General features: G+C 70.7%; 57 protein-coding genes (2 of these 57 running past the window's edge). 32 read left to right on the top strand and 25 right to left on the bottom strand.

Features of this window, described 5'->3' with window-relative positions; translation table 11 throughout:
• The 3 genes from ACFYUV_RS23365 to ACFYUV_RS23355 form a co-directional block, all read right to left on the bottom strand.
• On the bottom strand, positions 1-142 hold the 5' end (the start) of the coding sequence (locus ACFYUV_RS23365; RefSeq protein WP_387671245.1) for a trypsin-like serine peptidase. It extends 1,442 nt beyond the left edge of the window; 142 of the gene's 1,584 nt are visible here — the first part of the coding sequence; the start codon lies at positions 140-142; the stop codon falls past the left edge of the window.
• Positions 143-638: 496 nt separating this feature from the next.
• Positions 639-1,433, bottom strand: coding sequence for an inositol monophosphatase family protein (locus ACFYUV_RS23360; protein WP_387671243.1), 795 nt, complete (start codon positions 1,431-1,433; stop codon positions 639-641).
• Between the two features lie 420 nt (positions 1,434-1,853).
• Positions 1,854-2,069 (bottom strand): DUF397 domain-containing protein, encoded by a 216-nt coding sequence (locus ACFYUV_RS23355; protein ID WP_358288950.1) that lies wholly within the window; start codon positions 2,067-2,069, stop codon positions 1,854-1,856.
• 140 nt (positions 2,070-2,209) lie between these two features.
• Here ACFYUV_RS23355 and ACFYUV_RS23350 point away from each other — a divergent pair, with 140 nt between their 5' ends.
• A complete protein-coding gene (locus ACFYUV_RS23350; protein WP_387671242.1) occupies positions 2,210-2,470 on the top strand; it encodes a GntR family transcriptional regulator in 261 nt (86 codons plus the stop codon).
• A gap of 333 nt (positions 2,471-2,803) precedes the next feature.
• On the opposite strand, the gene ACFYUV_RS23345 is transcribed toward ACFYUV_RS23350, so the two are convergent.
• The 3 genes from ACFYUV_RS23345 to ACFYUV_RS23335 form a co-directional block, all read right to left on the bottom strand.
• Entirely contained in the window at positions 2,804-2,998 is a 195-nt protein-coding gene (locus tag ACFYUV_RS23345; RefSeq protein WP_387671240.1) for a hypothetical protein, read from the bottom strand.
• Between the two features lie 387 nt (positions 2,999-3,385).
• Positions 3,386-4,546 (bottom strand): hypothetical protein, encoded by a 1,161-nt coding sequence (locus ACFYUV_RS23340; protein WP_358288941.1) that lies wholly within the window; start codon positions 4,544-4,546, stop codon positions 3,386-3,388.
• A 198-nt stretch (positions 4,547-4,744) separates the two neighbouring features.
• Positions 4,745-5,842 (bottom strand): trypsin-like serine peptidase, encoded by a 1,098-nt coding sequence (locus tag ACFYUV_RS23335; protein ID WP_387671238.1) that lies wholly within the window; start codon positions 5,840-5,842, stop codon positions 4,745-4,747.
• A gap of 346 nt (positions 5,843-6,188) precedes the next feature.
• On the opposite strand from ACFYUV_RS23335, the gene ACFYUV_RS23330 reads away from it, so the two are divergent.
• Positions 6,189-6,431, top strand: a complete 243-nt coding sequence (locus ACFYUV_RS23330; RefSeq protein WP_387671236.1) for an SSI family serine proteinase inhibitor — start codon at positions 6,189-6,191, stop codon at positions 6,429-6,431.
• 95 nt (positions 6,432-6,526) lie between these two features.
• Here ACFYUV_RS23330 and ACFYUV_RS23325 read toward each other — a convergent pair whose 3' ends face one another.
• Positions 6,527-7,657, bottom strand: coding sequence for a trypsin-like serine peptidase (locus tag ACFYUV_RS23325; protein WP_387671234.1), 1,131 nt, complete (start codon positions 7,655-7,657; stop codon positions 6,527-6,529).
• Positions 7,658-7,940: 283 nt separating this feature from the next.
• Between ACFYUV_RS23325 and ACFYUV_RS23320 the strand changes: the two genes are divergently transcribed.
• The 4 genes from ACFYUV_RS23320 to ACFYUV_RS23305 all read left to right on the top strand — a co-directional run bounded on the left by ACFYUV_RS23320 (position 7,941) and on the right by ACFYUV_RS23305 (position 12,331).
• The gene (locus tag ACFYUV_RS23320) at positions 7,941-9,380 is read left to right on the top strand and encodes an acetyl-CoA synthetase (protein ID WP_387671232.1); all 1,440 of its coding nucleotides are present in this window, start codon (positions 7,941-7,943) and stop codon (positions 9,378-9,380) included.
• Between the two features lie 130 nt (positions 9,381-9,510).
• Positions 9,511-10,389 (top strand): hypothetical protein, encoded by an 879-nt coding sequence (locus tag ACFYUV_RS23315; protein ID WP_387671230.1) that lies wholly within the window; start codon positions 9,511-9,513, stop codon positions 10,387-10,389.
• Between the two features lie 51 nt (positions 10,390-10,440).
• On the top strand, positions 10,441-11,397 hold the full coding sequence (locus tag ACFYUV_RS23310; protein WP_387671228.1) for a zinc-binding dehydrogenase: 957 nt from the start codon (positions 10,441-10,443) through the stop codon (positions 11,395-11,397).
• A 76-nt stretch (positions 11,398-11,473) separates the two neighbouring features.
• Positions 11,474-12,331, top strand: coding sequence for an oxygenase MpaB family protein (locus ACFYUV_RS23305; RefSeq protein ID WP_387671227.1), 858 nt, complete (start codon positions 11,474-11,476; stop codon positions 12,329-12,331).
• A gap of 62 nt (positions 12,332-12,393) precedes the next feature.
• Here the strand turns inward: ACFYUV_RS23305 and ACFYUV_RS23300 are convergent, their stop codons facing one another.
• From ACFYUV_RS23300 to ACFYUV_RS23280, 5 genes are all read right to left on the bottom strand, one after another.
• Complete coding sequence (locus ACFYUV_RS23300; protein ID WP_358288920.1) at positions 12,394-13,122, bottom strand: helix-turn-helix transcriptional regulator; 729 nt, start codon at positions 13,120-13,122, stop codon at positions 12,394-12,396.
• A complete protein-coding gene (locus ACFYUV_RS23295) occupies positions 13,119-13,922 on the bottom strand; it encodes a DUF4097 family beta strand repeat-containing protein (RefSeq protein WP_364330797.1) in 804 nt (267 codons plus the stop codon). Before ACFYUV_RS23295 ends, ACFYUV_RS23300 begins: the two co-directional genes overlap by 4 nt.
• A 99-nt stretch (positions 13,923-14,021) precedes the next feature.
• Complete coding sequence (locus ACFYUV_RS23290) at positions 14,022-14,201, bottom strand: DUF6104 family protein (RefSeq protein WP_352323532.1); 180 nt, start codon at positions 14,199-14,201, stop codon at positions 14,022-14,024.
• Between the two features lie 91 nt (positions 14,202-14,292).
• Complete coding sequence (locus tag ACFYUV_RS23285; protein ID WP_387671225.1) at positions 14,293-17,931, bottom strand: multifunctional oxoglutarate decarboxylase/oxoglutarate dehydrogenase thiamine pyrophosphate-binding subunit/dihydrolipoyllysine-residue succinyltransferase subunit; 3,639 nt, start codon at positions 17,929-17,931, stop codon at positions 14,293-14,295.
• 204 nt (positions 17,932-18,135) lie between these two features.
• Positions 18,136-18,780, bottom strand: a complete 645-nt coding sequence (locus ACFYUV_RS23280; protein ID WP_387671223.1) for a B3/4 domain-containing protein — start codon at positions 18,778-18,780, stop codon at positions 18,136-18,138.
• A gap of 75 nt (positions 18,781-18,855) precedes the next feature.
• On the opposite strand from ACFYUV_RS23280, the gene ACFYUV_RS23275 reads away from it, so the two are divergent.
• Positions 18,856-19,452, top strand: coding sequence for a winged helix-turn-helix domain-containing protein (locus tag ACFYUV_RS23275; RefSeq protein ID WP_387671221.1), 597 nt, complete (start codon positions 18,856-18,858; stop codon positions 19,450-19,452).
• On the top strand, positions 19,449-20,738 hold the full coding sequence (locus ACFYUV_RS23270) for an MFS transporter (RefSeq protein ID WP_387671219.1): 1,290 nt from the start codon (positions 19,449-19,451) through the stop codon (positions 20,736-20,738). The genes ACFYUV_RS23275 and ACFYUV_RS23270 overlap by 4 nt, the downstream gene beginning before the upstream one ends.
• On the opposite strand, the gene ACFYUV_RS23265 is transcribed toward ACFYUV_RS23270, so the two are convergent.
• Positions 20,686-21,531, bottom strand: coding sequence for a glutathione S-transferase family protein (locus tag ACFYUV_RS23265; protein WP_387671217.1), 846 nt, complete (start codon positions 21,529-21,531; stop codon positions 20,686-20,688). The genes ACFYUV_RS23270 and ACFYUV_RS23265 overlap by 53 nt on opposite strands.
• A 46-nt stretch (positions 21,532-21,577) precedes the next feature.
• Here ACFYUV_RS23265 and ACFYUV_RS23260 point away from each other — a divergent pair, with 46 nt between their 5' ends.
• From ACFYUV_RS23260 to ACFYUV_RS23225, 8 genes are all read left to right on the top strand, one after another.
• Complete coding sequence (locus ACFYUV_RS23260) at positions 21,578-22,636, top strand: MBL fold metallo-hydrolase (protein WP_387671215.1); 1,059 nt, start codon at positions 21,578-21,580, stop codon at positions 22,634-22,636.
• Positions 22,637-22,691: 55 nt separating this feature from the next.
• Positions 22,692-23,564 (top strand): SDR family oxidoreductase, encoded by an 873-nt coding sequence (locus ACFYUV_RS23255; protein WP_352352311.1) that lies wholly within the window; start codon positions 22,692-22,694, stop codon positions 23,562-23,564.
• 178 nt (positions 23,565-23,742) lie between these two features.
• On the top strand, positions 23,743-24,900 hold the full coding sequence (locus ACFYUV_RS23250; RefSeq protein ID WP_387671213.1) for an ROK family transcriptional regulator: 1,158 nt from the start codon (positions 23,743-23,745) through the stop codon (positions 24,898-24,900).
• Between the two features lie 12 nt (positions 24,901-24,912).
• On the top strand, positions 24,913-26,397 hold the full coding sequence (locus tag ACFYUV_RS23245; protein WP_387671211.1) for a sugar ABC transporter ATP-binding protein: 1,485 nt from the start codon (positions 24,913-24,915) through the stop codon (positions 26,395-26,397).
• Positions 26,397-27,404 (top strand): ABC transporter permease, encoded by a 1,008-nt coding sequence (locus ACFYUV_RS23240; RefSeq protein ID WP_387671209.1) that lies wholly within the window; start codon positions 26,397-26,399, stop codon positions 27,402-27,404. Before ACFYUV_RS23245 ends, ACFYUV_RS23240 begins: the two co-directional genes overlap by 1 nt.
• Entirely contained in the window at positions 27,401-28,447 is a 1,047-nt protein-coding gene (locus ACFYUV_RS23235) for an ABC transporter substrate-binding protein (protein WP_387671207.1), read from the top strand. The genes ACFYUV_RS23240 and ACFYUV_RS23235 overlap by 4 nt, the downstream gene beginning before the upstream one ends.
• A gap of 11 nt (positions 28,448-28,458) precedes the next feature.
• Positions 28,459-29,610 carry a Gfo/Idh/MocA family protein gene (locus tag ACFYUV_RS23230; RefSeq protein WP_387671206.1) on the top strand — a complete coding sequence of 384 codons (1,152 nt, stop codon included), beginning with the start codon at positions 28,459-28,461 and terminating at the stop codon, positions 29,608-29,610.
• Positions 29,607-30,614: a sugar phosphate isomerase/epimerase family protein gene (locus tag ACFYUV_RS23225; RefSeq protein WP_352323548.1), complete on the top strand. Its 1,008-nt coding sequence runs from the start codon at positions 29,607-29,609 to the stop codon at positions 30,612-30,614. Before ACFYUV_RS23230 ends, ACFYUV_RS23225 begins: the two co-directional genes overlap by 4 nt.
• 30 nt (positions 30,615-30,644) lie before the next feature.
• On the opposite strand, the gene ACFYUV_RS23220 is transcribed toward ACFYUV_RS23225, so the two are convergent.
• Together ACFYUV_RS23220 and ACFYUV_RS23215 are read right to left on the bottom strand one after the other, a co-directional pair.
• Entirely contained in the window at positions 30,645-31,133 is a 489-nt protein-coding gene (locus tag ACFYUV_RS23220; RefSeq protein WP_387671204.1) for a hypothetical protein, read from the bottom strand.
• 98 nt (positions 31,134-31,231) lie between these two features.
• Positions 31,232-32,005 (bottom strand): helix-turn-helix transcriptional regulator, encoded by a 774-nt coding sequence (locus ACFYUV_RS23215; protein WP_387671202.1) that lies wholly within the window; start codon positions 32,003-32,005, stop codon positions 31,232-31,234.
• A gap of 118 nt (positions 32,006-32,123) precedes the next feature.
• On the opposite strand from ACFYUV_RS23215, the gene ACFYUV_RS23210 reads away from it, so the two are divergent.
• The 3 genes from ACFYUV_RS23210 (at position 32,124) to ACFYUV_RS23200 (ending at position 34,224) form a co-directional block, all read left to right on the top strand.
• Complete coding sequence (locus tag ACFYUV_RS23210; RefSeq protein WP_387671200.1) at positions 32,124-32,642, top strand: DUF2231 domain-containing protein; 519 nt, start codon at positions 32,124-32,126, stop codon at positions 32,640-32,642.
• Positions 32,643-32,706: 64 nt separating this feature from the next.
• Positions 32,707-32,940, top strand: a complete 234-nt coding sequence (locus ACFYUV_RS23205) for a hypothetical protein (RefSeq protein ID WP_387671198.1) — start codon at positions 32,707-32,709, stop codon at positions 32,938-32,940.
• A 60-nt stretch (positions 32,941-33,000) separates the two neighbouring features.
• A complete protein-coding gene (locus ACFYUV_RS23200; RefSeq protein ID WP_358288870.1) occupies positions 33,001-34,224 on the top strand; it encodes an FAD-dependent oxidoreductase in 1,224 nt (407 codons plus the stop codon).
• A 49-nt stretch (positions 34,225-34,273) separates the two neighbouring features.
• On the opposite strand, the gene ACFYUV_RS23195 is transcribed toward ACFYUV_RS23200, so the two are convergent.
• The 4 genes from ACFYUV_RS23195 to ACFYUV_RS23180 all read right to left on the bottom strand — a co-directional run bounded on the left by ACFYUV_RS23195 (position 34,274) and on the right by ACFYUV_RS23180 (position 36,507).
• Positions 34,274-34,594 (bottom strand): hypothetical protein, encoded by a 321-nt coding sequence (locus tag ACFYUV_RS23195; RefSeq protein WP_387671196.1) that lies wholly within the window; start codon positions 34,592-34,594, stop codon positions 34,274-34,276.
• 161 nt (positions 34,595-34,755) lie between these two features.
• Positions 34,756-35,844 (bottom strand): Zn-dependent alcohol dehydrogenase, encoded by a 1,089-nt coding sequence (locus tag ACFYUV_RS23190; protein WP_358288864.1) that lies wholly within the window; start codon positions 35,842-35,844, stop codon positions 34,756-34,758.
• A 22-nt stretch (positions 35,845-35,866) separates the two neighbouring features.
• Positions 35,867-36,058, bottom strand: coding sequence for a ferredoxin (locus tag ACFYUV_RS23185; RefSeq protein WP_352324009.1), 192 nt, complete (start codon positions 36,056-36,058; stop codon positions 35,867-35,869).
• On the bottom strand, positions 36,055-36,507 hold the full coding sequence (locus ACFYUV_RS23180) for a pyridoxamine 5'-phosphate oxidase family protein (RefSeq protein ID WP_352324010.1): 453 nt from the start codon (positions 36,505-36,507) through the stop codon (positions 36,055-36,057). The genes ACFYUV_RS23185 and ACFYUV_RS23180 overlap by 4 nt, the downstream gene beginning before the upstream one ends.
• A gap of 85 nt (positions 36,508-36,592) precedes the next feature.
• Between ACFYUV_RS23180 and ACFYUV_RS23175 the strand changes: the two genes are divergently transcribed.
• Positions 36,593-37,222 carry a class I SAM-dependent methyltransferase gene (locus ACFYUV_RS23175; protein ID WP_387671307.1) on the top strand — a complete coding sequence of 210 codons (630 nt, stop codon included), beginning with the start codon at positions 36,593-36,595 and terminating at the stop codon, positions 37,220-37,222.
• Here ACFYUV_RS23175 and ACFYUV_RS23170 read toward each other — a convergent pair.
• From ACFYUV_RS23170 to ACFYUV_RS23155, 4 genes are all read right to left on the bottom strand, one after another.
• Positions 37,219-38,187 carry a DUF1702 family protein gene (locus ACFYUV_RS23170; RefSeq protein WP_387671195.1) on the bottom strand — a complete coding sequence of 323 codons (969 nt, stop codon included), beginning with the start codon at positions 38,185-38,187 and terminating at the stop codon, positions 37,219-37,221. The two genes, ACFYUV_RS23175 and ACFYUV_RS23170, sit on opposite strands and share 4 nt — an antisense overlap.
• A gap of 155 nt (positions 38,188-38,342) precedes the next feature.
• Entirely contained in the window at positions 38,343-39,398 is a 1,056-nt protein-coding gene (locus ACFYUV_RS23165; protein ID WP_387671193.1) for a prenyltransferase, read from the bottom strand.
• Positions 39,395-40,105: a methyltransferase domain-containing protein gene (locus ACFYUV_RS23160; RefSeq protein ID WP_364330739.1), complete on the bottom strand. Its 711-nt coding sequence runs from the start codon at positions 40,103-40,105 to the stop codon at positions 39,395-39,397. The genes ACFYUV_RS23165 and ACFYUV_RS23160 overlap by 4 nt, the downstream gene beginning before the upstream one ends.
• 47 nt (positions 40,106-40,152) lie before the next feature.
• Positions 40,153-41,424, bottom strand: a complete 1,272-nt coding sequence (locus ACFYUV_RS23155) for a glycosyltransferase family 4 protein (protein ID WP_387671191.1) — start codon at positions 41,422-41,424, stop codon at positions 40,153-40,155.
• Positions 41,425-41,690: 266 nt separating this feature from the next.
• On the opposite strand from ACFYUV_RS23155, the gene ACFYUV_RS23150 reads away from it, so the two are divergent.
• The 3 genes from ACFYUV_RS23150 (at position 41,691) to ACFYUV_RS23140 (ending at position 44,224) form a co-directional block, all read left to right on the top strand.
• Complete coding sequence (locus tag ACFYUV_RS23150) at positions 41,691-42,719, top strand: GDP-mannose 4,6-dehydratase (protein ID WP_358288852.1); 1,029 nt, start codon at positions 41,691-41,693, stop codon at positions 42,717-42,719.
• 118 nt (positions 42,720-42,837) lie between these two features.
• Positions 42,838-43,395: a helix-turn-helix domain-containing protein gene (locus ACFYUV_RS23145; protein WP_352324016.1), complete on the top strand. Its 558-nt coding sequence runs from the start codon at positions 42,838-42,840 to the stop codon at positions 43,393-43,395.
• Positions 43,388-44,224, top strand: coding sequence for an SRPBCC family protein (locus tag ACFYUV_RS23140; RefSeq protein WP_387671189.1), 837 nt, complete (start codon positions 43,388-43,390; stop codon positions 44,222-44,224). Before ACFYUV_RS23145 ends, ACFYUV_RS23140 begins: the two co-directional genes overlap by 8 nt.
• A 49-nt stretch (positions 44,225-44,273) precedes the next feature.
• On the opposite strand, the gene ACFYUV_RS23135 is transcribed toward ACFYUV_RS23140, so the two are convergent.
• Entirely contained in the window at positions 44,274-44,747 is a 474-nt protein-coding gene (locus ACFYUV_RS23135) for a MarR family winged helix-turn-helix transcriptional regulator (RefSeq protein WP_387671187.1), read from the bottom strand.
• Between the two features lie 76 nt (positions 44,748-44,823).
• Here ACFYUV_RS23135 and ACFYUV_RS23130 point away from each other — a divergent pair, with 76 nt between their 5' ends.
• The 4 genes from ACFYUV_RS23130 to ACFYUV_RS23115 all read left to right on the top strand — a co-directional run bounded on the left by ACFYUV_RS23130 (position 44,824) and on the right by ACFYUV_RS23115 (position 48,075).
• Positions 44,824-45,663, top strand: a complete 840-nt coding sequence (locus tag ACFYUV_RS23130; protein ID WP_387671185.1) for an LLM class flavin-dependent oxidoreductase — start codon at positions 44,824-44,826, stop codon at positions 45,661-45,663.
• A 98-nt stretch (positions 45,664-45,761) separates the two neighbouring features.
• Complete coding sequence (locus tag ACFYUV_RS23125; protein ID WP_387671183.1) at positions 45,762-46,334, top strand: RNA polymerase sigma factor; 573 nt, start codon at positions 45,762-45,764, stop codon at positions 46,332-46,334.
• Positions 46,327-47,175 (top strand): CU044_5270 family protein, encoded by an 849-nt coding sequence (locus tag ACFYUV_RS23120; RefSeq protein ID WP_387671181.1) that lies wholly within the window; start codon positions 46,327-46,329, stop codon positions 47,173-47,175. Before ACFYUV_RS23125 ends, ACFYUV_RS23120 begins: the two co-directional genes overlap by 8 nt.
• A 78-nt stretch (positions 47,176-47,253) precedes the next feature.
• Complete coding sequence (locus ACFYUV_RS23115) at positions 47,254-48,075, top strand: DUF559 domain-containing protein (protein ID WP_387671179.1); 822 nt, start codon at positions 47,254-47,256, stop codon at positions 48,073-48,075.
• A 35-nt stretch (positions 48,076-48,110) separates the two neighbouring features.
• On the opposite strand, the gene ACFYUV_RS23110 is transcribed toward ACFYUV_RS23115, so the two are convergent.
• A complete protein-coding gene (locus ACFYUV_RS23110) occupies positions 48,111-49,295 on the bottom strand; it encodes a cytochrome P450 (RefSeq protein ID WP_358288833.1) in 1,185 nt (394 codons plus the stop codon).
• A gap of 651 nt (positions 49,296-49,946) precedes the next feature.
• Here ACFYUV_RS23110 and ACFYUV_RS23105 point away from each other — a divergent pair.
• The 5 genes in view from ACFYUV_RS23105 to ACFYUV_RS23085 are tightly spaced (at most 6 nt apart) and all read left to right on the top strand, a layout consistent with a single transcriptional unit that may run on beyond the window.
• Positions 49,947-50,792 (top strand): fumarylacetoacetate hydrolase family protein, encoded by an 846-nt coding sequence (locus tag ACFYUV_RS23105; RefSeq protein WP_352324024.1) that lies wholly within the window; start codon positions 49,947-49,949, stop codon positions 50,790-50,792.
• The gene (locus ACFYUV_RS23100; RefSeq protein WP_364330707.1) at positions 50,792-52,081 is read left to right on the top strand and encodes an L-fuconate dehydratase; all 1,290 of its coding nucleotides are present in this window, start codon (positions 50,792-50,794) and stop codon (positions 52,079-52,081) included. The genes ACFYUV_RS23105 and ACFYUV_RS23100 overlap by 1 nt, the downstream gene beginning before the upstream one ends.
• A complete protein-coding gene (locus ACFYUV_RS23095; RefSeq protein ID WP_387671176.1) occupies positions 52,078-52,821 on the top strand; it encodes an SDR family NAD(P)-dependent oxidoreductase in 744 nt (247 codons plus the stop codon). The genes ACFYUV_RS23100 and ACFYUV_RS23095 overlap by 4 nt, the downstream gene beginning before the upstream one ends.
• A gap of 6 nt (positions 52,822-52,827) precedes the next feature.
• A complete protein-coding gene (locus ACFYUV_RS23090) occupies positions 52,828-53,877 on the top strand; it encodes a sugar ABC transporter substrate-binding protein (protein ID WP_387671174.1) in 1,050 nt (349 codons plus the stop codon).
• On the top strand, positions 53,877-54,722 hold the 5' portion of the coding sequence (locus ACFYUV_RS23085) for a sugar ABC transporter ATP-binding protein (protein WP_387671172.1). The gene runs 636 nt beyond the window's last position; only the first 846 of its 1,482 coding nucleotides appear in the window; it begins with the start codon at positions 53,877-53,879; the stop codon falls past the right edge of the window. The genes ACFYUV_RS23090 and ACFYUV_RS23085 overlap by 1 nt, the downstream gene beginning before the upstream one ends.

Below are 54,722 nucleotides of genomic sequence, written 5' to 3'. Positions count from 1 at the left end.
CGATCGCCTTCGCGTTGGCCGCGCTCGCCGCCATCGCGTCGGTGGAGATGTCGCTGTCGGCCGAGGCCGTACCGGCGAGGCCGGCGGCCAGGAGGCCGGTAGCCAGGATGGCGCCACCGGCGGGGATGAGGATGCGCTTCAAGGGAACTGCTCCTTGGTCTGTCGTGGGTCGCAACATGCGTCCCATGCGTCAGTAAAGGGATAGCAAGGAACATAGCCAGTGATCTCCGCAGGTGAAAGCCGTTCTGGAGGGATCGGTAAGGGGCGTTTCCGCCGTTATCGTGCTGTTATCTGTCAGAGGCTTTGGCGTGACGTTACCGGAAGGTGATGTTTTCGCTGGACCTGTAGGGGATTTGACGGTCGGGACGAAAGTTCCGTTAGCCGGTCGTTGCGCTGTGTAATCGCATGAATGTGATCCAGATCACAGGAACCAGATTGGGGCCCCATTCGTCTAAATCGGCCTGTCACTCACAGGTGATCTTCAGGTTCGGCTCAGGATCCCTCAGGTTTCGACAATCTGTCCGATTTCGTAGGGGGCTCGGGTCCAACACGCCCTGCGTGCTATGCGACTGTTTGGGGTGTTTGTCGTTTTCGGGCACGGCGAAGCGAGGGGCGGCGGCAGCCGCGACCCCCAGGTGTCAGGGGAGAAGGATGGTGCGGACCGTTCGCCAGGAGGCTGCGTCGGCTGCGTTGAGCAGGCCCGGTCTGGGGACGGACGGGCTGTACGGGGTGGCGTCGAGGTGGCGGGCGGCGCCGCCGGCCTCCGTCAGCAGCAGGACGCCCGGCGCGTGGTCCCAGGGGAGCGTCCGGTGGAACAGCAGGAAGTCCTGGTCGCCGTTCAGGAGGCGGGGGTAGTCCACGCCGGCGCACTTCGTCCCCGGGGTGAGGGCGGCGAAGCGGGGTTCGGCCGCCGCCACGTGGGCCTTGGCGTCGTCGTCCAGGAAGCGGGTGAGGACGGCGCCGCGCAGCCGGGCGGGGTCGGCGGGAGGCGCGGCGCGGTGGACGGGGATGCCGTTCCGCCAGGCTCCGGAGCCGAGCTCGGCGACGTAGACGTCGTCCTCGGCCGGCCGCACGATCCAGGACGCGACCGTCTGGCCCGACCGGACCAGGGCTGCCATCACCGCGTACTCGGGGCGGCCCGCGACGAAGTTGGCCGTGCCGTCCAGGGGGTCGACCAGCCAGGCGGTGGGGGCGTCGTGCAGGGCGGACAGGAGCGCGGGGTCGGCCGAGGCCGCCTCCTCGCCGACCACGGGGGCGTCCAGGAGGTCGCGGAGGCGGCGGCTGATCAGCTCCTCGGCCTCGCGGTCGGCCACGGTGACCACTTCGCCCGGTGTCTTCTCCGAGACGTCACCGGCGGCGAGGGAGCGGAACCGGGGGAGGATCGCGATCTCGGCGGTCTCGCGAAGGATCTCGGTCACCGCGTCGATCAGCATGGGGCCCATGCTAGACATCGGGTGCTATGGGGCTGAAGGGGGCCTTCGTCCGTGGGGGCGGTTGATCGGGCATGAATGGGAGACGTGCCGGTTCGGGCAGCAGATCACGCCGATCGTGAGGAACCGGGCGCTCTTGCGCCATTCCCCCCACTGCACGTCGACGCCTCGGGGGAGCAGGTCGAGGGCCGTCGCCAGCCGTTCCCGGAGGGGATCCCCTCAGGCGGTTGGAGCTGGTCGCGCGTCTTCCCGTACTCGGCCGCCAGCCACCTGGTCGCCGGTTCGGGGACCTCGAACGTGGCCGTTGCCGGTCTACAGGAGGCGTGCCAGTGCATGGTGCTCCCCTGTGGTCGGCGGGGCCGCCCCTGCTCGTTTCGGTCCTTGGGCCTTGATTTCGGGCAGGGGCGGCTGTCTCGGTCTCTGCTAGATGGTGGCGATTCCCGCGGCGCGCAGCTCGGTGCCGGTGAAGCGGAGCGTTCCGGCGTCGGGGTTCTTGGAGTCGCGGAGTGCGTAGGCGTCGTCGATGCCGGGGATCTGCGCGATCAGGACGCAGGTCTCCACGTGGTCGCCCGGTGGGCCGCCGCCGCGAAGTTGGGTGAAGGGCACGTCATCGAGGTTGCCGCGGTACAGGTCTGTCATGAGTGCTTCCTTTCGTCTCGTCAGCGGCCCGCGGGGGGATCGGCTGGAAGATACAAGCACTAGACATGATAGGACCTCTCCATACCTTGGATGAGGTAGTCATTTGTCCTCGTAGGTTCTGCGTCCCTTAGCGTTTTTCTATGGCCTTGGTGGACAAAAGCGACCGCATCGACCATGTCGGGCCGAACCTGGTGTGGCGGCAACTGGCCGAGGACGTCCAGGCCGACATCGCCTCCGGCCTGCTGGCCCCCGGCGCCAAGCTGCCCGCCGAGCTGGAGCTGGCGAGCCAGTACGGCGTCTCCCGGGTGACGGTCCGGCGCGCGGTCAAGGATCTGGCGGAGCGTGGCCTGCTGGTCGTCGTCCATGGGCGGGGGACGTTCGTGTCGCGCGGTTCCGCGTGAGTGGGCGTGGCACTGGATGCTCGCTCTGGGGCGCGGGCAGCCGCCTCGTCGGTGCCGGGAGGTCGTGCCCGTCAAGCGTCTGATCGTCCACCGGGCGTTGCCGCGGGCGACGCCCAGCTGGAGTCGATACGGGTGCGCAGGTCGCGCTCGTCAACCGGTACGACGTCAAGGCGGAGGGGGCGCCCACGTACACCAGCGGGCCGGACGACACCGGGGCGCTGGCGGGTATCTGGCCGCTCATTCGCCGGTGACGGCGCCGGCGGGCGATCGCGTCGCCGTTCGGTAGTCAGCGGGCCGATCGTGCGTCCCGCCCGCTTGTTCTGCCTTTCGCGGTCACCAGCTGCGGACGCGGGGGCGGCGGCGCATGCGTTCCAGCATCGCCTCGTTGAAGGCCGCGGACACGGATGCGAACTCACCGTCCTCGATCGCTCGGTCGACGTACGCCTTGACGTGGGGGTCGAGGGTGATCGTGACCTCCGGTGCCGTCGTGGCGGGAGCGGTCGCGGGCTCGTCCTGATCCTCGGTCATACCGACATCTTGCGCCACAAGGGCTGGCGAATCACGCCCCGAAACGCTGCGGATTCGACAGGCAGCACAAGAACGGTTGTGGCCGGGGCGGGTTCATCGGACATGGGCTCCCAAGAAGCCCTGCCGGCGACGGATGCCCAGCGAGCTTCCAGCGGGAGTGTCAGGAACGCGGGTGGGGCATTCCGTCCGCGGTGGGGTGGGCGGTGACGGCGGGAGTTCCATGGCGCCGAAGGCGCGTGGGGTGCGCCGGTAGGCGCCTGATCGGGAAGGGACTGAGCCCTTGTGGGCGCGGAGCGCCTTCCCTGGGGGAGTCGATTCGGAGGGGGGACAGGTGAGGGCCCCGGCGGCAAGGAGCAACGCCGGGGCCCTCTCTCCCCTGGTGAGGGCTTACTTGTAGAGCTCTCCGTTAGGCCCCACGATCTTCCCCGACGGGAAGTTGGTGGCCGCCTTGTACACGGCCGCCGTCTCGCCGTCGAAGTAGGGCGAGGTGATGTAGTCGATGCGGTCGTTGCCGTCCTGGTCGGCGAAGGTGCTGGTGACACCGTTCACGTAGCCGAGGCGCTTGGCGTTGCTGTAGTTCAGCAGCCACGGCCCGCCGTCGTAGCCGGGGGTGACGGCGCACTTCAGGCCGACGTGCTCCTCGATCTTGAGCCAGGACGCGCCCACGGTCTTGGCCGTCGTCTTGCCGTAGCAGTGCTTCGGCGTGACACCGCTGTACGGCTTGTTGCCGTCGGGGTGCGGGGCCGCCGGGTAACCGAAGGTGCGGACGAACTTGCCCGTCGGCTGGTTCCAGGCGAAGCCCTGGCCGCCCACGGCGTCGCCGAGCCGGCCGGCGTCCTTGGACAGCAGGATGTAGTAGTGGCCGCCCCAGGCGCGCTTCGGGCCGCTGAAGCGCTCGAAGTCCTTGCGGTCCACCTGCTTCACGCCGTCGAACTGGATGCCGTTGTAGACGGTGACGAACGCGTAGTCGCGGTCGTAGTCCTCGTAGTTGTCGAAGTCGTAGTGGGTGAAGGCCTGCTTGCCCACGTAGATGCCCCAGGGGGCCTTGCCCTGGTAGTAGCCCGGGACGAAGACCCAGTTGGACAGCGTGTCGCTGTTGCTGTCCGTGTCGTACACGCAGTGGCCGGCGGTGGCGACCAGGTTGCGGTTGCCCGACTGGATGGAGGTGGCCGAGCACCAGCGGAACTTGCCGGAGCCGTCGACGAAGAAGACCTTGCCGATGCTCTTGGGCAGGTTCACGTTCTGGGACGCGCCGCCCTTCTGAGCGCCGGTCGGCGCGGTCATGCCGGGACGGCCGTCGGGGTCGTAGCCGCCCTTGGAGACGACCTTCCGCACTTCCTTGGAGTCCCAGGTGTACTGCGTGGCCTGGCGGAGGGCGGCGCCGTTGGAGGCGATCCAGAAGGAGGCGATCGAGGCGGCCTGGGAGTTGCTGCCGGCCATCGGGTCGTTGGAGACGCCGCCGTCGGCCTGGGCGGTGGCGGAGAGCCCGGCGGCCAGAAGGCCGGTCGCCACGACCGCGCCGCCGACGGGGAGGAGGATTCGCTTCAAGGTAACTCCAGGTTGCGCTGACAGGAGGCGCCTCTTGCACCCCGAAATTCAGCAAACGGACGACCCGGAACCTATAACGCTGACAGGGCGAATGGAAATTTTCGGTAGATCAAGTCAGCGCTCCCACCCAGTGCCGTTACCGTACCGAGATCAATGGATCGGCTGATCACGTCTTGTGATCACCTGGTTGCATGTGACTTACGTCACATTTCCCGGCGTGGTGAGTGCGGCGGCGCGTCGGTAGACCTCCGCGGTGGTCGTGTCGAAGTACGGCGACGACACCGCGTCGTAGGCGCCCTTGGCGTCCCTGTTCCAGGTCAGGCTGTTGACGCCGTTCAGGTTGCCGAGTCCGCGGGCCGCGTCGTACTCGACCAGCCAGGGACCGCCGCTGGCGCCGGGGCTGAAGGCGCACGGCTGGAGCCGGACGCCCTTCTGCAGGTCGAGCGCGGGAGCCACGGTCCAGTACGTGACGCTGCCCTGGCACGTCCGCAGCGTCTTGCCGTCGAACGGACGGCTGCCGTCGGGCTGGACGCCGGCCGGGAAGCCGAACGCCGTCATGGTGGCGGCCGCCGGCTTCCGGTTGATCTCCAGCCCCTGGCCGCCCACGTTGTCCTGGAGCCGGCCGACGTCCTTCATCGTGTACGTGCCGTCCTTGGCCTGCTCCCAGACGAACCCGCGGTGCACGGTCACGAACGCGTAGTCGAAGTCGTAGTCGCCCTTGCCGGACCAGTCCTCGTGCATGCTGAGCGCGGCGCCCACGTAGATCCCGTCGGGCGTCTCGCCGTTGGGCCCGGGGTTGGGGACGAAGATCCAGTATTCGGCGGCCTTGGCCTGGCGGGAGTCGTACGCGCAGTGGCCGGCCGTGGCCACGACGCTGCGGTTGCGGGCGGCGACCGCGCTGGCCGAGCACCAGTACTGCTTGGCGCCGAACTTGAAGAAGACTTTGCCCATGGTCTTGCCGGCGCCCCCCTGCTTGGGCGGCACGGGCGCGATGCCCTGCGTCGCGGACGTCCGGCGCACCGCCGTCACGGGCGAGGCGGGCCCGGAGGCGGCGCCGGCCGAGGACGTCGGGGCGGCCTGCGCGCCCGGCGTGGCGGGGCTGTAGCTGTCGGCCTGCTTGAGCTGGTCGGGACGCCAGTAGTCGGCGACCTTCTTCATGTCGGCGGCGGTCTTGGCCAGCGTGACGCCGAAGACCCGGCTCGCCGGCGCGGCGTTCGCGATCCCCGTGAAGGCAGGCAGCAACAGCAGCGCGCCGCCCAGGGCGGCCGCCGCCAGTTGCCTGGCCCGGGAGATCATGAAATGCCTTTCTTAGGGTCGTAAGGGTGGATTTTTCCAGATCAACTGCCTGTATTGCAGCCCGGATAGAGATTCGTTACCTGATCAAGAGTGCACCGTGTGCGATAAGGACACCATCAGCCGATCCCTCCCGATACGCGTAAATGATCACGCGTGTCGGTCGTTGCCCCAGGTCAGAGGGCTGATAGAGGCTGCGCCTATGCACCGAATTCTCTGCATCATCGCGCTTTCCTGCGCCGCATTCGCCGCCGCTCCAGTGGCGAACGCCACGACCGGGCCGCCCGATGTCCGGACGTCGCACAAGGACCAAAGGCTTTTCCGGATCAGCGTCGGAGATCGGCAGGGCGTGCTGGAGTGCACCCCTGGCCGGGTCGCGCCGGGGCAGGTCGCGGCCTGTTCCGCTCTCGAACAGGTGGGCGGGAACCCGGCCCGTCTGAGCGGTCGCACGGGGGTCTCCTGCACCGCCGACTACGAGCCGGTGGACGTACGGGCGGAGGGCGTCTGGGACGGCGACCGCTACCGCTACTCGCAGATCTTCCCCAACGCCTGCGCCCTCGCCGTCGCCACGGGCCCGGTCTTCCGCGTCTGAGGCGCGGTTCTGAGGCGTACGCCCGGGAGAGCGACGACCGGGGAAGGCCCCGGATCCCGCCGAGGAGGATCCGGGGCCTCGACTGCCGGGCCGGATCACGGCATGTCGCCGATCCAGCGGTTGGCGGCGGCCTTGTAGACGTCGTAGGTGTCGGTGTTGAAGTACGGCGACGAGATGTGGTCGTAGCGGTTGTTGCCGTCGGTGTCCCACGCGACGCTGTTCACGCCCACCAGGTAGCCGGTGCGTGTGGAGTTCCGGTAGTCGTAGATGAACGGGCCGCCGCCGGCGCCGGCGGTGAAGGAGCACCTGAAGCCGATCTGCTCCTGCAGGTCGTACTTCTTGGCCTCGGGCATCGGAGCCGTCCTGCCGTAGCACCACTTCATGGTGCGGCCGGTGTACGGCTTGTCGCCGTCGGGGTGCCCGCCGGCCGGGTAGCCGAAGGAGAACACGTTCAGCTTCGTGCTGCGGTTCCAGGTGAAGCCCTGGCCGCCGACGTTGTCACCGAGGCGGCCGGCGTTCTTGACGGTCCAGTGCCACCGGTTGCCGGTCTTCTCCCAGCTCACCTTGATGCCGTTGTAGACGTTGACGAACGCGTAGTCGAAGTCGTAGTCCTCCTTCACCACGAAGTCGTCGTGCGCGTTGAACGTCTTGGCGGCGTAGATGCCGTACGGCGCCTTGCCCTCCCACACGTTGTCGCCGTCCCAGTACGACGGGATGAAGATCCAGTTGTCGTAGAAGGTGTTCTTCTGGGGGTCGTAGACGCAGTGGGCGGAGGTCGCCACCAGATTGCGGTACTTGCCCTGTACGGAGCTGGCCGAGCAGTACCGCCAGTTCTTCGGGTTGCGCGGGTCGGTCCGGGGCAGCGTGAAGAACACGCGGCCGACCGTGTTGGGCAGGTTGACCTGCCGGCTCTTGCCCGCCTTCACCTTCTCCCCGCCGATCGGCGGGACCGATCCGGGCGGCCCGTCGGGGGTCTGGTCGCCGCCCCTGACGCCCCTGACACCTCTGGACGACACGTCGAGCGCGCCGTCGTGGTCGGTGGCGAGCTTGATGCGGTCCGGCGTCCAGAACTGCACGGCCTGCTCGGCGGGGGTCGCCGCGTTCCTGGACACGACGTCGGGGGCCGAGGTCGCCTCCGCCGTGGCGCCGGTGGTCGTGCCGGCGGCCAGGGCGGCGGCCACCAGCGCGGCGAGGGGGATCGCGATGCGCCTTGCTCGGGAATACATGGAACTCCTCTCGGTTCTCGGCGGCCCAGAGCGGGGTGCTGCGCCCCGGTGGGCCAGGAAAACGTTGAGCACGCTAATGAATGACGCAACCCGTCAGCCAGAAAGCGACCCGAAAAGGTCGGCTCCGCCTCCGTTCTGTTATGGAAATAGCGAAATCACATGTATTCAGAAAAAGCATCTCCGCAGTTCAGAGGCGTAGCAAAGAGTCTGAGACACCAGCGGTAACGCTGATTATCAAACGCCACTGCTTATCAACCGAATGTTGTTCTGGTTAGATGTCGGTATGGATCCACGCACCCCCTGTCTCATCGGCATCGCACAACGCACCGCGCGCGAACAGCCCGGCCCGGAACCGCTCGATCTGTGGGAATCGGTCGCCCGCGAGGCGGCCGAAGACGCCCGGCTGCCCGCCGGGCGGCTCGACTCGATCCAGATCGTCCACACCGACTCCTGGCAGTACGACTCGCCCACCGGGCGGCTGGCCGAGCGTCTGGGCGCCACGCCGCGCCACACCGCCTACTCCAAGGTCAGCGGCACGGCTCCGCAGCTCCTCATCGGCGCTGCCGCGGCCCGGATCGCGGCGGGCGACCTGGACTGCGCGCTGATCACCGGGGCCGAGGCGCTGGCCACCCGGCGGGCCTACCGGCGGGCGGGCGAGCACGTGCCGTGGAGCCACGCCGCCGATCCCAAGCCGCCCTACGGCTGGGAACGCCCCCCGCACCCCGCCGAGCTGGCGCACGACCTGTTCCTGCCCGTGCACACGTACGCGATCATGGAGACCGCGCGGCGGGCGGCGGCCGGGATGACGGTCGAGGAGGAGATGCTCGACCGGGGCCGGATGATGGCGCCGATGACGGAGGTGGCCGCGGCCAACCCGTACGCGTGGCGGCGGGCCGTGCGCACGCCCGAGGAGCTGGTGAAGGGCAACCGGTTCGTCGGCTGGCCGTACACCAGGAACACCGTGGCGGTCATGGAGGTCGACCAGGCGGCGGCCGTCGTCCTGGCCTGCGCGGAGCTGGCCGACCGGCTGGGGGTGCCGGACGAGCGGCGGGTCTACCTGCGCGGCTGGGCGTACGCCGAGGACACCTGGGAGGTGGCGGCGCGGCCGGCGCTCGGCTCCTCGCAGGCGATCGGGGCCGCCGCCGAGGCCGCCTTCCGGCGCGCAGGGCTCGGCCTCGCCGACATGGACGCCCTCGACCTGTACAGCTGCTTCGCCGTCGCCTTGCGGCAGGCGTGCGACGCGATCGGGCTCGACCCGTACGACCGGCGCGGCCTGACGGTCACCGGCGGCCTGCCGTACGCCGGCGGCCCGGCCAGCGACTACGTGCTGCACTCGACGGCCACGATGGCCGGGCTGCTGCGCGCGCAGCCGGGCCACGGGCTGGTGACCGGCGTGGGGATGCACCTGACGAAGCACACGTACGCGGTGTGGTCCAGCGAGCCCGGCGGGCCGCCCGGGGACGCCGTCCCGGTGTTCACGGCGGCCGGGGTGCCCGTCGTGGGCTCGTACGCCGGGCCCGCCACCGTGGCCGGCTACACGGTCGCGCACGGCCCGGACGGCGAGCCGGACAAGGGCATCCTCGTCGTCGACCTGCCGGCCGGCGGGCGGGCGCACGCGCACGTGCTGGAGCCGGAGCTGCTGGCCGACGCCATGTCCCGGGAGCTCGTGGGGCAGCGGGTCGACCTGGTCGCGGGCGACGGACCCAACGTGGCCACCTGGTGATCCCGCCGAGGTTGTGAAGTTGTGACCTCGTACGGCGACTTCGCCGGGTTCGAGGGCTTGCGCGGGCGGATGTCGCTCAACTGAACTGGGGGTGAAGGGCGCAACCCGCACTAACCCGGCGAGGCACGTCGTGTCCGACCAGTTCGACGTCATCGAGGCAGGGGGGCGCGGCCGCCGCCGGTGGATCGGGCTCGCGGTGGTGCTGGCTCTGCTGGTGATCCCGGCCGTCAGCCTGCTGCTCAGCCGCGACCCGCGGCAGGAGCCGCCCTCGCCGTCCGCCACCACGCCCATCCGCTCGCTCACCACGATCGAGAACGGCCCCAACGCGCTGCGGATCCCGGCCAGGACCAAGGGCCACGACGAGATCATCGACGTCGTCTTCCCCGACGGGCTGAAGGCCGAGGTGCGCTACCCGGCCGACCTCGACCTCAACGAGCTGGGGGTGCGGCCGTTCCAGGGCGCGTGGATCGACGGGCGGTTCCGGCAGTTCAGCGTGCCGTACAACGGGGTCGCCGAGGTGACCGGCGGCGGCCGGCCGATCAGGAGCTACGGCCCCGGCGTCACCTTGTGGCCGCGCCAGCCGGGCGGGGGCAGCGGGCAGGTGCTGCTCTTCGCGTTCGGACGCTGGCGGCTGGCGATGCAGGACAGGGGTGAAGGGCTGACCTTCGAACAGCGCGCGGCCCTGGCGCGGGATCTGCACGGCAAGGTGACCAGGGACGGCTACCTGGTGCTGTCGGGCGAGGGATCGGTGCGGCTGGCCCGTCCGGGGGCCGTGACCCAGGAGGGGCCGGCCGGGCCGCAGCTCTGGTTCGGCGGGGGAGTGCGGGAGATGGTCGTGCTGGCGCCCACGCCCGACTGCGTCAGGAGGGCCCGGCTGCCGAAGGTGATCGAGGGACGCGGGCGTCCGGGGGAGTGGACGTGCCGGGGGGACGTGGAGGTCGCCGTCGCCGGCCCAGAGGAGTTCCGGCGCCGCGCCCTGGCGGGGATCCGGGTGACGGTCCGGCGGTGAGCGGCGGGGCGGTGTCGTGGGTGGCGGCGGGCCGGTTAGTAGGGTGCGGCCATGTTCGCCGTAACCGCCACACAGACCGATCCCGACAATCCGCTCGCCGGGCTGACGCTCGGTGAGCACCCCGACCCGAAGGCGCCCGACGGCTGGACGACCGTCTCGGTACGCGCCGCCGCCCTCAACCACCACGACCTGTGGACGCTCAAGGGCGTGGGCATCAGGCAGGACCGCCTGCCGATCGTGCTCGGCTGCGACGCCTCCGGCGTGGACGAGGACGGCAACGACGTCATCGTGCACGCCGTCATCGGCACGGGCGCGGACGAGACGCTCGACCCCAGGCGCTCCCTGCTGTCGGAGGTGCACGACGGGACGTTCGCCGAGCGGGTGGCCGTGCCGCGGCGCAACCTCGTGCCCAAGCCGGCCGCGCTCAGCTTCGAGGAGGCCGCCTGCCTGCCCACGGCGTGGCTGACCGCGTACCGCATGCTGTTCGACAAGGCCGGGCTCGAACCGGGCTCGACCGTGCTGGTGCAGGGCGCCGGCGGCGGCGTCGCGACCGCGCTGATCGCGCTCGGCCGCGCGGGCGGCTTCCGGGTCTGGGCGACCAGCCGGTCGGAGGACAAGCGCGAGCGGGCCCGCGAGCTGGGCGCCGACCAGGTCTTCGAGACGGGCGCGCGGCTGCCCGAGCGGGTGGACGCGGTCATGGAGACGGTCGGCCAGGCCACCTGGGACCATTCGCTCAAGTCGCTCAGACCGGGCGGCCGCATCGTGGTCTCCGGGGCCACCAGCGGCGCGGTCCCGTCCGCCGACCTCAACCGCGTCTTCTTCCTGCAGCTCTCCGTGGTCGGCACCACCATGGGCACCCGCGACCAGCTCCAGCGGCTGGCGGTGTTCCTGGAGCAGACGGGCGTGCGGCCGGTGATCGACCGGACGCTGCCGATGACCGAGGCCCGGGACGGCTTCGCGGCCATGGCCGAGGGGGAGATCTTCGGAAAAATCGTCTTTACCAGCTGAATAAGTGAAGGGTTACTTGTCCGCCTTCTGGGTGATACAGGAAGAATGACGTCGTATCACCCTGGAGGCGTTCACCATGAACGTTGAGCCGTTCGGCCCGGGTTCGATGCACTGGGACACCGCGGGCGAATACCGCAACCTGCTCGTGGCCGGCAGCGCGCTGGTCCTCCAGACCATGCATCCGGCGGTCGGCGTGGCCGTGGCGGAGCACTCGACGTACAAGGACGACCCGTGGGGGCGGCTCAACCGCACGCTCGCCTCCGTCCAGAAGTGCGTCTACGGCGGTGAGGGCGGTCTGGCCGAGGGGCGGCGGCTGCGCGAGCTGCACCGCTCCATCAGCGGCGTGGACGAGCACGGCCGCGCCTACCACGCCCTGAACGGCGAGGCGTGGGCCTGGGTGCACCTGTCACTGTTCGAGCGGTTCATCACGCTCAACCGCTACTTCGGCACGCCCTACACCGAGGAGCAGCAGCGCCGCATGTACGCCGAGTCGCGGCAGCTCGGCGCGATCCTGCAGGTGCCGGAGCGGGAGATGCCGGCGGACCTGGAGGCGTTCTGGCGCTACTTCGACACGATGATCGCCGAACGGCTGGAGCCGCACCCGACGGCGCTGGAGGTGCTCGCCGTCATGCGCGGCACGCCCGCCCCGCCCGGCCTGCCGAGGCCGCTGCGCCGGCTGTGGACGCCGGTGGGGCTGGGGTCGGGGGAGTTCAACCACTTCGTCACCGTCGGGACCCTGCCGCCGGCCGCGCGCAGGAAGCTCGGCCTGCGCTGGACGGCCCGGGACGAGCGGCGGCTGCGGCACCTCGGGCACGCCGTGGCGATGCTGACCGCGCGCCTGCCCGAGCGCCTGCGCTACATGCCGGTCGCCTACCACGCCCGCAGAGCGGCCCGCGGCCACGGACGCCCGCAACGCTCCTTGCGCTCGGCCTGACGACGGCCCAGCGACGCCCCAGCGACGGCTCAGCGGCGGCCCAGCGCTGGCTCGGCGGCGGCTCAGCGGCGGAGGATGTCGCGGATGCGGGCGGACGCCTCGTCGAGCACGGTGTGCAGCTCGTGCAGCTTCTGCGTGGTCAGGGCGGCGTCGGCGGCCTCCGTGCGGGCCTGGGCCACGAAGTCGGCCAGCAGTTCGCCCAGCTCGCTGTCGAGCTCGGTCCGGCGCACGGTGTCGCCGCCGAGCGTGGTCCAGATGTCCGACCAGATCCGGCGCCACTCGCCGGCCAGCCGGTCGCTCTCCACCTGCCACTGGTTGGCGTGCGCCATCCACTGCCGCTTCTGCTGCTCCTTGAGCCGTTTGAGCTCCTCGGCCCGCGCCTTGGCGTCGTCGCGGGCGCCGGTGCGCACGTCCTTGGCCATCCGGGTCAGCTCGTCGCGCAGCGACTTCACCGTGTCGCGGACGTCCTCCTTGACCTCGCGGGCGATGTCCCGCACCGAGGCGGAGATCTCCTGCTCCAGGTCGTCGAGCTCGTCGAGCCGGGCGTTGAGCTCCTCGCGGCCCTTGTCGGTGATGGAGAACACCTTCTTGCCCTCGATCACCTCGTGCGTGACCAGGCCCTCCTCCTCCAGGCGGGCCAGTCGCGGGTAGATCGTGCCGGGCGAGGGCGAGTAGACGCCGAGGAAGCGGTCCTGGAGCAGCCGGATGACCTCGTATCCGTGCCGCGGGCTCTCCTCCAGCAGCTTGAGCAGGTACAGCCGGAGCCGGCCGTGACCGAAGACAGGGCTCATTCCTTCTCTCCCTTGAGCAGCGCGACCTCGCCCGAGACGGTGTACGCCGACAGTGACGCCATGCCGCCCCCCAGCCGTCCGGACAGCGCCTTGGAGCCGGGGCTGTTGTTCGCCGACAGTCCGTCGAACGTGGAGCTCAGCCTGCCGGAGGTGGACCTCATGCTGACGTCGGACTCGACGTTCTCCGGCACCCGCACCAGGATGGCACCCGAGACGCTGTTGAGCGTCACATGACTCGTGGGCCGCAGCGTCAGGTCGGCGGTGATGCGGCCGGACACCGTGCTGGCCTTGAGCCGGCGCGGGCTGCCGTCGGCGAGGGTCAGCTCGCCCGAGACGGTCTTCAGCGCCAGGTCGCCCTCCATGGCCCGGCTCTCGATCGAGCCGGAGACCGTGGTGGCGCTCACCTCGCCGCTCACGCCGTCGAGGACGACCTCGGAGGACACGCTCTTGACCCGGGTGGACCGCTCGAACCCGGCCAGCACCGTGGACGCCGAGACCACCTCCGTGTTCACCCGGCAGCCCTTGGGCACGGTGAGCGTGAGGTTGGTCCTGCGCTTGTCGCGCCGCAGCCAGCCGAGCAGCCCGTCCAGGGTCAGGCCCTCGTAGGTGACGACCAGCTCCTTGGTCAGCGGGTCGTAGCTGACCAGCAGCGGCGCGGCCGACTCGATCTCCGTCAGCTCCAGCGTGGGCGGCCCCTCGCTGGCCAGGACGGCCAGCCTGCCGGCGACGATCCGCACGTCAAGTGACTCAACCGGCCCGAACGTGAGCTGTTCGGGAGCGTCCAGCGTCCACTTCTCCATGAACGTATGCCTCCTTGACGAGTACATCTCCTACGAGAACACGATATGTCGCGTTACTCGAAAACTCAAGATGTATCGCGTCTCGGCGGCGGAATCCCGTCAGTCGTCGTCCTCGTCGTCGAGGCGGGCCAGCCAGGTGGCCAGCCGCTCGATCGGGGTCTCGAACTCGGGGTTGAGATCGACGAACTCGCGCAGCCGCTCGCCCAGCCAGAGCACGCTGACCTCTTCCTCGCCCCGCCGATCGACCAGCTCCTCGATCCCTCGATCGGTGAAGTACATGGGTTCTCTCCTTCGTGCAGGCAGGGGCCTCACCCTGCCGGTCAACGCAGAAGCCCCCGGCCGGACGGCCGGGGGCTCACTGGCGGCCTGCTCAGCCGAAGAGCTGGTGGAGGATCTCCTCCAGCTCGGTGTCGTGCGAGTTGTGCGAACCCGTCGCGGGCGAGCTGTTCGGGGTCCGCGAGACGCGGCGCAGCGACCGGCCGCCGAGCGTCTGCGGGTCTTCGGCCAGCTTCAGCGTCAGGTAGGGCCACGGGCCCATGTTCACCGGCTCGTCCTGGGCCCACACCAGCTCGGCCTGCTGCCCGTAGCGGGCCAGCTCGGCGGTGAGCTCCTCGGTGGGGAACGGGTAGAGCCGCTCAAGACGGACGATCGCGACGTCGTCGCGGCCCGTCTTGTCGCGCTGCGCGGCCAGGTCGTAGTAGAGCTTGCCCGAGACCAGGACGATCCGGGTGACCTTGGCCGGGTCGACCGTGGTGTCGCCGATGACCGGCTGGAAGGTGCCGGTGGTGAAGTCGGACGCCTTCGACGTGGCCGCCTTGTGCCGCAGCAGCGACTTGGGCGTGAAGACCACCATCGGCTTGCGCCGGTTGGACTCCACCTGCCAGCGCAGCAGGTGGAAGTAGTTGGCCGGCGTGGACGGCTGCGCGACCGTCATGTTGTCGAGCGCGCAGACCTGCAGGAACCGTTCGATCCTGGCCGAGGAGTGGTCGGGGCCCTGGCCCTCGTAGCCGTGCGGCAGCAGCAGCACGACGGAGGAGCGCTGGCCCCACTTCTGCTCACCGGACGAGATGAACTCGTCGATGATCGTCTGGGCGCCGTTGACGAAGTCGCCGAACTGCGCCTCCCAGGCCACCAGGGCATCGGGACGCACGACGCTGTAGCCGTACTCGAAGCCGAGCGCCGCGAACTCGCTGAGCAGCGAGTCGTAGACGTAGAACTTCGTGGTGCCCTCGTTGAACTGCTTCAGCGGCGTGTGGTCGGCGCCGGTCATCCGGTCGACCAGCACCGCGTGCCGCTGGGTGAACGTGCCGCGCCGGGAGTCCTGGCCGACCAGGCGCACCGGGTGGCCGTCGATCAGCAGCGAGCCGAATGCCAGCGTCTCGCCCATCGCCCAGTCGATCGAGTCGGTCTCGACCATCTGGCCGCGGCGCTGCAGCACCGGCGCCAGGCGCGGGTGCGGCGTGAAGCCCTCGGGCAGGTTGAGCTGGGTGTCGACGATGCGCTTGAGCGTCTCGTCGCTGATCGCCGTCGGCGTGTCGGCGTGGGACCACTTGACGACCTCGGCCGGGGGCACCCGCATGGCGGCCGCCTCCTTGGGCTTCTTGGCCGCCTCGCGCGTCTCGGTGAACGCCTGCTCCAGCTTGGCCTGGTAGTCGCGCAGCGCCGACTCGGCCTCCTCGACCGTGATGTCGCCCCGGCCGATCAGCGCCTCGGTGTAGAGCTTGCGGGTGGAGCGCTTGGCGTCGATCAGGTCGTACATCAGCGGCTGGGTGAAGGCGGGGTTGTCGCCCTCGTTGTGGCCGCGGCGGCGGTAGCAGATGAGGTCGATGACGACGTCCTTGCGGAACGCCTGGCGGTATTCGTAGGCCAGCTGGCCCACGCGCACCACGGCCTCGGGGTCGTCGCCGTTGACGTGGAAGATCGGCGCCTGGATCATCCGCGCGACGTCGGTCGCGTAGACCGACGAGCGGGACGAGGCCGGCGAGGTGGTGAAGCCCACCTGGTTGTTGACCACCACGTGCACGGTGCCGCCGGTGCGGTAGCCGCGCAGCTGCGACAGGTTGAGCGTCTCGGCCACCACGCCCTGGCCGGCGAAGGCCGCGTCGCCGTGGACGAGGACGGGAAGGACGGTGAAGCCCTCCTCGCCGCGCTCCAGGAGGTCCTGCTTGGCGCGGACGACGCCCTCCAGCACCGGGTCGACCGCCTCCAGGTGGGAGGGGTTGGCCACCACGGACGCCGTGATCGTCTTGCCGCTCGGGGCGGTGAACTCGCCGCTCGCGCCCAGGTGGTACTTGACGTCGCCGGAGCCGTGGGCGGTGCGCGGGTCGATGTTGCCCTCGAACTCGCCGAAGATCTGCGCGTAGGACTTGCCCACGATGTTGGCCAGCACGTTGAGCCGGCCGCGGTGGGCCATGCCGATGACGACCTCGTCGAGGCCCTCGTCGGCGGCGTCGCTGATCACCGAGTCGAGCAGCGGGATCAGGGACTCGCCGCCCTCCAGCGAGAAGCGCTTCTGGCCGACGAACTTCGTCTGCAGGAACGTCTCGAACGCCTCGGCGGTGTTGAGCCGGGACAGGATGTTGAGCTGCTCGTCGCGCTCGGGCGAGGCGTGCGGCTTCTCCACCCGCGCCTGGATCCAGGCCCGCTCCTCGGGGTTCTGGATGTGCATGTACTCGATGCCGACCGTGCGGCAGTAGGAGTCGCGCAGCACGCCCAGGATCTCGCGGAGCTTCATCAGCGGACGGCCGCCGAAACCGCCCGTGGCGAACTCGCGCTCGAGGTCCCACAGGGTCAGCCCGTGGGACTGGATGTCGAGGTCGGGGTGCTTGCGCTGCTTGTACTCCAGGGGGTCGGTCTCGGCCATCAGGTGGCCGCGCACGCGGTAGGCGTGGATCAGCTCGATGACCCGGGCCGACTTGGCCACGTCGTCGTCGTGCGAGGCCGAGATGTCCTGGACCCAGCGCACCGGCTCGTACGGGATGCGCAGCGCCTCGAAGATCTCGTCGTAGAAGCCGTCCTCGCCGAGCAGCAGCCGGTGGATCTGGCGCAGGAAGTCGCCCGACTGGGCGCCCTGGATGATCCGGTGGTCGTAGGTGCTGGTCAGCGTCATGACCTTGGAGACGGCCAGGCGCGACAGCGTGTCGGGCGAGGCGCCCTGGTACTCGGCCGGGTATTCCATCGCGCCGACGCCGATGATCGTGCCCTGGCCGGGCATCAGGCGCGGAACGGAGTGGACGGTGCCGATCGTGCCGGGGTTGGTCAGCGAGATCGTGGTGCTGGAGAAGTCGTCGACGCCCAGCTTGCCCGCGCGGGCCTTGCGGACGACCTCTTCGTAGGCCACCCAGAACTGGCGGAAGTCCATCTCCTCGGCGCCCTTGATCGAGGGCACGAGGAGCTGGCGCTCACCGTTGCTCTTCTGGACGTCGATCGCCAGGCCGAACCCGACGTGCTCGGGCTTGACCAGCGTGGGCTTGCCGTCGACCTCCGTGTAGGAGTAGTTCATCTCCGGCATCGCCTTCAGCGCCTTGACGATCGCGAAGCCGATCAGGTGGGTGAAGGAGATCTTGCCGCCACGCCCCCGCTTGAGGTGATTGTTGATCACGATGCGGTTGTCGATGAGCAGCTTGGCCGGGATGGCCCGGACGCTGGTCGCCGTCGGGACCGTCAGGGACAGGTCCATGTTGGCGGCCGTGCGTGCGGCGGCGCCGCGCAGCTTCACCTCCTCGGCGCCCTTGGGCACCGGGGTGGCCGGCTGCTTCGGCTTCTCGGCTGCCGGAGGCGCCTTCGGGGGCGCCTTGGGAGGTGCGGGCGCGGTCGCAGTGCCGTTCGCCGCCTCCCTGACCGGGGTCCGGCCCGGTCCGTAATCAGGGTTGTAGTCAGCGAAGAAGTTCCACCAGGCCTTGTCGACAGACTCTGGATCTTGAAGGTACTTCTGGTACAGCTCGTCGACAAGCCACTCGTTCTGACCAAAGCTTGCCAGCGGGTTTGTCCGCGACGACTCAGACGACACGGCGGAAATCGCCCTCTTCCGCAGATCGGCGTTGATGTTAGAGAACCTGTCCAAGGCTACTCGCCCGGACCGGCAGCGCGCGCCGAAGAGCACGCGCCGCCTCGAACGATCCTCTCAGGACACGCCGAAGAGGTCACGCCCGCCTAGTCAATCCAGGGAGAGCCGCCATTGTTACTGTTTGGTATCAACGTATGGCCGGCAGGTTTATTTCCCTCCGGGCACGATTCTGCTGGTGATCCGCACCCCGGGTGACAGCTCCTCCAGCAGCTCCGCCAGCTCCTTGCCGGCCTGCTGGAGCTCCTCCATCGACATGGGCTCCAGCCGTTCGAGGAGGAAGATCGCGTTGGTCGTGTCCTCGGTGAGCCGGGTGCGCGCCACCTGACGCCAGTTCCACCGGCGGCAGGTCACGCCGGCGTCGTCGCGCCAGATCACCTCGCCGGGCTCGGGCTGCCCGAGCGCCTCCTCGGAGTGCTCGTCGCCGGTCGCCCGCACCAGCCGGGCCGGGCCCTGGTAGCGGTCGAGGTCCTCGCCGCCGATGGGCAGCGCGTGCTTGACGCTGATCGTGTTGTACGCGTCGACCACCCGGTTGATCTCCGGCAGCGGCATGCGCCGGGTCAGGGCGTCGACCGAGGGCCGGGTGCGCTGCGGCTTGGCGCCGAAGGCGCGGTAGGCGTCCTTCCAGGCGTCGATCTTGTCGGCCTGGACCTCGCACGCCGACGCCTCGGCCAGCCAGGCGCGGGTGCGGTCGTCGGTGGGGCCGTTCCGCAGGCCGTGGGCCAGCATCACCAGCACGGCGAAGTCGGGGCGCAGGGCGAGGACGGCGTCGTCCACGCGGATGTCGTCGAGCATCCGCCCAGTTTAGAAGGTCGGGGAATTCGCAAAAATCACTTTGCAAAAAAGCCTTTGCGGTCTAGGGTCGTGCTCATGGAGGAGCAGTACAGGATCAGTGACCCGCAGGTGCTCAAAGTGGTCGCCCACCCCTTGCGGGTGCGGCTGCTCGGGCTGCTGCGCAGCGACGGCCCGGCCACCGCCAGCGAGCTGGGCCGCAAGGTCGGCGAGAGCTCCGGCTCGACCAGCTACCACCTGCGCGAGCTGTTCAAGTACGGCTTCATCGAGGAGGACCCCGACCGGCGCGACGGCCGCGAGCGCCGCTGGCGGGCCCGCCACCGCTACACCTCCTGGGACGGCGGCGAGCTGTCCGGCACCGAGGAGGGCCGCGAGGCGGTCCGGATCATGCGGATGCGCCAGGTCGAGGTCCTCGGCCGGGTCGCGCAGGAGCACGAGGAGCACGACTGGTCCCCCGAGTGGGCCCGCGCGGCCGGGCTGAGCGACCACATCGTGGAGCTGCCCCCGGCCGGGCTGAGGGAGTTCAACGACCGGGCCATGGAGCTGCTGCGCGACCTCGCCGCCCGCTACTCGGGCGACCCCGACGCCCGCCAGGTCAACATCTGGATGGGCGGTTTCCCCCGCGACGGTTTTCCCACCGACGGTTCTCCCAGCGACAAGGAGCAGGACCGATGACCGCTCGTTCCGCGTTACGGCGTTACATGCTCGTCAGCTTCCTGACCTGGCTGCCGCTGGGCCTGATGGCCGCCGTCATGGTGCTGCTGATGACCGACAGGGGGCTCAGCCTGACCCAGATCGGCCTGGCGGTGACCGTGTTCTCGGTCGTCACCGTCAGCCTGGAGCTGCCCACGGGCGGCCTGGCCGACGTCATCGGACGGCGGATGGTGCTGGCCGCCTCAGCGGTGTTCACCGCGGCGGCGCTCGCGCTGATGAGCGTCTCGACGACGTTCGGGATGTTCCTCGTCACCTGCGTGATCAAGGGCGTGGCCAGGGCGCTGTCCAGCGGCCCGGCCACCTCCTGGTACGTCGACACCCTGCACGAGCTCGAAGGCGAGGACGCCGACCTCAAGCCGGGCCTGGCGCGCGGCGGCGCGCTGGAGTCGGTGGCCATGTGCGCCGGGGTGCTGGTCGGCGGCGCCGTGCCGCTGCTGGTGCCGCCCGGGACGATCACGCCGCTGGCCGTGCCGCCGCTGCTGGGGGCCGTCGCGGCCGTCGTCCTGCTGGTCGTGGTGGTGTTCGCGCTGCCCGAGCCGGCCCACGCGCGGCGGTCGCTGGGAAGCGTGCTGCGCGAGGTGCCCTCGACGGTGGTCGGCGGGATCCGGCTGGCCGCCGGGGGAGCGGTGCTGCGCCGCCTGATGCTCGCCGCCGCCGCGTCCGGCGTGCTGCTGATGACGATCGAGCTGCTGACCCCCGGCCGCCTGGCCGAGCTGGCCGGCACGTCCGAGCGCGGCAGCCTGGCCTACGCCGTCGTGGCGGCCCTGGGATACGCCGCCAGCGCCACGGGCAGCGCGATCGCGCCCCGCGTGGCGCGCCTGGCGGGCGGCTCGGCCCGCGGCGCGGCCATGGGCGCGGTGCTCTGCGCGCTGTCGGTCGGCTCGCTGGCCGCCACCGCCGGGCTGGACGGCGTGCCCGGCCTGGTGACGGCCGGGCTGGCCTACCTCGTCATGTTCGCCGGGCTGTCGGTGACCGGGCTGCTCTGCCTGGAGATGCAGCACAACGCGGTCTCCGCCGCCGAGCGCACCACGGTCACCTCGACGTCCTCGCTCTCGCTCCAGGCGGGCGGGGTGCTGGCCAACTCCACGCTCGGCGTCCTGGCCGGGCAGGCGGGCGCGTCGGCCGCCTGGTGGGTGGCCTCGGGGGTGGTGCTGGCCTCGGCGCTGCTGTTCGTCGCGATGCCGAGACCGGGGGTCACAGGCTCCAGTCGAGTTCCGGTCCTACCGGAACGATCCTGCTCGGGTTGATGTTCGTCTGGGTCATGTAGTAGTGGCGTCTGATGTGGTCGAAGTCCGTGGTGTCGCGGAATGCGGGGATCGCGTAGAGCCTGCGGGTGTACGCCCACAACGCCGGATAGTCGGTCAGCCGCCTGATCGAGCACTTGAAGTGGCCGTGGTAGACCGTGTCGAACCTGACCAGCGTGGTGAACAGCCGCACGTCGCTGTCGGTGAGCGTGCCGAAGAGGAACTCCGACTCGGCCAGGCGCACCTCCAGCAGGTCGAGCGTGGTGAACACGCGGGCGACCGCCTCCTCGTACGCCTGCTGCCCGCGGGCGAAGCCGGCCTCGTAGACCGCGTTGTTGAGGCCGTGGTAGAGGCGGTCGTTCATGATGTCGATGTCCGGGCGCAGGCGTTCGGGGTACAGGTCGGGCGCGCTGCCCCACGACGTCTCCAGGTCGAGGGTGATCTGCGGGAAGTCGTTGGTGACCAGGCGTTCTTCCCGGATGTCCCAGATGCACGGCACGGTGTAGCGGCCCGTGTAGCCCGGTTCGGTCGCGTGGTAGAGCTCCGACAGGTACGGCGGGTCGCCGTCGGGGATCCGCCAGCCCTTCTCGTCGCGGATGGGGTCGACGATCGTGACGTCCAGCAGGTCCTCCAGGCGGAGCAGGGCGCGGACGATCAGCACGCGCTGTGCCCACGGGCAGGCGTAGGAGGCGTAGAGCCGGTAGCGGCCGGGCTCGGGCGGCCCGAGCCGTTCGGTGAAGCGGTTCGGCTGCCGGACGAAGCGGCCATCGTCTGAGATCTCGCGGCTCAGCTTCATGACCCCTAGTAGAACATGATTCGGGACCAGAACTATATTCGGGGACATGGCTAAGTTCGTGGTGACTCCTTCCAGCGTGGCCCAGCGTGAGGCGTGGATGAGCGGGGCGGTTCCCGAGGTCGAGCGGGTCCGGCCGGGGCTGTGGTCGATCCCGGTGCCCATCCCGGTCAACCCGCTGCGGTACGTGCTGGTCTACGCCCTCGAACTGCCCGACGGCGTGGCCATCGTGGACGCCGGATGGAACACCGACGAGGCCTACGACGCCCTGGCCGCCGGGCTGGCCGTGGCCGGCTACGGGATCGCCGACGTCAGGGCCGTCCTGGTCACCCACCTGCACCCCGACCACTACGGCCTGGCCGGACGCGTCCGCGAGGCGTCGGGCGCCTGGATCGGGCTGCACCCGGCCGACGCGAACCTCGTGCGCGAGCGGTACGACGACGACGCCATCGACTCGCTCGTCCAGCGCGAGCGGGCCCTGCTCCGGCGCTCCGGCGTGCCCGACCTGAGCCTGGACGAGCTGGCCGGGGCCTCCATGATGATCAGGCACATGGTCACGATGGCCCGTCCCGACCGGCTGATCGAGGACGGCGAGAAGCTCGACCTGCCCGGCTGGGACCTGCGGGCCGTCTGGACCCCCGGCCACACGCCCGGCCACCTGTGCTTCGTCTCGCCGGAGCGCAGGCTGCTGCTCTCCGGCGACCACGTGCTGGCGAAGATCACCCCGATCGTGGCCGTGCACCCCCAGTCGGGCCCCGACCCGCTGGCCGACTACCTCGGCTCGCTGGCCGCCGTCCGCGAGCTGGAGGTGGACGAGGTGCTGCCCGGCCACGAGTACCGCTTCCTGGAGCTGGCCGGACGCGTCGACCACGTGCTGGCGCACCACGACGAGCGGCTGGCCGAGATCGAACGGGTCGTCGGCGAGGACGACGGCGTGACCTGCTGGGACGTCGCCACCCGGCTGAGCTGGTCGCGCCCCTGGGAGACGATCCCGCCGTTCATGCGCCGGGCGGCCAACAACGAGACGCTGGCCCACCTGGTATGGCTGGCCGGACGGGGCAGGGTACGCCGGGAGGAGGGCGAGCCCGAGCTCTGGAGACGCGCCTGAGCCGGTCGGTTATCGTACTCCTACCAGAATGTTGTTCTCTTGCTCTGGAGGTTCGATGCTTCGGTTCGATGACAGGGTCGCGATCATCACGGGCGCCGGGCACGGCCTCGGCAGGGCGCACGCGCTCCTGCTCGCCGAGCGGGGCGCCAAGGTCGTGGTCAACGACCTCGGCGGCGCGCTCGACGGCACCGGCGCCTCCACCGGCCCCGCTGCCGAGGTGGTCGAGCTCATCACCAAGAACGGCGGCCAGGCCGTCGCCAACGCCGACAACGTCGCCACCCCCGAGGGCGCCAGGGCGCTCGTGCAGACGGCCGTCGACGCGTTCGGCCGGGTCGACATCGTCGTCAACAACGCGGGCATCCTGCGGGACAAGTCGTTCGGGAAGATGACCGTCGAGGACTTCGACGGCGTGCTGGCCGTGCACGTGCGCGGGTCGTACCTGGTCAGCCAGGCCGCCTACCCGCTGATGAAGGAGGCCGGGTACGGCCGCATCGTCAACACCTCCAGCCCGGCCGGCCTGTTCGGCAACTTCGGCCAGGCCAACTACTCCACCGCCAAGATGGGCCTGGTCGGGCTGACCAAGACGCTGGCCATCGAGGGCGCGCGCAACGGCATCAAGGCCAACGCCATCGCCCCCATCGCCTGGACCAGGATGACCGAGGCGCTGCTGCCGGCCGAGTTCGAGGCCAAGTTCACGCCCGAGCGGGTGAGCGCGCTGGTCGCCTACCTCGTGCACGACTCGTGCGAGTCGAGCGGGGAGGTGTTCACCGTCGGCGGCGGGCGGGTGGCCCGCGTGTTCGTGGCCGAGGGGCCCGGCTGGAAGGCCGACGACCTCACCCCCGAGGCGATCGCCGACAACTGGGGCTCGGTGATGGCCGAGCAGCCGTACGTGCTGACGGCCGGCGACTCGATGAAGGCCATGCTCTAGCGCCGGAGCCTGCCGGAAGCCGGTCATCGCCCGCCGGGGCGGTGGCCGGCTTCCGCGCGTTCGGGAAGGTTCCGGCGAACGTCTCATGCCAGGCTTTGTTCGATCTTCGGCATAAGTCCGCGAGGTTCGGTCGAATCAGACTCTTGATTTGCCGCATGAGTGATCTTATTGTTCCCGCATGACCCCCCAGCCGGGCTCGGCTGCCGACGTCCTGACGCTCATCAGCGCCGGATCGGCGACCACCCGTTCCGATCTCGCGCGCCTCACCGGACTGGCCAGATCCACGATCTCCCAGCGGGTCGACGCGCTCATCGAGCGCGGCCTCGTCGAGGAGACCGAGAGCGGCGAGTCCACCGGCGGCCGTCCCCCGCGCCAGCTCCGCCTGCACACCGAGGAGCACGCCTTCGCCGGCGTCGACCTCGGCGCCACCCACTGCCGGGTCGCGCTCATGGACCTGACCGGCGGCCTGCTGGCCGAGTGCGAAGACCCGCTGGAGATCGGCGAGGGCCCCGACAAAGTGCTCGCCCACGTCGACCAGCGGCTCGACCGGCTGCTCGGCGAGGCCGGACGGCCCCGCGCCGCGCTGCGCGCCATGGGCATCGGCGTGCCCGGCCCGGTGGAGTTCGCCACCGGCCGCCCCAACAACCCGCCGATCATGCCCGGCTGGAACGACTACCCCGTCCCCGAATACTTCGACGGCATCCAGGTGCTGGTCGACAACGACGTCAACGTCATGGCGCTCGGCGAGCACCGCAACGCCTTCCCCGGCACCAGCCACCTGCTGTTCGTCAAGGTCGGCACCGGCATCGGCTGCGGCATCGTGGCCGACGGCAAACTCCACAGAGGGGCCCAGGGCTCGGCCGGCGACATCGGGCACATCCGCGTCAGCGGCCACGACGACGCCGGCTGCCGCTGCGGCAACAGCGCCTGCCTGGAGGCCGTGGCCGGCGGCGCCGCCATCGCCCGCCGGCTCGCCGAGCTGGGGCTGGCCGCCGAGACCGGCGCCGACGTCGTCGCGCTCGTCCAGGCGGGCAACACCCAGGCGCTGCGGCTGGTCAGGGAGGCCGGCCGGCTCATCGGCGAGGTGCTGGCCGGGCTGGTCAACTTCTTCAACCCCGAGGTCATCGTCATCGGCGGCGCGCTGTCCCGCGTCCACGAGCACCTCCTGGCCGGCGTCAGGGAGACCATCTACCGCCGGTCGCTGCCGCTGGCCACCCACCACCTGTCCATCACCCCGAGCCGCACCGGGATCAACGCCGCCGCTCTCGGCGCGGGCCTGCTCGCCATCGAGCACTACCTGTCACCGGACAACATCAACCGCATCGTCAACGCCTGAAGGGGACCCCCGATGCTGGTCATGAAGGGCATCGTCAAGCAGTTCCCCGGCGTGCGCGCGCTCGACGGGGTCGATCTCGACGTACGGGCGGGTGAGGTCCACTGCCTGCTCGGCCAGAACGGCGCGGGCAAATCCACCCTGATCAAGGTGCTGGCCGGCGTCCACCAGCCCGACGAGGGCACGATCGTCTTCAACGACGCGCCCGTCCGGCCCACCAGCCCCATCGACGCCATCCGGCTCGGCTTCGCCACCATCTACCAGGAACTCGACCTGGTCGACGGCCTCAGCGTCGCCGAGAACATCTTCCTCGGCCACGAGCACGCCCGCTTCGGGTTCGTCAACCGCCAGGCCGGCCGCCGGGCCGCCCGCGAGGTGCTGGAACGCCTCGGCCACGGCGAGATCCGCCCCTCCACCGAGGTCGGACGGCTCTCACCGGCCGCCAAACAGGTCGTCTCGATGGCCCGCGCCCTCTCCCACGACGCCCGCCTGATCATCATGGACGAGCCGTCGGCCGCCCTGGCCCACGACGAGGTCGCCAACCTGTTCCGCATCATCCGCGAGCTCACCGCCCAGGGCGTGGCCGTCGTCTACATCTCCCACCGGCTGGAGGAGATCCGCGAGATCGGCGACCGCGTCACCGTGCTCAAGGACGGGCGCACCGTCGCCGTCGGCCTGCCCGCCCGCGACACGCCCACCGCCCGCATCGTCTCCCTCATGACCGGCCGCAACGTCGAGTACGTCTTCCCGCCCCGCCCCACCCGGCCGCCCGGCGAGGAGGTGCTGCGCGTGGAGAACCTGACCGCGCCCGGCGTCTTCGCCGACGTCTCCTTCTCCGTGCGCGCCGGGGAGATCGTCGGACTGGCCGGGCTCGTCGGCAGCGGACGCTCCGAGATCCTGGAGGCCGTCTACGGAGCCCGGCCCGCCTCCGGCCGCGTCACGCTCGCCGGCCGCCCGGCCCGCCGCCGCGTGACCGGCGCCGTCCGGCAGGGCATGGGCCTGGCCCCCGAGGAACGCAAGGCCCAGGCCCTGCTGCTCGACCAGAGCGTCACCGCCAACATCACGCTCGGCACCCTGCCGCAGTTCGCCAGGTTCGGCTGGATCGACCGCGGCCGCGAGCGGGCCGAGGCCGCCCGCCTGGCCCAGCTCCTCGACATTCGCCCGCCCGACCCCGAACGCCCGATCAGGACCCTGTCGGGCGGCAACCAGCAGAAGGCCGTGCTCGCCCGCTGGCTGCTCGGCGGACGCAGACTGCTGCTGCTCGACGAGCCCACCCGCGGCGTCGACGTCGGCGCCCGCGCCGAGCTGTACGCCGTCATCCGCGACCTGGCCGACCAGGGCATCGGCGTGCTGCTGGTCTCCAGCGAGGTGCCCGAGGTGCTGGGGCTGGCCGACCGGGTGCTCGTGCTGCGCGAGGGCGCCGTCATCCACGAGGGCGAGGCGGCCGGCCTGGACGAGCACCGCGTACTGGACATGATCATGGATGGGAGGGCCGCGTGATGAGCGAGCCCATAGAGGCGCCCGAACGACCCGCCGCCGGGGTCACCCGGCCGAGACCGTCCCTGCTGAACGGGGTCGCCGAGATCCGCCACCTCGGCCTGCTGGGCGCGCTGGCGCTGCTCGTGGTCGTCGGCCTGGTCACCCGGTTCGACAACTTCGCCACCACCTCCAACCTGGTCAGCATCCTGGCCCTGGCCGCCACGATCGGCGTGATCACCGTCGGGGCCACGTTCGTGATCATCGGCGGCGGCATCGACCTGTCCGTCGGCGCCGTCATGGCCCTCGCCTCCGTCTGGGCGACCACGCTGGCCACCCAGTCGTACGGGCCGGTGGTGATGGCCGTCTGCGCGATCCTCGTCGGCACCGGGGCCGGGCTGGTCAACGGGCTGCTGATCGCCTACGGGCGGATGGTGCCGTTCATCGCCACCCTGGCCATGCTGGTGGCCGCCCGCGGCCTGGCCCAGCGCATGTCCGACAGGAAGACGCAGCTCATCCAGGTCGAGGGCATCGTGCAGCTGTCCACCACGCGGCTGCTCGGCATCCCGCTGCTGGTCTACGTGTTCGCCCTGGTCGTGGTGCTGGGGTGGATCGTCCTGAACCGCACCACGTTCGGCCGCCGCACGTACGCGGTCGGGGGCAACCCCGAGGCGGCCAGGCTGGCCGGCATCGACGTACGCAGGCACACGATGCTCCTGTACGCCCTGTCCGGCTTCTGCTGCGGCGTCGCCGCGATCCTCATCATGGCCCGTACGACGACAGGCTCGTCCACCCACGGCGACCTGTACGAGCTCGACGCCATCGCCGCCGTCATCATCGGCGGCACCCTGCTCACCGGAGGCCGGGGCACGATCATCGGCTCGATCCTGGGCCTGCTGATCTTCACCCTCATCACGAACCTGTTCATCCTCAACGGGCTCAACACCAGCGACCAGCTGATCGCCAAGGGCCTGATCATCGTCGTCGCCGTCCTTCTCCAGCGGCGGAACCTGAAAGCGAGAGCATCATGAGTGAGAACGTCGCGCGCAGGGGATTCCTCGTCGGCGGGGCCGTGCTGTTAGCGGCGGGTTGCACCAGCAACGAGCCGGCGGCCGCTCCCTCGTCGGCGGCGCCCGCGCCCGCCCCCGCCGCGAGCGGCAACGACGAACCCGGCCAGAAGGTGACGATCGGCTTCTCCGCGCCGGCCGCCGACCACGGCTGGATCGCGGCCATCGCCAAGAACGCCGAGAGCGCGGCCAAGCAGTACGGCGACGTCGACTTCAAGGCCGTCGAGCCGACCAACGACATCAACCAGCAGATCTCCGCCGTCGAGTCGCTGATCGCGGCCAAGGTGAACGCCCTGGTCATCCTGCCGAACGACGGCCAGCAGCTGAACCAGGTCGCGCTGCAGGCGACGCAGGCGGGCATCCCGGTCATCAACCTCGACCGGGTGTTCCCCGACAAGCTGGCCTACCGGACGTGGATCGGCGGCGACAACTACGGCATGGGCGTCGCGGCCGGGCACTACATCGGCAAGCAGCTCAAGGACAAGGGCGTCGCGAACCCGGTGATCGTCGAGATCCAGGGCATCGCCACGCTGCCGCTGACCCAGGACCGCAGCAAGGGCTTCGCCGACGCGCTGAAGACGTACGGGTTCAGCGTCACGGCCAAGCAGGACGCCAAGTTCACCGTCGAGACCGGCAACCAGGTGGCGACGTCGCTGCTGCAGGCGCACAAGAAGATCGACGCCCTGTGGAACCACGACGATGACCAGGGCGTCGGCGTGCTGGCCGCCATCAAGGAGGCGAACCGGGACGAGTTCATCATGGTGGGCGGCGCCGGCTCGCTGAACGCCATGAAGGAGATCCAGGCCGGCACGTCGGTGCTCAAGGCCACCGTCACCTACAGCCCCACGATGGCCTCCTCGGCCGTCAGGCTCGCCAGGTTGATCGCGCAGGGCAAGGGCATGAGTGACCTCGTGGAGAACCAGGTTCCCCAGTCGATCACCCTCGCGTCCGAGACGATCACCAAGGAGAACGTCGACAAGTATCTGGCGCTCGGATTCGAATCCTGATCGGGGGTTGCATGTCAGACAAGACCACCATCGGCGTGGGCATGATCGGCTACGCGTTCATGGGCCGCGTCCACTCCCAGGCCTGGCGGAGCGTCGGCGCGTTCTTCGACCTGCCGCTCGCGCCGCGCATGGCGGTGCTGGCGGGCCGGTCGAAGGAGCAGACCGCCGCCGCGGCGGCCCGGCTCGGCTGGGCCGACGTCGAGACGGACTGGCGGGAGCTCGTCCGGCGGGACGACGTGCAGATCGTCGACATCTGCACGCCGGGCGACTCGCACGCCGAGATCGCGATCGCCGCGTTGCGCGCCGGCAAGCACGTGATCTGTGAGAAACCGCTGGCCAACACCGTCGCCGAGGCCGAGGCCATGGTCGCGGCGGCGGCCGCGGCGCCGGGCAGGAGCATGGTGGCCTTCAACTACCGGCGGGTCCCGGCGGTCGCCCTGGCCCGCCGGTACGTCGAGGAGGGCAGGCTCGGCGAGATCCGGCACGTACGCGCCCAGTACCTCCAGGACTGGATCGTGGACCCGGAGTTCCCGCTGGTGTGGCGGTTGCAGAAGGACAAGGCGGGCGCGGGGGCGCTCGGCGACATCGGCTCGCACATCGTGGACGCCGCCGAGTTCGTCACCGGCCAGCGCGTGGCGGGGGTGTCGGGGCTGACGGAGACGTTCGTCAAGGAGCGTCCGCTGGCGGGGGAGTCGGCGGGGCTGGGCGGGTCCCGTACGGAGGAGCGGGGGGCGGTCACCGTCGACGACGCCGCGCTGTTCATCGGCCGGATGTCGGGCGGCGCGCTGGCCTCCTTCGAGGCCACCAGGTTCGCGACCGGGCGCAAGAACGCGATGCGCATCGAGGTCAACGGCCAGCTCGGCAGCCTGGCGTTCGACTTCGAGTCCATGAACGAGCTGTGGTTCAGCGAGGGCGGGGGCGGGTTCGAGCGGATCCTGGTGACCGAGCCCGACCATCCCTACGTGGGGGCGTGGTGGCCGCCGGGGCACGGGCTCGGCTACGAGCACACCTTCACCCACGAGATCAAGGACTTCCTGGAGGCCGTCGCGACCGGCGCCGACCCTTCGCCGTCGTTCGCCGACGGGCTGCGGGTGCAGCGCGTGCTGGCGGCGGTGGAGGCGAGCGCGGCCGACGGCGGCCGGTACACCCCTGTGGAGGACTGATGAGACCAGTAACGCTGTTCACCGGGCAGTGGGCGGACCTGCCGTTCGAGGAGGTGTGCAGGCTGGCGGCCGAATGGGGCTACGACGGCCTGGAGATCGCCTGCTCGGGCGACCACTTCGACGTGGCGCAGGCGGTGGCGGACCCGTCGTACGTGGAGCAGAAGCGCGCCCAGCTCGACAAGCACGGCCTGAAGGTGTGGACGATCTCCAACCACCTCGTCGGCCAGGCCGTCTGCGACCATCCGATCGACGAGCGGCACAAGGCGATCCTGCCGGCGCGCATCTGGGGCTCGGGCGACCCGGAGTCGGTGCGGCGGGCCGCGGCCGAGGACATGAAGGACACCGCGCGGGCGGCGGCGGCGCTCGGCGTGGACACGGTGGTGGGGTTCACCGGGTCGTCGATCTGGCACACCGTGGCCATGTTCCCGCCGGTGCCGGCGTCGATGGTGGAGGCCGGCTACCAGGACTTCGCCGACCGCTGGAACCCGATCCTCGACGTGTTCGACGAGGTCGGGGTGCGCTTCGCGCACGAGATCCACCCGAGCGAGATCGCCTACGACTACTACACGACGCAGCGGACGCTGGAGGCGATCGGGCATCGTCCGGCGTTCGGGCTGAACTGGGACCCGTCGCACATGGTGTGGCAGGACCTCGACCCGGTGGCGTTCATCCTCGACTTCAAGGACCGGATCTACCACGTCGACTGCAAGGACACCCGGGTCCGGATCGGCGACGGGCGCAAGGGGCGGCTGTCGTCGCACCTGCCCTGGGCGGACATGCGCCGGGGATGGGACTTCGTCTCCACCGGGCGCGGTGACGTGCCCTGGGAGGACTGCTTCCGGGCGCTCAACTCGATCGGGTACGACGGGCCGATCTCGATCGAGTGGGAGGACGCGGGGATGGACCGGCTGGACGGCGCCCGCGAGGCGCTGGGGTACATCCGGCGGCTGAACTCCATCACGCCGCCCGCCACGGCCTTCGACGCGGCCTTCTCCACCACGTAGGACCACGTAGGGCCACGTTGGGCCCGCTGGTCACGGGCCGGGCGACCGCGCGTCCGGCCCGTGCCGGGCGTCCGGGGCGGGCCGGCGGGCGGTCATCAGCCCGACGATCATGATCAGCCCGCAGACGAGGAACGGCCAGCCGTACGGCCGTCGTGGCGCCCAGCCGTCGAAGGTGGTCGCCACCCCCACCAGCGTGACGGCCGCCGCCGCGAGCCACCCGAGTGCCCGCCCGGCCACCCGGGCGCGCAGCCACGCCAGCAGGATCGCCAGGACGATCCCCGGCCAGGCCATGAGGACGAAGTCCCAGACGTGGGCGGGCCCCGGCGCGTGAGCGCGGAGCGCGCCGTTCAGCGGGCCGGCGGCAAGGTAGAGCGGGAAAGCCATGACGGCCATGGCCAGGTCGCCGTACATGCCGTCGCCCAGGCGGCCGTCCTGGGTCAGCCAGGTCAGCGTCAGCACCGCGGCGGCGTACGCGCATGCCGCCGACAGTCTCTGGACCCTGGCGATGGCTGCGATCATCGGACGCCTTCCCCTGCCACGTCACCGCTCCGGCGGTCCCACGGTAGAGCGCCCGGCGGGCCGTGGCCGGGCCCATGGGAAACCCTTGCCGGAACCGGTCAGGACCCCCGCGGAGCGGGTGGCGGGCCGTCACCGTCCTTGGCGCACGCCGGCGCCTCCGCCGCCGCGCCGCCGGGGTCCTGCGGGACGCCCAGCTCGACGCAGCAGTGACCCGGCCGCGGGATCAGGGTGGCCTGGACGGCCGGGGCGTCGAGGCCGTCGAGGAACCCGGCCAGGAACGCGTGGTTGATGCCGCAGACCAGCTCGGGGGCCTTGGCGGCCAGGGGATGGAAGGGGCAGTTGCGCAGCCGGACCAGGGTCGGCGTGTCGCGGCTGGGCTCGAAACCGTGGCGTTCCAGGACCTGCTGGGCGCAGGTCAGGGCGCGCTCGGGGCCGAGCCGGGCGCCGCGCAACCCGGCGCGTTCGGTGTGGCCGAGGTCGTGGCCGCGCTCGCGGGCCAGGCGGCGGGCCGCCTGACCGGCGCTCTCGCCGGGCGTCTCGGCCAGCACGGCGTCGAGCAGGATGTCGGCGAGCAGGACGGGTTCGCGCCGGGGGATGCTGACCTGGACGTCGAGGTCGGAGGGTTCGTACACCTTGGGGGCGCGGCCGACGCGGCGCAGCCCGCCCGGCTGTTCGTAGCGGGTGGCGAGCAGCCCGGCGTCCACCAGCTTGTCCAGGTGGAAGGCGGCGAGCTTGCGGGAGATCCCGACGCTCTGGGCCGCCTCGTCGCGGGTGACGGCCCGCCCGGCGCGGCGGATGAACTCGTACATGCTGCGGCGCAGGTCGTCGCTGAGCGCGGCGACCGCCGCGAGGCTCGTGGAGTCGGACGTCACGCATCCACCTTAACGCCTAGAAAACTTGTGAATCATCTGAAGCCATGCCTTTGTGCTGGGGAGGTTGACGCCGCCGCCGAATATGACAAAGACTTGTTGGTGAAATAGGAGGTGGGTCATGGACGAGCTGACCGGCCGGGCCAAGCGGCCGGTGACGGCGCTGGCGGGCCCGTACGGGCATCCGGCGCACCCGATCCTGGTCACGGTGCCGATCGGGGCATGGGTGGCCAGCCTGGTCTTCGACGTCGCCTCCCACGTGGTGTCGCCGGGCGGCTTCCTGGCGCAGGGGTCGGTCTGGCTGATCGCCCTCGGCGGCCTCGGCGCGCTGGCCGCCGCCTGCGTCGGGTTCCTGGACCTGTTCGCCATCCCGCCCCGCACGCCCGCCTTCCGCACCGGTCTGGTGCACATGGCGCTCAACCTGGCGGTCACCGCCGGATACGCGGCCGGGTTCGCCTGGCGGCTGGGCGCCGGGCCGCCGGGGCCCGTGCCGGTGGGGCAGATCGTGCTGTCGGCGGTGTGCCTGGCCGTGCTCGGGGGGTCGGGCTACCTGGGCGGCAAGCTCGCCTTCCGCTACGGCGTCCGGGTCGCCGGCGAGGACACCCAGGCCGAGGGGTTCACCACCACCCCGCCACGGTGAGGCGCCGCCTTCGGACACCCGCCTTCTGACATACGAACGGCTCATCCTGGAAAGAAGGAAGATCGTGGAGATCGCGGCACTGATCACCTGGCTCGTCACCGCCGTCGGCGGCTTCTCCATGCTCGGCACCTGGATCGCCCGCGGCGGCGTGGCCCAGCAGAAGGCCGGCGAGTCCCGGCTGCCCGCCCCGGTGCTCTTCGGGCACTTCCTGGTCGCGGTGGTGGCGGGTCACGGGCTGTTCGCGGTCGTGACCGTCGTCCTGGTGCTGCTCACCGCGCTCGGCGTGGGCGGGAGCTGACGTGCGCCGCGATCACCACGCCCTTTGCCCAGGAACAGGACAGAAAGAGGAGATCCGACCATGCCTGCACCCGCGACCATCGTGATCGCCGGCGGCGGCCTCGCCGCCGCCAAGGCCGCAGAGGCCCTGCGCGGCGAGGGCTTCGACGGCCGGCTCGTGCTGGTCGGCAGGGAGACGCACCTGCCGTACGAGCGGCCGCCGCTGTCCAAGGACTACCTCCAGGGCGCCGGCGAACGCGACAAGATCTTCGTCCACGACCGTTCCTGGTACGACGAGCACGACGTCGAGCTGCGGCTGGGCGTCGAGGTCACCGGCATCGACCCGGCCGGCCACCGGGTCACCCTGAGCGACGGCGAGCAGCTCGGCTACGACCGGCTGCTGCTGGCCACCGGCTCCCGGCCGCGCCGCCCGGACCTCCCCGGGGCCGACCGGCCCGAGGTGCTGTACTTGCGTACCGTCGACGACAGCGAACGCCTGCGCGCCACCCTGGCCGGCGCCGGTCGCGTCGCGATCCTCGGGGCCGGCTGGATCGGCCTGGAGGTGGCCGCCGCCGCCCGCGCCGCGGGGGCCGAGGTCACCGTGATCGAGACGGCGTCCGCGCCGCTGCTGCGCGTGCTGGGGCCGCACGTCGCCCAGGTGTTCACCGCGCTGCACCGCGAGCACGGCGTGAACTTCCTCTTCGACGCCCGTCCCGCCGAGATCACCGGCTCCGGGGTCCTGCTCGCCGACGGCGCCCACGTCGAGGCGGACGTCGTCGTGGCCGGCGTCGGCGCCGAACCGGACACCGACCTCGCGCGGGCCGCCGGGCTGACCGTCGAGGACGGCGTCAAGGTGGGGGCCGACCTGCGCACCTCCGACCCCGACATCTTCGCGGCCGGCGACATCGCCAACGCCTACCACCCGCTGCTGGGTCACCACGTCCGGGTCGAGCACTGGGCGAACGCGCTCAACCAGCCCGCCACCGCCGCCCGCGCGATGCTCGGCCGGGCCGGCGACTACGACAACCTGCCCTACTTCTTTACCGACCAGTACGACCTGGGCATGGAGTACGTCGGCCACGTCCCGCCCGGTCGCACGCCCGACGTCGTGGTCCGCGGCGACCTGGACGCCCGCGAGTTCATCGCCTTCTGGCTGGACGAGCAGGACAGGGTCCTGGCCGCGATGAACGTCAACATCTGGGACGTCACCGACCACACCCAGGCACTCATCCGGTCCCGCAAGCCCGTGGACCGAGCCGCGCTCGCCGACCCCGGCACCCCTCTCGACCAGCTCCTGCCCTCCTGACGCCGGAGGCGGCACGGGACGGTCGGTCCCGTGCCGCACCGGAGGAGGGTCAGCGCACGACGCGGCAGACCAGGGCGTCGGAGGCGCCGCGCAGCGCGGACATCACCACGTCCGTGGTGAGGAACTTGCAGGCCAGGTACGGGTCACCGGAGCCCGCGTACGTCATCGGGCCGGGGCCGCCGGTGTAGCAGCGCAGGCCGCCGGACTCGTAGAAGCCGATCCACGAGGACGAGCTGACCTTGGCGTGACAGTAGTCGCCGATCGAGACCGGCCCGAAGGTCACGTCCACGACGGCCGCCTGGGCGGGCGCGGCGAGGGCGAGCAGGCCGGCGGCGGCGAGGGAGAGCAGGGCGAGGCCGCGACGAAGCATGGATACTCCTTGGGGGGTGGTGGGCACTCAACCCGGAGTATCCGTTAGGAAACTTTCCTTAGCAATGCCTTGGCGGCGGGTGTGCGACCGGTCCGGCCGATCGCGGCCCGACCTGCCCGGGGCCGGAGAGCGGAAGCCCGTTCTCCGGCCCCGGGCCGGGGTCAGTCCATGATGACGATCTGGCGGAGCACCTCGCCGCCGCGCAGGGCCGCGACGGCGTCGTTCAGGTCGCCGAGCCGGATGCGGGCGCTGATCAGCGACTCCAGGTCGAGCTGTCCCGCCTTGTGGAGCTTGGCGAAGTAGGGGAAGTCGTGCCGCACGTCGGCCTCGCCGTACAGGCTGGACAGCAGTCTCTTGCCCTCGAACAGCAGGCTGAAGGCGGAGATGGAGACCATGTCGTCCACCGCGCCGGCGCCCACCACGATGACGTCGCCGCCCGCCCGGGTGAGCTGCCAGGCGCTCTGGATGGTCGCCGACTTGCCGACGACCTCGAAGCCGTAGTCGAAGCCGCTGCCGCCGGTCAGCTCGTTCAGGGCCTCGGGGACCTGCTCGGGCGTGATCGCGTGCGTCGCGCCGACCTTCTTGGCCAGGGCGTGCTTGGACTCCAGCGGGTCGACGGCGAGGATCGTCCTGGCGCCGGAGACGCGGGCGCCCTGGATGACCGACAGGCCCACGCCGCCGCAGCCGATCACCACGACCGTGGAGCCGGGACGCACCTTGGCGGTGTTGATCGCGGCGCCCACGCCGGTCGTGATGCCGCAGCCGATCAGCGCCGCCGCCTCCCACGACACGTCGTCGTCGATCTTGATCGCGCCCTGCCAGGGCACGATGACCTCCTCGGCCCAGGTGCCGCAGCCCGCCATGCCGAACGCCGTCGCGTTGTCGCCGCCGAAGCGGAAGTTGCCCTTGCTGAAGGACTCGATGACGTACTTCATGCACATGTACGGCTGCCCGCCCACGCACAGGTCACAGGACTGGCAGGCCGGCCGCCAGCTGATCACGACGTGGTCGCCCGGCGCGACCGAGGTGACGTGCTCGCCCACCTCGACCACCTCGCCCGCGCCCTCGTGGCCCGGGATCAGCGGCACCGGCTGCGGGAGCACGCCGGACATGGCCGACAGGTCCGAGTGGCACACGCCCGTGGCTCTGATCCGTACGCGGACATCGGTCGGCCCGACGGGGGCCAGGGTGATGTCGTCGCGGATGTCCAGCTTGTCGTTGCCTACGGCGTGCAGGATCGCGGCGCGCATGGGGTTCCTCCTCCGGCTACGGCTAGTCCTCTAGCGACAGGGCGGCTTTCGGGCAGGACCTGACCGCGCTGCGGACGCGGTCCTGCATCTCGGGGGGTGGTTCGGGGAGCAGGATGTGCAGCTGGTCGTCGTCGTCCACCTCGAAGACCTCGGGGGCGAGCCCCATGCACACGGCGTTGGCCTCGCAGACCAGTTCATCGACCTTGACCTTCATGTGAGCCTCCTGTGATCCCATGAGACCACTTTGGTGCGCTCGACGACGTAGGCGATGCGTTTTCTGCCGGTCTGCTCGACGTAGGGGGTGAGCAGGTCGTCCGGCACGCCCGGCGTCATCCTGCGCGCGATCATCATGCCGATGGCGAGCACCCGGTCCCGGTCGTCCACCTGCTCGGCCACGCCGTACACCAGGACGCCGCGGAGCTGGTCGTAGTCGTCGCCCGCCTCGACCAGGCAGCTCACCCGCGGGTCGCGGGCCAGGTTGCGGGCCTTCTGCGCCTTGCCGTACGTCCAGAAGGCGATGCGGCCCTCGTCCAGCCCGTAGAACATGGTCACCAGGTGCGGTGTCCCGTCGGGATTGATGGTCGCGAGCTGGACCTTGCGCGAACCCTCCAGGAACGCCGTGACCTCGTCGTCGGACATCGCGATGCGAGCGCGCTGATTCACGTGCCAAGTAGAACAGGTTGCAAAGAAGCACGGCAAGAGGTCCCTGGAATGTTGTTCGGTTCGGCTAGGGTGCATGCCTATGACGATGCCGCCGGAGCTGCTGCAGGCAGCGGAGCACGCCAAGGGATTCATGCCGCCGAAGGAGGGTCTGGCCCTGTTCGAGGCGGCCTGCCGGTACGGCGGCCTGGGGCCGCTCTGCGAGATCGGCACCTACTGCGGCAAGTCGGCGATCTACCTCGGCGCGGCGGCCCGGCACACCGGCTCGGTGGTCGTCACCGTCGACCACCACCGGGGCTCGGAGGAGATCCAGCCCGGCTGGGCCCACCACGACCCGGCCCTGATGGACCCGCGCTTCGGGCGGATGGACTCCCTGCCCTTCTTCCGCGCCGCCATCGCCGCCGCCGGGCTGGAGGAGGAGGTGATCGCCGTCGTCGGGCGGTCCGACCGGGTGGCCGGGTTGTGGAACACGCCGCTCGGCCTGCTCTTCATCGACGGCGGCCACTCCGAGGAGCCGGTGACCCGCGACTACGAGGGCTGGGCGCCGCACGTCATGGAGGGCGGCGCGCTGGTCTTCCACGACATCTATCCCGACCCGGCCGACGGCGGGCAGGCCCCCTACCGGGTCTACCTGCGGGCCCTTGAGTCGGGCGCCTTCCGCGAGGTGTCGGCCGAGGGCTCGCTGCGCGTGCTCGAACGCGTCGGCCGGGGCGTCTAGCGCCGGTGGCGGCGGTTCCACGACCGGCGGGTGTGTGCCTGCCAGCGCTGGAAGTCCTCGTGGGTGTGGGCGTCGTGGCCGAGGGCCAGCAGCGCCTGGTCGGTCCAGGCGGCCGCCTCGTCGGGCGCGGCGTCGGCCAGGATCGGCACGGCCAGCCGCGTGTGGTCCGGCAGCGCCCCCGACCGCAGCCGCGCCGTGACCGCGAAGGCGCAGCCCTGGGCCAGGTGGGCGCGGAAGCCGTCGGCGCCGGCGTGCTCGGTCAGCCACCACAGCTCGTCGCTGTCGGCGCCGCCCGTGTACGTGGCCGCGAACCCCACGCCGCTCCACAGGTCGGCCCGCCGGCTCGCCGGGAAGCCCGCGATGCGCGCGCCGACGTCGTCCGGCGAGGCGCAGTCGTGGTACCACAGCAGCCGGCCGAGGCCCTGGTCGAAGACCGCGCAGTGGGCGCGGGTGAGCAGGTCGGGCATGCTCCTGCGGCCCACCATGCGGTCCGCGCGCGACAGGCTCCACTGGAAGCCGAACCCGTCCACGGCCAGCCAGCGCATCAGCGGGTGCGCCCGCCGCGCGCCCCAGACCGGACGCAGCCGCAGCAGCGCGTAGCCGCGTCCGGCGCCGACGTACGCGGCGTGGCGGTGATGCTGGGCGGGGCCGGCCAGTAGCTCGTGAAGGCGCCGGCCCCGGGTCAAGGTGAGCAGGTCGAGCACGGTGCAGGCGGCCGCCGCGCCCTCGTGGCCGAACGGCCGCTGCTCGGGTGAGAGGTCTTCGATCTTCTCGACTTCCCGCGACATGACCGCGTTGAAGCCGAACACGTACGACTGCTCGGAATCCGTGAAGACCGTCCGGGGAGCGCCGGGGCGCAGCCGGAACCTGCGCCGGCCCAGATCGGACTCCGAAGGATCCTTGGCCAGAAACCTCCGCAGCCCCCTCGCCGGGGACAGTGTCGGCTCGATCCTGACCTGGTCCAAGAACGCTGTTGTGCCCGTGTCGCCCACGCTTCCCCCGAAGACGCCTCCTACGGCCAGACACGAAGCTAGTAACCCCATTGCGCCGTTCACCGGCGGCGCACCGGATGTCCCCGGCAAAGAACCCGCAAAAGCCCTTGCGCCGACGCCGCGCGGGATCAGCCGGGGGGCGCCGACCTGAACGACTGGCGCTCCACGCACCCGCACGCCTCCGGATCCGACACCGACGTGCCCGCGATGTCGCGGAACAGCCCGGAACCGGGGGACAGGCGCTGCAACGCGTCCGCGGCGAGGATGGCCGCGGCCGCGGTGTAGCCGGAGCGCTCGTGCGGGAAGTGCTTGCGGTTGACGAACTGCCAGCCGGTCCAGTACGAGCCGTCCTCGTGGCGCAGGTGCTGCACGTCGGCGAAGAGCGCGGCGGCCCGCGTACGGTCGCCCATGGCGTCCAGGGCCAGCACCAGCTCGCACGTCTCGGCCCCGGTCACCCACGGCTGGTCGGACACGCACCGGATGCCGAGCCCCGGCACCACGAACGTGGACCACTCGCGCTCCAGCAGCTCGAACGCCTGCCGCCCGCGCACCGCGCCGCCCAGCACCGGGTAGTACCAGTCCATCGAGAACCGGCTCTTGTCGGCGAACGCCTCCGGGTGCGCCGACAACACGTGGGCCAGCCGGTCGGCGGCCAGCTCCCAGTGCGGCTGCGGGTCGCCCAGGTGGTCGGCGAGCAGCACGCCGCAGCGCAGGCCCTGGTGGATCGAGGAGCACCCGGTCAGCAGCGCGTACGCCGCCGCGCGGCCGTGGGCGTCCCGCTCCCAGACGATCTCGCCCCGCTCGGTCTGCAGGCCCACCACGTAGTCGAGCGCGGCCTTGACCATGGGCCAGCGGCGCTCGGCGTGCTCGCGGTCGCCGGTGACGAGTAGGTGGTGCCAGACGCCGGCGGCGACGTAGGCGGCGTGGTTGGACTCGCCGCCCGCCTCGGTGGCCACGCCGTCCAGCAGCTTCATCGGCCAGGAGCCGTCGGGGCGCTGGTGGCGGGCCAGCCACTCCCAGCCGCGCCGCACCGGCTCGGTCAGCCCGGCCACGGACATGCCCATCAGGCACTCGACGTGGTTCCACGCGTCCACGTGCCCCTCGGGCCAGGGCACGCCGCCGTCGTCCTGCTGGATGGCCGCGATGCTGAGGGCCGTGCGGACGACCTCCTCGCGGGAGATCATGGCTTCTTGACGTAGAGGACCACGCTCTTGCCGATGAGCGGGTTGAGCAGCGCCTCGGCGATCCTGGTGGCGGCCGGGCGCTTCATGATGTCCCACACCAGCAGCTCGTGGTACGCCTTGGCGACCGGGTGGTCGTCGTTGTTGACGCCCACCGCGCACTTGATCCACCAGTACGGCGCGTGCAGGCCGTGGGCGTGGTGGTGCGGGCCGATCTCGAAGCCGACGGACTTGAGCTTGGCCGACAGCTCGGCCAGCGTGTAGATCCGCACGTGGCCGCCGGGGGCGGTGTGGTAGTCCTCGTCCAGGGCCCAGCAGATGCGCTCGGGCAGGAAGCTCGGCACGGTGATCGCCGCGGTGCCGCCCGGCTTGAGCACGCGGAAGATCTCCCGCATGGCGCTCATGTCGTCGGGGATGTGCTCCAGCACCTCGGCCGCGATGACCCGGTCGAAGCCGCCGTCCTCGAACGGCATGTCCAGCGCCGTGCCCTGGACGGTCTCGCCGGTCGCGCCCAGCGGCACCTCGCCCGCCTTGTCCATCGCCACGAACATGGCCGCCACGTTGTCCAGCTCGGCCTGGTCCATGTCGAAGGCGACGACGTCGGCGCCCTGGCGCAGCACCTCGAAGGCGTGCCTGCCGCCGCCGCAGCCCAGGTCGAGCACGCGCACGCCGGGGCCCACGGGGAGCCGGTCGAAGTCCACGGTCAGCACTTTGTCGCTTCTCCTTGATCAGCTCTTGGGGGCTTTGCGTTCGGGGGTCAGCGGCGGGCCTTGTGCGCCGCCATCGCCTCGCGGTACGCCTCGACCGTCCGCTTGGCGACGACGTGCCAGGTGTAGCGCTCCATGACCCGGTCGTAGCCGGCCCTGCCCACCCGCTCGCGCTCCTCGGGGGAGTCGTGCAGGCGGCGCAGCACGGCCGCCAGCTCCTCGGCGTCGCCCGGCGGGACCTGGACGGCCGCGTCGCCCACGACCTCGGGCAGCGCGCCCGTACGGCTGGCCACCAGGGGCGTGCCGCAGGCCATGTGCTCGACGGCGGGCAGCGAGAAGCCCTCGTACAGCGAGGGGACCACGGAGATCTCCGAGGTGGCGATCAGCTCGCCCAGCTCGTCGTCGGAGATGCCGTGCACGAAGCGCACCCGGTCCTGCAGCGACAGCTCCTGGACCAGCCGCTCGGTCGGGCCGCCGGGGGTGGGCTTGCTGACCACGGTCAGGTTCACGTCGCGTTCGGTGGCGAGCTTGGCGACCGCGCGCAGCAGCGTGGCCACGCCCTTCATCGGCGAGTCCGCGCTGGCCACCGCGACGATCGAGCCCTTGCGGCGGGGCTTGTCCGGGCGCGGGTGGAAGTAGCGGGTGTCCACGCCGAGCGGGATCAGCCGCATGTTGGCCTGCGGGACGTTGAAGTCCCGGTGGATGTCGGCCAGCGACGACTCGCTGACCGTGAGGATCGGGCTGAGCCTGGGGGCGACGCGGGACTGCATCTTCACGAACCCGTACCAGCGGCGCATGGTGAGCTTCTTGTAGCCCGTGGCGGCCTCCAGCTCGATCCGCCGGTCGACGCTGATCGGGTGGTGGATCGTCCCGACCACGGGGAACAGCTTCTGGATGCCGAGCAGGCCGTAGCCGAGGGTCTGGTTGTCCTGGACGACGTCGAAGTCGCCGACGCGCTTCTTCAGCTCGCGGTAGGCGCGCAGGGTGAAGGTGAGCGGCTCGGGGAAGCCGGCCGTCCACATGGTGCCGACCTCCAGGAGGTCGATCCAGTCGCGGTACTCGGCCAGCTTCGGGGTCCTGAAGGGGTCCTCGTCCCGGTAGAGGTCGAGGCTGGGCACCTCGCGCAGGACGACGCCCTCGTCCAGCTCGGGGTAGGGCGGTCCGGAGAACACCTCGACGTGGTGGCCGAGCGCGACCAGCTCACGGCTCAGGTGCCGGAGGTAGACGCCCTGCCCGCCGCAGGTGGGCTTGCTGCGATAGGACAGCAGCGCGATCCGCAGCGCCTCGCTCACGGACACCCCTTTCTCCGCCGGTAGGCCCATGTTTTCTGCGGTAAGGCCCCAAGAGGCGGGCGTGTACCGTGAAAGATGACCTTAGTCCGAGAAGGCTACCATTCGGTAGGTCACCTGGAATTGTTCACAACAGTCTCCACAGGCCGTGCGAACTGCGACATTAAGGTAACCGAGCGTGGTTCGGTGGAACAGGTTCTAGTGGGCTTTGGTGCTGCGTCCAGGCGCTTAGCTGTACATTCCCGTCCCAAAGGGACGCGGTGCGGGCCACCGTACCTACGTGATAGTTGGAGGACCCCTTGGCCAGGCGCGCTCTGATCACCGGCATCACCGGCCAGGACGGTTCCTACTTGGCCGAGCACCTGCTCGACCAGGGTTACGAGGTGTGGGGGCTGGCCCGCGGGCAGGCGAACCCGCGCGTCTCGCGCATGCGCAAGCTGCTGGCCGACGTCCAGGTGGTGCGGGGCGACCTGCTGGACCAGGGGTCCTTGATCTCCGCGGTGGAACGCGTTCAGCCCGACGAGGTGTACAACCTGGGGGCGATCTCGTTCGTCCCCATGTCGTGGGAGCAGGCCGAGCTGACCGCCGAGGTGACCGGTATGGGCGTCCTGCGGATGCTTGAGGCCATCCGGGTGTGTTCGGGCGTGTCGCGGGGTGGTGGATCGTCGTCCCCGGGGCAGATCCGCTTCTACCAGGCGTCGTCCTCGGAGATGTTCGGGCAGGTCACCGAGACCCCGCAGAACGAGCGCACCGCCTTCCACCCGCGCTCGCCGTACGGGGTGGCCAAGGCGTACGGGCACTTCCTCACGCAGAACTACCGCGAGTCGTACGGGATGTTCGCGGTGTCGGGCATCCTGTTCAACCACGAGTCGCCGCGGCGCGGCGCGGAGTTCGTCACCAGGAAGGTCACCCTCGGGGTGGCCAGGATCAAGCTCGGCCTGGCCACGGAGCTGCGGCTGGGCAACCTGGAGGCGCGCCGCGACTGGGGCTACGCGGGCGACTACGTCAAGGCGATGCACCTGATGCTCCAGGCCGCCAATCCCGAGGACTACGTGATCGGCACCGGGCGGATGAAGTCGGTGCGGGAGCTGGTGGAGGCCGCCTTCACGGCCGCCGGGCTGGACTGGGAGCGGCACGTGGTGGTCGACCAGGGGCTGCACCGCCCGGCGGAGGTGGACCTGCTGTGCGCCGACCCGAAGAAGGCGCGGGCGCAGCTGGGGTGGGAGCCGCGGGTGTCGTTCGACGAGCTGGTCGCGATGATGGTCGAGAGCGACCTGCGCCTGCTGTCCGCCGGCGGCGACCCCGACCAGGACAGCTCCTGGCCCTAGAGCCGGTTCCGCCCCCCCTTGGCCCGCCCGGTCCGGTGCGGGCCTTTTTGCTGCTTACAGCTGCTCTTGGCCTGGTCCATTGACAAAGAGGATTTTTACGTAAAAGATTGTTTTTGCGATGAGAGATGTCCTGTATCTGGAACAGATCGAGCAGGCCGAGGCGCTGCTCAAGCCGCAACGGGTCGAGGTGCTGAGGCAGCTGGCCGAGCCGCGTACGTGCTCGGAGGTCGCCGAACGCCTCGGGCAGACCCCGCAGCGGGTCTACTACCACGTCAAGCGGCTGGTCGAGGCCGGTCTCGTGGAGCTGGTGTCCGAGCGCAAGGTGCGCGGCGTCCACGAGGGCATCTACCAGGCCGGCGCGCGGTCGTACTGGTTGTCGCCGCGGCTGGTCGGCCGGATCGGGCTGCGCAAGGCGCGCGACGAGCTGAGCCTGGGCTACCTGCTCGACCTCATGGAGGAGGTCCAGGCCGACATCGCCGCCCTCGACCGGGACGCGCCCGAGCTGCCGTCCATCGGACTGTCCGGAGAGATCCACGTGCGTCCGGAGAGCCGCCAGCAGTTCCTGAACGACCTGCAGGGCATGCTGCAGGAGCTTTTCACTCGTTACGGCGGCGCTGAGGGGGACGCCTTCAAGCTCGCCGTCGCCTGTTACCCCAAGGGAGAAGAGCATGAGTGAGCCGATGATCGCGAAGGTCCGCGTCCAGGCGCCGGTCAAGGAGGTGTGGCACGCGCTCACCGATCCGGCCGCGGCCCGGGGCTGGCTGGCCGAGCACGTCGAGGTGGACCTGCCGGACCGGTTCGAGTTCTGGGGCCGTACGACGCCGGAGGGCGACGCGCCGCACCAGCGGGTCCTGTCGGCCGACGAGCGCGGCGTGCGGTTCGCCTGGCTCCTGGACGGCGTCGAGACGACCGCCGAACTCGCGGTCGAGGAGGACGGCGACTCGGCGACGATCGTCTCGGTGACGCAGTCGCACTTCGACTTCCAGGACGTCGTCACCGGCGCCAGCATCCGGGGCGTGCTGCAGACGTACTGGTTCCAGGTGCTGGCCAGCCTGGCCGAGCACGTCGAGGGCCGCCCGCTCACGCCGCGCGCCGACTTCACCGCGCGCGAGCTGCGCGCCGAGGTCACCATCGACGCCACGCCCGCCCGGGTCTTCGAGTCGCTGGTCGACTCGGAGAAGGTGAGCGAGTGGTTCGGGATGCCGATCGAGATCGAGCCGTACGTCGGCGGCCGGTTCGCCATGGGCGGGTTCGCGAACGACCCGTCGCCGGCCAAGGTGCTGGAGCTGGAGCCGGAGCGGCGGTTCTCCGTCGACTGGGGCGGCGCCGGGGTGAGCTCCTGGGAGCTCGCCGGGTCCGCCGGCCGGACGCGGCTGACGCTCGTGCAGAGCGGCTTCGACGCCGAGCGGCCGCCGTACGCGGCCTGGGGCGGGATGCTGTCCGGGGTGGCGGAGCTGCGGCGTTACCACGAGGTGCCGGACTGGCGTCCGATGTGGGTCGCCTGACCGCACAGGGTCAGCCTGGTTCGTGCTGGTTCGTCCTGCCTGCTCCGGTTCAGCCTGGTGTGTCCTGCCGGCCGTCCGGCAGGTGGTCGAGGACGGTCTCGGCGATCGTGGCGAGCACCTCGATCTGCTCCCGCGAGAGCAGGTCGATGAAGTGCCTGCGCACCGACGCCACATGGGCGGGCGCCGCCTCCTGGATGGCCCGCAACCCGCCGTCGGTCAGCACGACGACGGCCCCGCGCGCGTCCCCCTCGAAGCCCTCGCGGGTGACCAGCCCCCGCTGCTCCATCCGCGAGATGTGCCGGGAGAGGCGGCTCTTCGACCAGAGCATGCGGTCGGCCAGCGCGGTGAGCCGCCACCGGTGGCCGGGCGTGGAGCTCAGCGCCGACAGGACGTCGTAGTCGGGTGCCGACAGCCCCGAGTCGCTCGCGAGGTCGCGGCTGACCTGGGCGTCCAGCAGCAGGCGCATCCTGCGATAGCCGATCCAGGCCCGGAACTCGGCGTCGTCCAGCCAGTTGGGCTCCATGACCCGGCAGTTTAGTTGACGTGTAACCGACCTCCGCTCTAGGTTTACATGTAAACCAAAGTGGAGGAGGCGGGTCGTGTTCGGACTGGGCATATCGACGTCGGCGGCGTCGGGGGCCGATCCCGTGGGCGACGCCCGCGCGGCCGAGGAGCTGGGCTTCGACTTCGTCTCGGCGTCGGACCACCCGTGCGGTGTCGAGCCCACGTACGAGCTGTGGACGATGCTGACCTGGGTGGCCGCCGCCACCTCGCGGATCAGGGTGGCGACGCGGGTGCTGGGGGTGCCGTACCGGCCGCCCGCGATGGTCGCCAAGATGGCCGAGACGCTGCACCGGCTCTCCGGCGGCCGGCTGATCCTCGGCCTCGGCGGCGGCTACTCCGACGAGGAGTTCCGCGCGTTCGGGCTCGGGGTGCCGACGCCCCGCGAGAAGGTGGACGGCATGGTGGAGGCCGTCCACATCATCCGCGGCCTGTGGTCCGAGTCGGACTTCACCTACGAGGGCTCCCGCTACCGCACCGATCGGGCCACCATCGAGCCCAAGCCCCTCAGCCCCATCCCGATCTGGCTGGGCACGTACGGGCCGCGCGCCCTCGACGCCACCGGCCGGCTGGCGGACGGCTGGATCCCCTCCCTGGGGTTCGCGCCGCCGGAGCGGGCGGCGGCCATGCGCGACCGGATCCTGTCGGCCGGTCGCGCCGTCGAGTGCGTCTACAACGTCACCTTCCGCATCGGGTCCCCCGCAGAGGTCGACGGCGTGGTCGCCGGCTCGGCGGCGGAGGTGACCGACCGTCTGGCGGCGTTCGTGGAGCTGGGGTTCACGTCGATGAACTTCACGCCCCTCGGCCCCGGCCCGCGCGCCCAGGCCGAACGCCTGGCCGAGGACGTCCTGCCCGCGCTGCGCGCGGCGGCCTCCTGACCGGCGGCGGCCTGCCGGGAAGGCGATCCGGGCCTGCGGCGAAGCATGGGTGACCGTCCACCACTTCGTGAAGGCAGCCTGATGACGGAGACGACAACGTGATCGCCGAAGCGGGCGAACAGCTGACCGACGCCGAGCTGGCCGCCCGGTACCGGCGGGACCCCGAGCTGTTCACCCTCGTGCACGACCGCCATTTCCGCGACATCTACCTGTACGTGGCCGGCCGGCTGGACACGCAGATCGCCGAGGACATCACGGCCGAGACGTTCCTGCTGGCCTTCGACCACCGCGACCGGTTCGACCCGGAGCGCGGCGGATTGCGGCCCTGGCTGTTCGGCCTGGCCACCAACCTGATCGCCAGGCACCGGCGCAAGGAGATCCGCCACTACCGGGCGCTGGCCCGGCTGGGCCCCGAACTCGTCGTGGAAGGCCATGAGAACCGGGTCGTGGCCTCCGTCACGGCCCAGGGCATGCAGCCGTACCTGGCCAGGGCGCTCGCCGCGCTGTCGCCGGGCGAGCGCGACGTCCTGCTGCTCGTGGCCCTCGGCCAGCTCGGCTACGACGAGGTGGCCCAGGCGCTCGGCATCGCCCCCGGAACGGTCGGATCCAGGCTCAGCCGGGCGCGCGCGAAGATCCAGGCCCTCGTCGACAAGGAGACAGCTCGTGGATGACCTGAAGGAGCTCGCCACCCTGCTGGCCAAGCCGGAACCGGCCGCCGAGGCGATGGCGCGCAGCAGGAGCCGCCTCCAGGACAGGGCGCGCGGCCGTACCCACCGCCGGCGGACCGGATGGCTCGCGCCCGCGCTCGCCCTGGCCGCCGCCGCGGCGGCCGTCACCGTGCTCGCGACGGGCGCGATCACGCCCGCCGGCACGCCGGCCTCGGGCAAGGAGGTGCTGCTCATGGCCGCGGCGAGCGCCGAGCGCACGCCCGAGGGCGCCGGACGCTACTGGCACGTCACCCGCGAGTACCGGGGCGTGGACATCCCCACCCGTGAGAGCTGGACCACGCGGGACGGCCGGCGCTGGTCCAGGGGCCGGCCGGACGCCCCCGCCGGGGTCGTCGTGCCCGACCCGAACCCCCTCAGGCTCAAGGGGGCCGAGGTGAGCATCGAGGAGCTCGAAGGGCTGCCGACGGAGCCTGCGGCGCTGACGTCCCGGATCGCCGCGCTGCCCGGGCTTCCCAGCGCCATGAGCTCCTCCGAGCAGCGCGGCGATCCGCTGTTCTCCCTGGTCGCGCTCATCTCGGAGCTGCCCGCGCCGCCGGAGGTCCGGTCGGCGGCGTTCCGGGCGCTCGCCGCGACACCCGGGGTCGAGAACGCCGGCGAGGTAGAGGACGGGCAGGAGCTGCGCTTCCCCAACCCCGACGGCGGGCCGGAGATCAGGATGGTGGTCGATCCCGAGAGCGCACGGGTGATCCGGACGAACTACCTCTACGGCGGCGACGGGGGCCTGTCGTGGGGCCGAGACTTCGTTTGGGTGACCGCCACCTGGACCGACCAGCCACCGCGATGAGCCGGAGGGTCGCCGAGTTGTCCACAGAACGCGGTTCGGCTCTGCGGGGGCCGGGGTGAGGGCGTCAGCCTGGACCCCGTGAACGCCGCACTCTCGTTGCTCGGCCGTGCCGAGCGCATCACCCGGTCCTGCCGGCAGGCCGTCGTCTGCCGGCAGACTGCCGCACACGTCTGGGGCCTGAGCGTGCTCTCCGTCCCCGAGGCCGACTGGCCGGTGGAGGTGATCGCCCCCGCTCACCTGGCGATCCCCGGCTGCGTCACGTACGTGGGCGAACCGCCCGCCGACGACGTCACCGACCACCGGGGCGTCCGGCTCACCACCATGGCGCGCACGGCCCTCGACTGCGCCCGGTCGTTGCCGCGTCCGGAGGCGGTGGCGGCGCTCGACCAGTTCGCGCGGCGGGGCGTCGACATGGAGGCGCTGTGGCGTCGTCCGCTCGACTCCTGGCGGCTGCGCGACACGCTGAGCCTGGCCGACGGCGGCGCCGCCTCGCCCCGGGAGAGCTGGCTGCGGGTCGTCCTCGTCGACGGCGGCCTCCCCAGGCCCACCACGCAGCTCGCCGTGCCCCTGGGCGGCGGCCGGCACGCCTACCTCGACCTGGGGTGGGAGCCGTACAGGGTGGGGGTCGAGTACGACGGCCAGGAGCACCACACCTCCCCGGCGGACCGGCGGCGTGACGCGGCCCGCCGCGAGGAGCTGCGGCGGCTGGGCTGGCGGGTGATCGCCGTACGCCGCGACGTCATCCCCGGCCAGATCGCCGGCCTTCTCCGGCACGTCGCCGACGCGTTGATCGAGCGCGGCTGGCAACCCGGCCCGGAGGGCACCGTCCGCGTCCTCCGCCAGATCCGCGCGGCCCGCCGCGGAACCGCTCGCCATCCCCGGCGCCGGCGGTCCTCGTGAGGGCGTCCCCGGTGGTTCGGAGGGCGTCGGCAAGGTCAGGCGATCGTGACCGGGAGCTCCTTGATGCCGTTGATGAAGTTCGAGCGCAGGCGGCGGGCCGGGCCGGCCTGGCGGATGCGCGGCCGGCGCCTGGCCAGCTGCTCGAACAGGACACGCAGTTCCAGCTTGGCGAGGTGGTTGCCGAGGCAGAAGTGCGCGCCGCCGCCGCCGAACCCGATGTGCGTGTTGGGGGTGCGTCCGATGTCGAAGACCTCGGGGTCCGGGAACACGGAGGCGTCCCGGTTGGCGGAGGAGTAGAAGACCACGACCTTGTCGCCGTCCTTGATGGGCTGCCCGCCGAGCACCTGGTCCGCCATCGACGTGCGCCGGAACAGGTTGACCGGCGAGACCCACCGGACGATCTCGTCGGCCGCCGTCCTGGCCAGCGTGGGGTCGGCCACCAGGCGGTCCCACTGGTCGGGGTGCTCGAAGAGGGCCAGCATGCCGCCGGAGGCCGCGTTGCGGGTGGTCTCGTTGCCCGCGACGATCAGCAGCAGGACGAACAGGTCGAACTCGTCCTCGCCGAGGGTTTCGCCCTTGTCGTCGGGCTGGAGGAGCTTGGTGATGATGTCGTCCTTGGGGGCGGCTCTGCGCTGCGCCGCGAGCTCGTTGGCGTAGGCGTACACCTCCATGGCGGCGCCGGAGCCCTCCTCGGGGGTCGCCGCGTAGTCGGGGTCCTGGGCGCCGATCATCCGGTTCGACCAGGAGAACAGCTTGTCGCGGTCGGTCGCGGGAGCGCCGAGCAGCTCGCAGATCACGTACAGGGGGAGGGGGGCGGAGACCTCGGTGACGAAGTCCACCTCGCCGGAGCACTTGTCGAGCAGGTCGTCGCAGATGTCGCGGATGTGCTGTTCGAGGGCGCCGATCGTCCGGGGGGTGAAGCCGCGGTTGACCAGGGAACGCCGCCTGGTGTGCTCGGGCGGGTCCTGGTTGAGCATCATCAGCCGTTGGAGGGCGATCTGGTCCTCGGGCATCTCGTCGAAGAGGGCGAGCTTCTTGGCCGAGGAGAACAGGTCGGAGTGGCGGGACACGTGCACGACGTCCTCGTAGCGGGTGACCGCCCAGAACCCGGGCTCGCCGTCGTGCCAGTGGACGGGGGAGTTGGCGCGGAGCCAGGCGAGCTGTTCGTGGGGTGGGCCGGAAGTCGCGTAACGGTCCCTGTCGACGAGGTCGATATGCACGCGCGGTCACCTCTTGATCAAGCGCTTGGTTTATTCGTACTGAAACGTGTTCTATTACGCCACTGTACGCCCGTCAAGTAGCCCCACCCCGCCACCCTCCCAACGCTCCAGACACCGCCGCCATAACCCCGGAGCAGATAACCGGTCCCCGCCCGCCCAACCCGACAGCAGCCAACCCCCTCCCCGCCGACGCTTCCTCACCCATGCCCCAGCCCAGCACCACCAGCGGTGCCGCCTCCCCGTGCTCACCACCGCCAACCGACTTCGCCCCACTCCCAACCCCACCCAAGCCCGGCCCCCAAGTCCGGCATCAGCGCTGCTCTTGGCGGCGACCGTGCCGACGCCCCGATTGGCGAGGGTCGTCTGGGGCGGCGCCAAGGAGGTTGCGCCGAACGGACGGGAGCCGTCAGGAGTGGGCGAGTGGTGAGGGAGAAAGGGTGAGGTACCTCCGATGTTTTTGGAGGTGGTGAGGATCGGCAAGGGAGGGGAATCTTCGGAGCCATGGGGGGTGAGGGAGGTGATTGGTTAGGGTTCGAGGTGTCGTTCTGGGTCACGGATCGGAGGTATCCCGCTGGACGCCCTTGACATGCGCCGCCATGTCGCAGCAGCATCTGAGGCACAGACATCCGATGAATAAGTGAAGGGTGCGGTGTGAAGCTGCTGCGAGTGGGACCTGTCGGACAGGAGCGGCCGGTGGTGATGGACGCCTCCGGCACCCTGCGCGACATCGGGGAGCCCGAGATCGACGGGGCTTTTCTCGCCTCCGGGGGAGTGGCGCGCGTGCGTGACGCGCTGGAGCGCGGCGACCTGCCCGTCGTCGACGCCGCCGGGCTGCGGGTGGGCGCGCCGATCGCCCGGCCGGGCAAGGTGGTCTGCATCGGGCTGAACTACCGCGACCACGCCGCCGAGTCCGGCGCGGAGCCGCCCGCCGAGCCCGTGGTGTTCATGAAGGCCGCCAACACCGTGATCGGCCCGTACGACGAGGTGCTGGTGCCGCGTGGCAGCGTGAAGACCGACTGGGAGGTGGAGCTGGCGGTCGTGATCGGCCGGCGGGCCCGCTATCTCGACAGCCGGGACGAGGCCCTCGACGTGATCGCCGGGTACGCGATCTCCAACGACGTCTCCGAGCGGGAGTTCCAGCTCGAACGCGGCGGCCAGTGGGACAAGGGCAAGTCGTGCGAGACGTTCAACCCGCTGGGTCCCTGGCTGGTGACGGCGGACGAGGTCGGCGACCCGCAGAGCCTGGGGCTGCGCCTCTGGGTGAACGGCGAGCCGCGCCAGGACGGCGGCACCAAGGACATGATCTTCGACGTGGCCGAGATCGTGCGGTACCTGAGCCGGTTCATGGTGCTCGAACCCGGTGACGTGATCAACACCGGCACCCCGGCCGGGGTCGCGATGGGCATGCCCGGCCAGCCGTACCTGCGGGCGGGCGACGTGATGGAGCTGGAGATCGACGGGCTCGGCCGCCAGCGGCAGACGGTGGGGCAGGCCTGATGGCGTACAGAATCGTCGCGCTGGAGACGCACGACGTGCGTTTCCCCACGTCGCGGGAGCTGGACGGCTCGGACGCGATGAACCCCGACCCCGACTACTCCGCCGCCTACGTGGTGCTGAAGACCGACGACGGGGTCGAGGGGCACGGGTTCGCGTTCACCATCGGACGCGGCAACGACGTGCAGACCGGAGCGATCCGGGCGCTTGAGCCGTATGTGCTCGGCCGGGACGTCGAAGACCTCGGCGCGCTGTACAAGGAGCTGGTCAACGACTCGCAGCTGCGCTGGCTGGGTCCGGAGAAGGGCGTCATGCACATGGCGATCTCCGCCGTGGTCAACGCCCTGTGGGACCTGAAGGCCAGGCGGGCGGGCAAGCCGGTGTGGCGGCTGCTGTCGGAGATGTCGCCCGAGGAGATCGTCGGGCTGATCGACTTCCGCTACCTGAGCGACGCGCTCACCCAGGACGAAGCCCTCCAGATCCTGAAAAATGCGGAAGAGGGGAAGGAAGAGCGGATCCAGCGGCTCATCGAGACCGGCTACCCCGCCTACACCACCTCTCCCGGCTGGCTCGGCTACGACGACGACAAGCTGCGACGCCTCTGCAAGGAGGCCCTCGACCAGGGCTTCGGCCAGATCAAGCTCAAGGTCGGCGCCGACCTCGACGACGACCTGCGCCGCTTCCGCGTGGCCCGCGAGGTCTGCGGCCCGGACTACCCGATCGCGATCGACGCCAACCAGCGCTGGGACGTCGCCTCGGCCATCGAATGGGTGAGCGCGCTGAGCCCGTACCGGCCGCACTGGGTGGAGGAGCCAACCAGCCCCGACGACGTGCTCGGCCACGCCGCCATCGCCGAGGGCATCAGGCCGGTCCCGGTCGCCACCGGCGAGCATGTCCAGAACCGCATCGTCTTCAAGCAGCTTCTCCAGGCCGGCGCGATCTCCTACCTGCAGATCGACGCGGCCAGGGTCGGCGGGGTCAACGAGAACCTGGCGATCCTGCTGCTCGCGGCCAAGTTCGGCGTGCCGGTCTGCCCGCACGCGGGCGGCGTCGGGCTGTGCGAACTGGTGCAGCACCTGTCGATGTTCGACTACGTGGCGATCACCGGCACGATGGACGGCCGCGTGATCGAGTACGTCGACCACCTGCACGAGCACTTCGTGCACCCGGTCGTCATCGACCACGGCCGCTACACCGCCCCCATGGCCCCCGGTTTCAGCGCCGAGATGCACGCGGCGTCGATCGCCGCCCACAGCTTCCCCGACGGCCAGGTATGGAGGGCCACGTCATGACGCTCAAGGCCATCGTGACCGGCGGCGGTTCAGGCATCGGCCTGGCCACCGCCACCCTGCTCGCGGCGCGCGGCATGCAGGTCGCCTGCCTCGACCTCGCCCCGCCCGGCGACCCCTTCGTGGGGATCAAGGCGGACGTGGCCGACGACGCCTCCGTGCGCGCGGCGGTGGCCGAGGCCGCGGAACGGCTCGGCGGCATCGACATCGTGATCAACAACGCGGGCGTCGGCGCCCAGGGCACGGTCGAGGACAACCCGGACGAGGAGTGGCGGAAGGTCTTCGAGGTCAACGTGTTCGGCATCGTCCGGGTGAGCCGGGCGGCGCTGCCGTACCTGCGCAGGTCGGAGCACGCGGCCATCGTCAACACCTGCTCGATCGCGGCCACCGCGGGGCTGCCGCACCGGGCGCTCTACAGCGCGACCAAGGGCGCGGTGTTGTCGCTGACCCTGGCCATGGCCGCCGACCACGTCCGTGAGGGCATCCGCGTCAACTGCGTCAACCCGGGCACCGCCGACACCCCGTGGGTGGGGCGGCTGCTCGACTCGGCCGACGATCCCGAGGCCGAACGAGCGGCGCTGAACGCCAGGCAGCCCATGGGCCGCCTGGTCAGCGCCGAGGAGGTCGCCGCCGCGATCGCCTATCTGGCAGGTCCCGAGTCCGCCGCGACCACCGGCACCGCGCTCGCGGTCGACGGCGGCATGCAGGGGCTACGGCTCCGGCCAACCAACCAAGGAAGGTAACCCCCCATGAAGATCGGTCCGGTGGTCGCGAGCGCGGCCCTGCTGGCGGTCGTCGCCGCCTGCGGTTCCAGCGGCACGAACGGCTCCAGCGGCTCCAGCGGCTCCACGGCGGAAGGGGGAGGCGGCGGCAAGGTGGGCATCGACCACCCGCGCGCCGACTCCGACTTCTGGAACTCCTACATGAAGTACGTCCCGCAGATGGCGACCGAGCTCAAGGCCGACCTGATGCCCGCCACGAACTCCCAGAACGACGTCTCCAAGCTGGTCAACAACGTGCAGGCGCTGGTCGGCCAGGGCGCCAAGGCGATCGTCATGGCCCCCCAGGACACCGGCGCCATCGCCAACACGCTCCAGCAGCTGGAGAACAAGAAGATCCCCGTGGTCACCGTGGACACCCGGCCCGACAAGGGCAAGGTCTACATGGTCGTACGCGCCGACAACCGCGCGTACGGCACCAAGGCGTGCGAGTTCCTCGGCGAGAAGCTCGGCGGCAAGGGCAAGGTCGTGCAGCTTGAGGGCGCGCTCAGCTCGATCAACGGCCGCGACCGGTCCGAGGCGTTCAACGAGTGCATGAAGAGCAAGTTCCCCGGCATCACGGTGTTCAGCGAGCCGACCGAGTGGGAGGGCAGCAAGGCGGCGTCCATGCTCCAGACCCGCCTGGAGCAGAACCCGGACATCAAGGGCATCTACATGCACGCCGGCGGCGTGCACCTGGCTCCGACGCTGCAGGTGCTCAAGCAGAAGAACCTGCTGGTCCCGCCGACCGACCCCAAGCACGTCTTCGTGGTCTCCAACGACGGCATCCCGCAGGAGTTCGAGGAGATCCGCAAGGGCAACATCGACGCCACGGTGTCGCAGCCGGCCGACCTCTACGCCCGGTACGCGATCTTCTACGCCAAGGCGGCGGTCGACGGCAAGACGTTCCAGCCGGGCCCGACCGACCACGGCAGCAACATCATCCAGCTGCCCAACGGCTTCGAGGACCAGCTCCCGGCGCCGCTGGTGACGAAGGACAACGTGGACGACCAGAACCTCTGGGGTAACCAGGTCAAGTGATGAAATATCACGTTGAAGCCCGAAATGTCGTCAAGCGTTTCGGTCCGACCACCGCGCTGAACGGCGCGGAGATCGCCATCGCCGAGGGCCAGACCCACGCCCTCGTCGGCCGGAACGGCGCGGGGAAGTCCACCCTCGTGTCGATCCTCACCGGGCTCCAGCGGCCGGACGAGGGCGAGGTGCTGTTCTCGGGAGAGGCGGCGCCCGCCCTGGCCGACCGCGACGCCTGGCGGCAGCGCGTCGCGTGCGTGTACCAGAAGTCCACGATCATCCCGGCGCTGACGGTCGCGGAGAACCTGTTCGTCAACCGCCAGACCGGCCGCGGCCGGATGATCAACTGGCGGGCGCTGCGGGCCAAGGCGCGCGAGCTGCTGGACACCTACGAGGTGGACGTCGACCCGCAGGCGCTGGCCGGCGAGCTGGGCGTCGAGCAGCGGCAGCTCGTGGAGATCGCGCGGGCGCTGTCGTTCGGCGCCCGGTTCATCATCCTCGACGAGCCCACCGCCCGGCTCGACGGCCCGGCCATCGAGCGGCTGTTCACCCGCATGCGCTCACTGCGCGAGCAGGGCGTCACGATGATGTACATCTCCCACCACCTGGACGAGGTGTACGAGATCTGCCAGAGCGTCACGGTCTTCCGCGACGCCCGGCACATCGTGACCCGGCCGGTCGCCGGGTTCCCCCAGGACGAGCTGGTGGACGCGATGACCGGCGAGGCCACGGCCGCCTACGAGTCCCGGCAGCGCGTGCCCGGCGAGGCGGTCGTGCTGTCGGGCGCGGGCCTGTCGCTGACCGGCCGCTACCAGGACGTGGACATCTCGGTCAGGTCCGGCGAGGTCGTGGGC

This window comes from Nonomuraea sp. NPDC003560, assembly GCF_042878785.1.
In the GTDB taxonomy this organism is placed as follows: domain Bacteria; phylum Actinomycetota; class Actinomycetes; order Streptosporangiales; family Streptosporangiaceae; genus Nonomuraea.
The sequence above is the reverse complement of the archived record's forward strand: the minus strand, read 5'-3'. Positions and strand labels throughout refer to the sequence as shown.

Bases quoted from the DNA above. Each gene is read 5' to 3' on its own strand.
- ACFYUV_RS23230 (WP_387671206.1), top strand. From the start codon at position 28,459: ATGTCAGACAAGACCACCATCGGCGTGGGCATGATCGGCTACGCGTTC.
- ACFYUV_RS23335 (WP_387671238.1), bottom strand. From the start codon at position 5,842: ATGATCTCCCGGGCCAGGCAACTGGCGGCGGCCGCCCTGGGCGGCGCG.
- ACFYUV_RS23165 (WP_387671193.1), bottom strand. From the start codon at position 39,398: ATGATCTCCCGCGAGGAGGTCGTCCGCACGGCCCTCAGCATCGCGGCC.
- ACFYUV_RS23210 (WP_387671200.1), top strand. From the start codon at position 32,124: ATGGACGAGCTGACCGGCCGGGCCAAGCGGCCGGTGACGGCGCTGGCG.
- ACFYUV_RS23095 (WP_387671176.1), top strand. From the start codon at position 52,078: ATGACGCTCAAGGCCATCGTGACCGGCGGCGGTTCAGGCATCGGCCTG.
- ACFYUV_RS23260 (WP_387671215.1), top strand. From the start codon at position 21,578: ATGGCTAAGTTCGTGGTGACTCCTTCCAGCGTGGCCCAGCGTGAGGCG.
- ACFYUV_RS23240 (WP_387671209.1), top strand. From the start codon at position 26,397: ATGAGCGAGCCCATAGAGGCGCCCGAACGACCCGCCGCCGGGGTCACC.
- ACFYUV_RS23145 (WP_352324016.1), top strand. From the start codon at position 42,838: ATGAGAGATGTCCTGTATCTGGAACAGATCGAGCAGGCCGAGGCGCTG.
- ACFYUV_RS23090 (WP_387671174.1), top strand. From the start codon at position 52,828: ATGAAGATCGGTCCGGTGGTCGCGAGCGCGGCCCTGCTGGCGGTCGTC.
- ACFYUV_RS23185 (WP_352324009.1), bottom strand. From the start codon at position 36,058: ATGAAGGTCAAGGTCGATGAACTGGTCTGCGAGGCCAACGCCGTGTGC.
- ACFYUV_RS23255 (WP_352352311.1), top strand. From the start codon at position 22,692: ATGCTTCGGTTCGATGACAGGGTCGCGATCATCACGGGCGCCGGGCAC.
- ACFYUV_RS23190 (WP_358288864.1), bottom strand. From the start codon at position 35,844: ATGCGCGCCGCGATCCTGCACGCCGTAGGCAACGACAAGCTGGACATC.
- ACFYUV_RS23325 (WP_387671234.1), bottom strand. From the start codon at position 7,657: ATGTATTCCCGAGCAAGGCGCATCGCGATCCCCCTCGCCGCGCTGGTG.
- ACFYUV_RS23280 (WP_387671223.1), bottom strand. From the start codon at position 18,780: ATGCTCGACGACATCCGCGTGGACGACGCCGTCCTCGCCCTGCGCCCC.
- ACFYUV_RS23195 (WP_387671196.1), bottom strand. From the start codon at position 34,594: ATGCTTCGTCGCGGCCTCGCCCTGCTCTCCCTCGCCGCCGCCGGCCTG.
- ACFYUV_RS23345 (WP_387671240.1), bottom strand. From the start codon at position 2,998: ATGACCGAGGATCAGGACGAGCCCGCGACCGCTCCCGCCACGACGGCA.
- ACFYUV_RS23300 (WP_358288920.1), bottom strand. From the start codon at position 13,122: ATGAGCCCTGTCTTCGGTCACGGCCGGCTCCGGCTGTACCTGCTCAAG.
- ACFYUV_RS23360 (WP_387671243.1), bottom strand. From the start codon at position 1,433: ATGCTGATCGACGCGGTGACCGAGATCCTTCGCGAGACCGCCGAGATC.
- ACFYUV_RS23220 (WP_387671204.1), bottom strand. From the start codon at position 31,133: ATGATCGCAGCCATCGCCAGGGTCCAGAGACTGTCGGCGGCATGCGCG.
- ACFYUV_RS23320 (WP_387671232.1), top strand. From the start codon at position 7,941: ATGGATCCACGCACCCCCTGTCTCATCGGCATCGCACAACGCACCGCG.
- ACFYUV_RS23235 (WP_387671207.1), top strand. From the start codon at position 27,401: ATGAGTGAGAACGTCGCGCGCAGGGGATTCCTCGTCGGCGGGGCCGTG.
- ACFYUV_RS23245 (WP_387671211.1), top strand. From the start codon at position 24,913: ATGCTGGTCATGAAGGGCATCGTCAAGCAGTTCCCCGGCGTGCGCGCG.
- ACFYUV_RS23310 (WP_387671228.1), top strand. From the start codon at position 10,441: ATGTTCGCCGTAACCGCCACACAGACCGATCCCGACAATCCGCTCGCC.
- ACFYUV_RS23265 (WP_387671217.1), bottom strand. From the start codon at position 21,531: ATGAAGCTGAGCCGCGAGATCTCAGACGATGGCCGCTTCGTCCGGCAG.
- ACFYUV_RS23140 (WP_387671189.1), top strand. From the start codon at position 43,388: ATGAGTGAGCCGATGATCGCGAAGGTCCGCGTCCAGGCGCCGGTCAAG.
- ACFYUV_RS23135 (WP_387671187.1), bottom strand. From the start codon at position 44,747: ATGGAGCCCAACTGGCTGGACGACGCCGAGTTCCGGGCCTGGATCGGC.
- ACFYUV_RS23355 (WP_358288950.1), bottom strand. From the start codon at position 2,069: ATGACAGACCTGTACCGCGGCAACCTCGATGACGTGCCCTTCACCCAA.
- ACFYUV_RS23270 (WP_387671219.1), top strand. From the start codon at position 19,449: ATGACCGCTCGTTCCGCGTTACGGCGTTACATGCTCGTCAGCTTCCTG.
- ACFYUV_RS23295 (WP_364330797.1), bottom strand. From the start codon at position 13,922: ATGGAGAAGTGGACGCTGGACGCTCCCGAACAGCTCACGTTCGGGCCG.
- ACFYUV_RS23250 (WP_387671213.1), top strand. From the start codon at position 23,743: ATGACCCCCCAGCCGGGCTCGGCTGCCGACGTCCTGACGCTCATCAGC.
- ACFYUV_RS23305 (WP_387671227.1), top strand. From the start codon at position 11,474: ATGAACGTTGAGCCGTTCGGCCCGGGTTCGATGCACTGGGACACCGCG.
- ACFYUV_RS23155 (WP_387671191.1), bottom strand. From the start codon at position 41,424: ATGGGCCTACCGGCGGAGAAAGGGGTGTCCGTGAGCGAGGCGCTGCGG.
- ACFYUV_RS23200 (WP_358288870.1), top strand. From the start codon at position 33,001: ATGCCTGCACCCGCGACCATCGTGATCGCCGGCGGCGGCCTCGCCGCC.
- ACFYUV_RS23350 (WP_387671242.1), top strand. From the start codon at position 2,210: ATGGCCTTGGTGGACAAAAGCGACCGCATCGACCATGTCGGGCCGAAC.
- ACFYUV_RS23290 (WP_352323532.1), bottom strand. From the start codon at position 14,201: ATGTACTTCACCGATCGAGGGATCGAGGAGCTGGTCGATCGGCGGGGC.
- ACFYUV_RS23275 (WP_387671221.1), top strand. From the start codon at position 18,856: ATGGAGGAGCAGTACAGGATCAGTGACCCGCAGGTGCTCAAAGTGGTC.
- ACFYUV_RS23100 (WP_364330707.1), top strand. From the start codon at position 50,792: ATGGCGTACAGAATCGTCGCGCTGGAGACGCACGACGTGCGTTTCCCC.
- ACFYUV_RS23175 (WP_387671307.1), top strand. From the start codon at position 36,593: ATGCCGCCGGAGCTGCTGCAGGCAGCGGAGCACGCCAAGGGATTCATG.